This window comes from Streptomyces lunalinharesii (assembly GCF_039532155.1).
Lineage (GTDB): Bacteria > Actinomycetota > Actinomycetes > Streptomycetales > Streptomycetaceae > Streptomyces > Streptomyces lunalinharesii.
The window spans coordinates 1-56,903 of sequence record NZ_BAAARK010000017.1; the positions used below are offsets into that span (position 1 = coordinate 1).

The 56,903-nt window shown below is 74.9% G+C and carries 44 protein-coding genes (1 of these 44 running past the window's edge); 14 read left to right on the forward strand and 30 right to left on the reverse strand.

Features of this window, described 5'->3' with window-relative positions:
• Positions 1 to 499 precede the first annotated feature (499 nt).
• Positions 500 to 949 (forward strand): PTS sugar transporter subunit IIA, encoded by a 450-nt coding sequence (locus tag ABD385_RS23900; RefSeq protein ID WP_344579546.1) that lies wholly within the window; start codon positions 500 to 502, stop codon positions 947 to 949.
• 84 nt (positions 950 to 1,033) lie between these two features.
• Positions 1,034 to 2,704 carry a phosphoenolpyruvate--protein phosphotransferase gene (gene ptsP / locus ABD385_RS23905; RefSeq protein ID WP_344579549.1) on the forward strand — a complete coding sequence of 557 codons (1,671 nt, stop codon included), beginning with the start codon at positions 1,034 to 1,036 and terminating at the stop codon, positions 2,702 to 2,704.
• A 106-nt stretch (positions 2,705 to 2,810) separates the two neighbouring features.
• Here ptsP and ABD385_RS23910 read toward each other — a convergent pair whose 3' ends face one another.
• Positions 2,811 to 3,719 (reverse strand): hypothetical protein, encoded by a 909-nt coding sequence (locus ABD385_RS23910; RefSeq protein ID WP_344579550.1) that lies wholly within the window; start codon positions 3,717 to 3,719, stop codon positions 2,811 to 2,813.
• A 150-nt stretch (positions 3,720 to 3,869) separates the two neighbouring features.
• Positions 3,870 to 5,894: an acetoacetate--CoA ligase gene (locus tag ABD385_RS23915; RefSeq protein WP_344579552.1), complete on the reverse strand. Its 2,025-nt coding sequence runs from the start codon at positions 5,892 to 5,894 to the stop codon at positions 3,870 to 3,872.
• A gap of 287 nt (positions 5,895 to 6,181) precedes the next feature.
• Between ABD385_RS23915 and ABD385_RS23920 the strand changes: the two genes are divergently transcribed.
• Together ABD385_RS23920 and ABD385_RS23925 are read left to right on the forward strand one after the other, a co-directional pair.
• Positions 6,182 to 8,710, forward strand: a complete 2,529-nt coding sequence (locus ABD385_RS23920; protein ID WP_344579554.1) for a glycoside hydrolase family 31 protein — start codon at positions 6,182 to 6,184, stop codon at positions 8,708 to 8,710.
• Positions 8,711 to 8,808: 98 nt separating this feature from the next.
• A complete protein-coding gene (locus ABD385_RS23925) occupies positions 8,809 to 9,648 on the forward strand; it encodes a M15 family metallopeptidase (RefSeq protein WP_344579556.1) in 840 nt (279 codons plus the stop codon).
• Between the two features lie 63 nt (positions 9,649 to 9,711).
• On the opposite strand, the gene ABD385_RS23930 is transcribed toward ABD385_RS23925, so the two are convergent.
• From ABD385_RS23930 to ABD385_RS23945, 4 genes are all read right to left on the reverse strand, one after another.
• On the reverse strand, positions 9,712 to 10,524 hold the full coding sequence (locus ABD385_RS23930) for an ABC transporter permease (RefSeq protein WP_344579557.1): 813 nt from the start codon (positions 10,522 to 10,524) through the stop codon (positions 9,712 to 9,714).
• A 14-nt stretch (positions 10,525 to 10,538) separates the two neighbouring features.
• Positions 10,539 to 11,378, reverse strand: coding sequence for an ABC transporter permease (locus ABD385_RS23935; RefSeq protein WP_344579846.1), 840 nt, complete (start codon positions 11,376 to 11,378; stop codon positions 10,539 to 10,541).
• A 14-nt stretch (positions 11,379 to 11,392) separates the two neighbouring features.
• Entirely contained in the window at positions 11,393 to 12,562 is a 1,170-nt protein-coding gene (locus ABD385_RS23940; protein WP_344579558.1) for an ABC transporter substrate-binding protein, read from the reverse strand.
• Between the two features lie 86 nt (positions 12,563 to 12,648).
• Positions 12,649 to 13,749, reverse strand: a complete 1,101-nt coding sequence (locus ABD385_RS23945) for an ABC transporter ATP-binding protein (RefSeq protein ID WP_344579560.1) — start codon at positions 13,747 to 13,749, stop codon at positions 12,649 to 12,651.
• 208 nt (positions 13,750 to 13,957) lie between these two features.
• On the opposite strand from ABD385_RS23945, the gene ABD385_RS23950 reads away from it, so the two are divergent.
• Positions 13,958 to 15,721 (forward strand): bifunctional diguanylate cyclase/phosphodiesterase, encoded by a 1,764-nt coding sequence (locus ABD385_RS23950; protein ID WP_344579562.1) that lies wholly within the window; start codon positions 13,958 to 13,960, stop codon positions 15,719 to 15,721.
• 212 nt (positions 15,722 to 15,933) lie between these two features.
• Here the strand turns inward: ABD385_RS23950 and ABD385_RS23955 are convergent, their stop codons facing one another.
• The 5 genes from ABD385_RS23955 to ABD385_RS23975 all read right to left on the reverse strand — a co-directional run bounded on the left by ABD385_RS23955 (position 15,934) and on the right by ABD385_RS23975 (position 21,428).
• Positions 15,934 to 16,542 (reverse strand): GTP-binding protein, encoded by a 609-nt coding sequence (locus ABD385_RS23955; protein WP_344579564.1) that lies wholly within the window; start codon positions 16,540 to 16,542, stop codon positions 15,934 to 15,936.
• Between the two features lie 215 nt (positions 16,543 to 16,757).
• Positions 16,758 to 17,633, reverse strand: coding sequence for an alpha/beta fold hydrolase (locus tag ABD385_RS23960; protein ID WP_344579566.1), 876 nt, complete (start codon positions 17,631 to 17,633; stop codon positions 16,758 to 16,760).
• A gap of 189 nt (positions 17,634 to 17,822) precedes the next feature.
• On the reverse strand, positions 17,823 to 18,236 hold the full coding sequence (locus ABD385_RS23965; protein ID WP_344579568.1) for a DUF742 domain-containing protein: 414 nt from the start codon (positions 18,234 to 18,236) through the stop codon (positions 17,823 to 17,825).
• A gap of 31 nt (positions 18,237 to 18,267) precedes the next feature.
• The gene (locus tag ABD385_RS23970; RefSeq protein WP_344579569.1) at positions 18,268 to 18,693 is read right to left on the reverse strand and encodes a roadblock/LC7 domain-containing protein; all 426 of its coding nucleotides are present in this window, start codon (positions 18,691 to 18,693) and stop codon (positions 18,268 to 18,270) included.
• Entirely contained in the window at positions 18,690 to 21,428 is a 2,739-nt protein-coding gene (locus ABD385_RS23975) for a sensor histidine kinase (protein ID WP_344579571.1), read from the reverse strand. Before ABD385_RS23975 ends, ABD385_RS23970 begins: the two co-directional genes overlap by 4 nt.
• A gap of 371 nt (positions 21,429 to 21,799) precedes the next feature.
• Here ABD385_RS23975 and ABD385_RS23980 point away from each other — a divergent pair, with 371 nt between their 5' ends.
• Entirely contained in the window at positions 21,800 to 22,180 is a 381-nt protein-coding gene (locus ABD385_RS23980; RefSeq protein WP_344579573.1) for a hypothetical protein, read from the forward strand.
• Between the two features lie 28 nt (positions 22,181 to 22,208).
• Here ABD385_RS23980 and ABD385_RS23985 read toward each other — a convergent pair whose 3' ends face one another.
• Entirely contained in the window at positions 22,209 to 22,538 is a 330-nt protein-coding gene (locus ABD385_RS23985) for a bifunctional 3-phenylpropionate/cinnamic acid dioxygenase ferredoxin subunit (protein WP_344579575.1), read from the reverse strand.
• Positions 22,539 to 22,701: 163 nt separating this feature from the next.
• Between ABD385_RS23985 and ABD385_RS23990 the strand changes: the two genes are divergently transcribed.
• Positions 22,702 to 23,505 (forward strand): IclR family transcriptional regulator, encoded by an 804-nt coding sequence (locus ABD385_RS23990; RefSeq protein ID WP_344579577.1) that lies wholly within the window; start codon positions 22,702 to 22,704, stop codon positions 23,503 to 23,505.
• Between the two features lie 15 nt (positions 23,506 to 23,520).
• On the opposite strand, the gene ABD385_RS23995 is transcribed toward ABD385_RS23990, so the two are convergent.
• From ABD385_RS23995 to ABD385_RS24025, 7 genes are all read right to left on the reverse strand, one after another.
• Positions 23,521 to 28,203, reverse strand: coding sequence for a coiled-coil domain-containing protein (locus tag ABD385_RS23995; RefSeq protein WP_344579579.1), 4,683 nt, complete (start codon positions 28,201 to 28,203; stop codon positions 23,521 to 23,523).
• Between the two features lie 53 nt (positions 28,204 to 28,256).
• Positions 28,257 to 29,255 (reverse strand): hypothetical protein, encoded by a 999-nt coding sequence (locus ABD385_RS24000; RefSeq protein ID WP_344579581.1) that lies wholly within the window; start codon positions 29,253 to 29,255, stop codon positions 28,257 to 28,259.
• Between the two features lie 94 nt (positions 29,256 to 29,349).
• A complete protein-coding gene (locus ABD385_RS24005; protein WP_344579582.1) occupies positions 29,350 to 30,888 on the reverse strand; it encodes a hypothetical protein in 1,539 nt (512 codons plus the stop codon).
• Between the two features lie 109 nt (positions 30,889 to 30,997).
• On the reverse strand, positions 30,998 to 31,660 hold the full coding sequence (pcp, locus tag ABD385_RS24010) for a pyroglutamyl-peptidase I (protein ID WP_344579583.1): 663 nt from the start codon (positions 31,658 to 31,660) through the stop codon (positions 30,998 to 31,000).
• A gap of 56 nt (positions 31,661 to 31,716) precedes the next feature.
• Positions 31,717 to 32,685, reverse strand: coding sequence for a DUF979 domain-containing protein (locus tag ABD385_RS24015; RefSeq protein ID WP_344579585.1), 969 nt, complete (start codon positions 32,683 to 32,685; stop codon positions 31,717 to 31,719).
• On the reverse strand, positions 32,682 to 33,392 hold the full coding sequence (locus ABD385_RS24020; RefSeq protein WP_344579587.1) for a DUF969 domain-containing protein: 711 nt from the start codon (positions 33,390 to 33,392) through the stop codon (positions 32,682 to 32,684). The genes ABD385_RS24015 and ABD385_RS24020 overlap by 4 nt, the downstream gene beginning before the upstream one ends.
• 164 nt (positions 33,393 to 33,556) lie before the next feature.
• Positions 33,557 to 34,300: a GntR family transcriptional regulator gene (locus ABD385_RS24025; protein WP_344579589.1), complete on the reverse strand. Its 744-nt coding sequence runs from the start codon at positions 34,298 to 34,300 to the stop codon at positions 33,557 to 33,559.
• Between the two features lie 199 nt (positions 34,301 to 34,499).
• Between ABD385_RS24025 and ABD385_RS24030 the strand changes: the two genes are divergently transcribed.
• From ABD385_RS24030 to ABD385_RS24040, 3 genes are read left to right on the forward strand one after another with little or no spacing between them, the layout of a single operon-like run.
• A complete protein-coding gene (locus ABD385_RS24030) occupies positions 34,500 to 35,276 on the forward strand; it encodes a LamB/YcsF family protein (RefSeq protein WP_344579591.1) in 777 nt (258 codons plus the stop codon).
• A complete protein-coding gene (pxpB, locus tag ABD385_RS24035) occupies positions 35,273 to 36,019 on the forward strand; it encodes a 5-oxoprolinase subunit PxpB (RefSeq protein WP_425585460.1) in 747 nt (248 codons plus the stop codon). The genes ABD385_RS24030 and pxpB overlap by 4 nt, the downstream gene beginning before the upstream one ends.
• Positions 36,016 to 36,909, forward strand: a complete 894-nt coding sequence (locus ABD385_RS24040; protein WP_344579593.1) for a 5-oxoprolinase subunit C family protein — start codon at positions 36,016 to 36,018, stop codon at positions 36,907 to 36,909. Before pxpB ends, ABD385_RS24040 begins: the two co-directional genes overlap by 4 nt.
• Positions 36,910 to 37,207: 298 nt before the next feature.
• Here ABD385_RS24040 and ABD385_RS24045 read toward each other — a convergent pair whose 3' ends face one another.
• The 5 genes from ABD385_RS24045 to ABD385_RS24065 all read right to left on the reverse strand — a co-directional run bounded on the left by ABD385_RS24045 (position 37,208) and on the right by ABD385_RS24065 (position 45,585).
• Entirely contained in the window at positions 37,208 to 40,828 is a 3,621-nt protein-coding gene (locus ABD385_RS24045; RefSeq protein WP_344579594.1) for a hydantoinase B/oxoprolinase family protein, read from the reverse strand.
• The gene (locus ABD385_RS24050; protein WP_344579595.1) at positions 40,825 to 41,685 is read right to left on the reverse strand and encodes an SGNH/GDSL hydrolase family protein; all 861 of its coding nucleotides are present in this window, start codon (positions 41,683 to 41,685) and stop codon (positions 40,825 to 40,827) included. The genes ABD385_RS24045 and ABD385_RS24050 overlap by 4 nt, the downstream gene beginning before the upstream one ends.
• The gene (locus ABD385_RS24055; RefSeq protein ID WP_344579597.1) at positions 41,682 to 42,917 is read right to left on the reverse strand and encodes a glycosyltransferase; all 1,236 of its coding nucleotides are present in this window, start codon (positions 42,915 to 42,917) and stop codon (positions 41,682 to 41,684) included. The genes ABD385_RS24050 and ABD385_RS24055 overlap by 4 nt, the downstream gene beginning before the upstream one ends.
• Positions 42,914 to 44,047: a glycosyltransferase family 4 protein gene (locus ABD385_RS24060; protein ID WP_344579600.1), complete on the reverse strand. Its 1,134-nt coding sequence runs from the start codon at positions 44,045 to 44,047 to the stop codon at positions 42,914 to 42,916. Before ABD385_RS24060 ends, ABD385_RS24055 begins: the two co-directional genes overlap by 4 nt.
• Positions 44,048 to 44,160: 113 nt before the next feature.
• Positions 44,161 to 45,585: a HEAT repeat domain-containing protein gene (locus tag ABD385_RS24065; RefSeq protein ID WP_344579604.1), complete on the reverse strand. Its 1,425-nt coding sequence runs from the start codon at positions 45,583 to 45,585 to the stop codon at positions 44,161 to 44,163.
• Positions 45,586 to 45,897: 312 nt separating this feature from the next.
• Between ABD385_RS24065 and ABD385_RS24070 the strand changes: the two genes are divergently transcribed.
• Complete coding sequence (locus tag ABD385_RS24070; protein WP_344579606.1) at positions 45,898 to 47,364, forward strand: PP2C family protein-serine/threonine phosphatase; 1,467 nt, start codon at positions 45,898 to 45,900, stop codon at positions 47,362 to 47,364.
• A gap of 324 nt (positions 47,365 to 47,688) precedes the next feature.
• On the opposite strand, the gene ABD385_RS24075 is transcribed toward ABD385_RS24070, so the two are convergent.
• The gene (locus tag ABD385_RS24075) at positions 47,689 to 49,215 is read right to left on the reverse strand and encodes a DNA-binding protein NsdB (RefSeq protein WP_344579609.1); all 1,527 of its coding nucleotides are present in this window, start codon (positions 49,213 to 49,215) and stop codon (positions 47,689 to 47,691) included.
• A gap of 286 nt (positions 49,216 to 49,501) precedes the next feature.
• Between ABD385_RS24075 and ABD385_RS24080 the strand changes: the two genes are divergently transcribed.
• On the forward strand, positions 49,502 to 50,635 hold the full coding sequence (locus tag ABD385_RS24080) for an aminoglycoside phosphotransferase family protein (protein ID WP_344579612.1): 1,134 nt from the start codon (positions 49,502 to 49,504) through the stop codon (positions 50,633 to 50,635).
• Positions 50,636 to 50,979: 344 nt separating this feature from the next.
• Positions 50,980 to 52,992, forward strand: coding sequence for an N-acetylmuramoyl-L-alanine amidase (locus ABD385_RS24085; protein ID WP_344579613.1), 2,013 nt, complete (start codon positions 50,980 to 50,982; stop codon positions 52,990 to 52,992).
• 91 nt (positions 52,993 to 53,083) lie between these two features.
• On the opposite strand, the gene ABD385_RS24090 is transcribed toward ABD385_RS24085, so the two are convergent.
• Together ABD385_RS24090 and ABD385_RS24095 are read right to left on the reverse strand one after the other, a co-directional pair.
• Positions 53,084 to 53,584: a hypothetical protein gene (locus ABD385_RS24090; protein ID WP_016571679.1), complete on the reverse strand. Its 501-nt coding sequence runs from the start codon at positions 53,582 to 53,584 to the stop codon at positions 53,084 to 53,086.
• Positions 53,585 to 53,655: 71 nt separating this feature from the next.
• The gene (locus tag ABD385_RS24095; protein WP_344579617.1) at positions 53,656 to 54,258 is read right to left on the reverse strand and encodes an ABATE domain-containing protein; all 603 of its coding nucleotides are present in this window, start codon (positions 54,256 to 54,258) and stop codon (positions 53,656 to 53,658) included.
• A 49-nt stretch (positions 54,259 to 54,307) separates the two neighbouring features.
• Between ABD385_RS24095 and ABD385_RS24100 the strand changes: the two genes are divergently transcribed.
• On the forward strand, positions 54,308 to 54,961 hold the full coding sequence (locus tag ABD385_RS24100) for a pyridoxine/pyridoxamine 5'-phosphate oxidase (RefSeq protein WP_344579619.1): 654 nt from the start codon (positions 54,308 to 54,310) through the stop codon (positions 54,959 to 54,961).
• Positions 54,962 to 55,075: 114 nt separating this feature from the next.
• Here ABD385_RS24100 and ABD385_RS24105 read toward each other — a convergent pair whose 3' ends face one another.
• From ABD385_RS24105 to ABD385_RS24115, 3 genes are all read right to left on the reverse strand, one after another.
• Complete coding sequence (locus ABD385_RS24105) at positions 55,076 to 55,318, reverse strand: DUF397 domain-containing protein (protein WP_344579622.1); 243 nt, start codon at positions 55,316 to 55,318, stop codon at positions 55,076 to 55,078.
• Between the two features lie 86 nt (positions 55,319 to 55,404).
• Positions 55,405 to 56,586, reverse strand: coding sequence for a thiolase domain-containing protein (locus tag ABD385_RS24110; RefSeq protein ID WP_344579625.1), 1,182 nt, complete (start codon positions 56,584 to 56,586; stop codon positions 55,405 to 55,407).
• On the reverse strand, positions 56,583 to 56,903 hold the 3' end of the coding sequence (locus ABD385_RS24115; RefSeq protein ID WP_344579628.1) for a lipid-transfer protein. 726 nt of this gene lie beyond the right edge of the window; 321 of the gene's 1,047 nt are visible here — the last part of the coding sequence; the start codon falls outside the window, past its right edge; the stop codon is at positions 56,583 to 56,585. The genes ABD385_RS24110 and ABD385_RS24115 overlap by 4 nt, the downstream gene beginning before the upstream one ends.

A 56,903-nucleotide genomic window follows, 5' to 3' on the forward strand; every position in this document is an offset into this window, starting at 1 on the left:
CGCCTCCCAAGCTATTGGGAGGACTTTTCAAAGGAACCTCATCTCCATGATGGAGACGGGGTATCAACATATCTGGCGTTGACTTTTGGCACGCTGTTGAGTTCTCAAGGAACGGACGCTTCCTTTGGATTCCCTCTCGGGTTTCCGCCGGGCGCTTCCCTTCGGTGTTTCACACTCTATCAGGGCTTTTCCGGCTTTCGAACCACCGCTTTTCTGCAGGCATGCAGAATCGCATGATTCGAGAATCTGGATCATGACTCTGAAGGAGTGCCGCCCACTAGTCGGTCGCGTCGAAGCGCTTCCTGGCTGTTCGGGGCAGATCTCAGACAGTACAGGGGGCGGGTGGGCGAGGCAAATCGATTCCGCACGGAGGTGGGGGCACAACTGGGCTCTGTCATGCGGAACCGTCAGTTCTTATGACTTACGCTTCTCAACGGTGCGCCGTCCGGGACAGGCAGTGACGGCGGCCTGATGAATCTTCACCCCCGGGAGGTTTCCCATGACCACCGTGACGTCCCCTCTTACAGGACGCGCAATCGGGCTCGCGGCAGTGCCGGACCCCGTCTTCTCCGGCGCGATGGTGGGCCCCGGTACCGCCATCGATCCGGTCCGTGAGCCGTCGGCGGCGGTTTCGCCCGTGGACGGCGTCATCGTCTCCCTGCACCCGCACGCGTTCGTCGTCGTGGACGGCGAAGGCCACGGCGTGCTGACGCACCTCGGCATCGACACCGTGCAGCTCAACGGCGAGGGCTTCGAGCTGCTGGTGAACAAGGGCGACACCGTGAGCCGCGGGCAGGCCGTCGTGCGCTGGAACCCGGCCGCGGTCGAGGAGGCCGGCAAGTCGCCGGTGTGCCCGGTCGTTGCGCTGGAGGCGACTGCCGACTCGCTCGGCGAGGTGCGCGAGGACGGCGACGTCAAGGCCGGCGACGCGCTCTTCTCCTGGCAGTAACAGCAGCCGGACGCCGTCGCGCGACGGCAGGTACGACATCCACCGCGGCGGCCGGGCCCGCCGCAACGACCGGAGACGGGTGACATGGAGACAACGCTGCGGGGCGTCGGCGTGAGCCACGGCGTGGCCATCGGCGAGGTGCGGCACATGGGCACGGCGGTGCTGGAGCCGCCGGCCAAGCAGATTCCCACGGAGGAGGCGGAGCGTGAGCAGGGGCGCGCCCGCCAGGCCGTGGAGGCCGTGGCCGCCGACCTGATCGCGCGGGGCAACCTGGCCGGTGGCGAGGCCCAGCACGTGCTGGAGGCCCAGGCCATGATGGCCCAGGACCCCGAGCTGATGGCCGACGTCGAGCGGCGGATCGCCGTGGGCAGCACGGCCGAGCGCGCGGTGTACGACGCGTTCGCCGCGTACCGGGCGCTGCTGGCCGGTGCGGGCGAGTACCTGGCGGGCCGGGTGGCCGACCTCGATGACGTGCGGAACCGGATCGTGGCGCGGCTGCTGGGCGTGCCGATGCCGGGCGTGCCGGACAGCGACGAGCCGTACGTGCTGATCGCGCGGGACCTGGCGCCGGCCGACACCGCGCTGCTGGACCCGGCGCTGGTGCTCGGGTTCGTGACCGAAGAGGGCGGGCCGACCAGCCACAGTGCGATCCTCGCGCGGGCGCTGGGCGTGCCGGCCGTGGTGGCGCTGCCGGGTGCGGGTGAGATCGTCGAGGGCACCATGATCGCGGTGGACGGCAGCACCGGTGAGGTGTTCGTCAACCCGAGCGGTGAGAAGCGGGCCGAGCTGACGCGGGCGGCGGAGCAGCGGAAGGCGGCGCTGGCGGCGTCGTCCGGTCCGGGTGCCACGTCCGACGGGCACAAGGTGCCGCTGTTGGCGAACGTCGGTGGGCCGGCGGACGTGCCGGCGGCGGTGGAGGCCGGTGCGGAGGGCGTCGGGCTGTTCCGCACGGAGTTCCTGTTCCTGGACGACAGCAAGCAGGCGCCGTCGGAGGAGAAGCAGGTCGAGGCGTACCGGAAGGTGCTGGAGGCCTTTCCGGAGGGGCGCGTCGTGGTGCGCGTGCTGGACGCCGGGGCGGACAAGCCGCTGGACTTCCTGACGCCGGCGGACGAGCCGAACCCGGCGCTGGGCGTCCGGGGGCTGCGGACGCTGTTGGACCACCCCGAGGTGCTGCGGACGCAGCTGTCGGCGTTGGCCAAGGCCGCCGAGGGGCTGCCGGTCTACCTTGAGGTCATGGCCCCGATGGTGGCGGACCGGATCGACGCCAAGGCGTTCGCGGATGCCTGCCGGGAGGCCGGGCTGCAGGCGAAGTTCGGCGCGATGGTGGAGATTCCGTCGGCGGCGCTGCGGGCCCGGTCGATCCTGCAGGAGGTGGAGTTCCTGTCGCTGGGCACCAACGACCTGGCGCAGTACACCTTCGCGGCGGACCGGCAGGTGGGCGCGGTGGCGCGGCTGCAGGATCCGTGGCAGCCGGCGCTGTTGGACCTGGTGGCGGCTTCGGCCGAGGCTGCCAAGGCCGAGGGCAAGAGCTGTGGCGTGTGCGGTGAGGCGGCCTCCGATCCGCTGTTGGCGTGCGTGCTGACGGGTCTGGGGGTCACCAGCCTGTCGATGGGTGCGGCGTCGATCCCCTACGTGCGGGCGACGCTGGCCAAGCACACGCTGGCGCAGTGCGAGCGGGCGGCGGCCGCGGCGCGGGCCGCGGACACCGCTGCGGATGCCCGGGCGGCCGCGCAGGCGGTGCTCTCCGGGGAGTGATCGGGGCGGCGCGCGGCGCCGTGTTGAGGTGATTCGGGACGGCCGTCCCGCCGGTGTGGCGGGGCGGCCGTTTCGCGTGTCTGCGGGGTCCCTGCGGTGGGTGGGGTCAGGGGTGGCAGTGCGGGCCGGGTGGGGGTGGCAGGGGCAGGCCGGGGGCGTAGTCGACGCGGTGCTCGGGCGGGATGGGTTCGTCGGTTTCGGGGTCGGTGCAGTAGGCGTCGAAGATCTCGGCGGCGCTGAGGGGCGCGGGCCAGGCGTCGCGCAGGCGCCAGCCGCGGACGGTGGCGGGGGTGGCGGCGGCGGTGGGGGTGGTGCGGCAGACGAGGGCGCCGGTGGTGGGGCGGGCCAGGGCGGCGGCGAGGACCGTGCAGAAGGCGAGCGTCTCGGACTCGGGCAGGCGCGGTGGGGTGCCGTCGGGGCTGGTGGTGGCGAGGAGGTAGGCGCGGAGCGGGCCGGTGGTGTCGGGGAGGGTGCAGACGAGGTGGTGGGTGCCGTCCCCGAGGGCGCTCAGGAGGTGGTGGAGGGCGGTGGTGGCGCGGGTGAACGCCGCCTGGGCGAGGTCGTGGCCGCATGTGGTGCAGCGGCCGGCGCGGGCCAGGAGGGCGGTGGCGCGGTCCCAGGAGGCGCGGCGGGCGGCTTCCTCGGTGAGTAACGGCAGGAGCCGGTCGAGCGGGGTGCCGTCGTAGGCGAGGGTGGCGCCGGTGCGGGCGACGGCGGCGGTGTAGCGGCTGCGGCTGCCGGGGTCGTCGGGGTCGAGGTCGTGGTCGGTGCAGTAGTGGGCGTAGGCGGTCGGGTCGAAGAGGCAGAGGGTGGTGTGCACGCCCTGGGCGGCGAGGGTGCGCAGCAGGTCCTCCAGTTGTCGGAGGTAGCCGCGGTGGTCGTGGAACGGGAAGGTGCGGTAGCGGCGCATGGCGGCGAAGTCGCGGGCGTCGGCGAGGACGGCGGCGGTGCCGAGGAGGCCGCGGCGGACCGGGCGGCCGGCTGGGTGGTGGATGGGGCGGGTGGTGGGTGTCATGGCTCCCCCTCGGTGGGTGCGTCGGTCGGGCGTCACTGGTCGGACGACCTTTGTCACCGAGAGTAATCGGGGGGTCTGACAACGGCGGCTGGGCCGGTCGGGCGTGGGGGCCCGGCGCCGGGGTGGGGTGCCGCCGGCGCCGGGGTGGGGTCACTGGGCCCGGTCGGCGGCGATCCGCTCGTAGAAGCGGAGGAGTTCGAGGTCGTCGACGGAGCCGGGGTTGACGGCCTTTTCGAGGGGGGTGCCGGCCAGGAGGCGCTTGATCGGGACCTCGATGCGCTTGCCGGTGAGGGTGTGCGGGACGCCGGGGGCTTCGATGATCTCGTCGGGGACGTGGCGGGGTGAGAGTTGTGTGCGGATGGTGCGCTTGATGCGGTCGCGCAGGTCGTCGTCCAGGGTGGCGCCGGGGGCGAGGTGGACGAAGAGCGGCATCCAGTAGCCGCCGTCGGGGAGTTCGAGGCCGATGACGAGGGATTCGCGGATCTCGGGGAGGCGTTCGACGACCTCGTAGATGTCGGCGGAGCCCATCCGGACGCCCTGGCGGTTGAGGGTGGAGTCGGAGCGGCCGTGGATGACGACGCTGCCGCGGGAGGTGACGGTGATCCAGTCGCCGTGCCGCCAGACGCCGGGGTAGGTGTCGAAGTAGCTGTCGTGGTAGCGGGTGCCGTCGGGGTCGTTCCAGAAGCGGGTGGGCATGGAGGGCATGGGGTTGGTGACGACCAGTTCGCCGACCTCGTCGATGACCGGCTTGCCCTGGGGGTCCCACGCCTGGAGGTCGGTGCCCAGGCAGGCGGCCTGGAGTTCGCCGATGTGGACGGGGAGGGTGGGGACGGCGCCGGCGAAGCAGCTGCAGACGTCGGTGCCGCCGCTGACGGAGGCGGTCCACAGGTCGGTGCCGGCTTCGGCGAAGGTGTCGTGCAGCCAGCGGAAGCCGTCCGGCGGGAGCGGGGAGCCGGTGGTGGCGACGCAGGTGATGGTGGTGAGGTCGAGGTCGCGGGCGGGGTGCAGGCCGGCCTTGCGGCAGGCCATCACGTAGGCGGCGGAGGTGCCGAGGACGGTGGTGCGGGTGGCGGCGGCGACCTGCCACTGGGCGGCGGTGTCGGGGTGGCCGGGGCTGCCGTCGTACAGGACGATCGTGGCGCCGGCGAGGAGGCCGCCGACGAGGAAGTTCCACATCATCCAGCCCGTGGACGTGTACCAGAAGAAGCGGTCGTCGGGGCCGAGGTCGCAGTGCAGGCCGGTCTGCTTGAGGTGTTCGAGGAGGATGCCGCCCTGGGACTGGACGATGGCCTTGGGCAGGCCGGTGGTGCCGGAGGAGTACAGGACCCACAGCGGGTGGTCGAAGGGGACCTGCGCGAAGTCCGGCTCGGTGGCGTCCGAGGTGAGGTCGGACCAGTCGAGGGCCCCTTCGGGGGCGGGGGTGCCGAGCAGGGGGACGTGGACGACGGCGCGCAGTGTGGGCAGTTCGGCACGGAGTTCGGCGACGGTGTCGCGGCGGTCGTGTTCCTTGCCGCCGTAGCGGTAGCCGTCGACGGTGAACAGGACGACGGGTTCGACCTGTTGGAAGCGGTCCAGGACGCTGCGGGCGCCGAAGTCGGGGGCGCAGGAGGTCCACACGGCGCCGACCGCGGCGGTGGCCAGGAGGGCGACGACGGCCTGCGGGACGTTGGGGAGGTAGCCGCTGATGCGGTCGCCGGGGCGGACGCCGAGGCGGCGCAGGGCGGCGGCCAGGGAGCCGACCTGGTCGCGGAGCTCGGCCCAGGTGACGGCGACCGGTTGCTGGCGCTCGTCGACGTGGAGCAGGGCGGGGGTGTCGGCGCGGGTGGGGTCCTCGGCGGCGCGCAGGGCGTGTTCGGCGTAGTTGAGGGTGGCGCCGGGGAACCAGCGGGCGCCGGGCATCGTGCGGTCGGCGAGGACGGTGTCGTAGGGGGTGCCGAAGCGGACGTCGAACCACTCGGCGACGGCCTGCCAGAAGGTCGGGAGGTCCTCGACGGACCAGCGGTGCAGGGCGGCGTAGCTGGCCGCGGGGTCGCCGGGGGTGGGGGCGGGTGCGCCGTGGTGGGTGGCGGCCCAGGTGTGGAAGCGGGTGACCTGTGCGCCGGCGATCCGGTCCGGGCCGGGCTGCCAGAGCGGCTCCGGTGCCGGTTGTGCGGCGGAGTGCGGGGCGGTGGTCATGATGCGGCTCCTGGCAGGTACGCGTCGTGGGCGGCGGTCCCGCGCGGTGGTGGGGGTCCCCCGGTGGTGCGCGTGACCGGCTTGCCTGGACGATGCCACGTGATCGACTCGGGCACCAGGGTGGACCGGCAGATTCGGGGGGGGTGGCGGAGGTCTCCGTGGGCGGGACGGTTCCGGCCGGGCGAGGGAGCGGGTTCGGTGCGGGAAGTGGCCGGCTCGCCCGTGCGCAGGTGAACGGCAGTTGAACGGTTCCCGCCGGGCGGGTCGTCAGTGGCAGGCTGACCGGCATGGACGGGCGTGATCTGGTGCGGTCGGTACGGATGGTCAGGGCGGTCGGGGCGGTGCAGGGGCTGCGGTCCGTGCGTGCGGCGTGGCGGCGGAGCAGAGCGGATGCGCGGGCGCTGCCGCGGCGCGGTGCGGAGCGGGCGCGGGTGCCAGGTGAGGCACGTGGGGCGGAGCGGTTGCCGGGGGGCGGGGTGATCCGTTTCGCGCGGTCGTCGCTGCGGGTGCGGGTCGCGGCGGGCGGTGCGGTGTTCTGCGGCTGGGACGGGGCCGGGCCGGAGCCGTCGTATGCGTTGGCCGGGGCGTGTCCGGCGGTGGATCCGCGGGCGGTGCTGGAGCCGGACACGGAGGGCGGCTGGCGGATCGTCTCGGAGCGGGTGCTGGTGGTGGTGTCCCGGTTCGGTGCGGTGGAGGTGCGCACGCCGGGTGGGGCGCTGTTGCGGCGGGAGTTGCCGCCGCGCTGGTGGCACCGGGCCGTGGACGGCGTGCCGGACGGGTCCGACGACGCGGCCGGGGGCGGTCCGGAAGGGGACGGTCCGGAGGGCGTCGCGGCCGGGGGCGACGCGGTGGAGGCCGGGGAGCCGGACGGGCGGCCCGCGGGGGCGGTGACGTCGCGGTGGGTGCAGCGGTCCCAGGTGGCGGCGGACGCGCGGTTCTTCGGGCTGGGCGGCCGGTCGTCCGGGCCGCGGTTGCGGGACGGGACGTACCGGCTGTGGAACACCGATCCGGGCGGTGCCTTCGGGCCCGGGGACGATCCGCTGTACCTGACGATGCCGGTGCAGTTGGTGGTGGCCGACGCGGGGACGCACCTGGTGTTCCACGACAACTCCTGGGACGGCCTCGTGGCGTTGCAGGAGGGCGCGGAGGGCGCCGGGTCGGGGCACGACCGGCCGGGCACCTGCGAGGTGCGGATGGACGGCGGGCCGCTGCGCTACTGGGTGCTGGCGGGGACGCCGGCCCGGGTGTTGCAGGGGTGGACGGCGCTGACCGGTGCGCCGGCGCTGCCGCCCCGTTGGGCGTTGGGGTACCAGCACGCCCGGTGGGGGTTCGGCGGTGCGGACGAGGTGCGGCGCGTGGTGGCGGGCTACCGGGAGCGGGAGCTGCCGCTGTCGGCGGTGCATCTGGACATCGACCACTACGACGGGCACCGGGTGTTCACCGTGGACCGGGAGCGGTTTCCGGATCTTCCGGGATTGGCCGGGGAGTTGCGGGCCGCGGGGGTGCGGTTGGTGTCGATCGTCGATCCGGCGGTGAAGGCGGAGCCGGGCAACGCGGTGTACGACGGCGGGTCGGCGGTGGACGCGTTCGTGCGGGACGCGCAGGGGCAGCTGGTGCGGGGGGAGGTGTGGCCGGGCGAGTCGGTGTATCCGGACTTCACCGATCCGCGGGTGCGCAAGTGGTGGGGGGCGCTGTACGCGGAGCGGCTGGCGCAGGGCTTCGCCGGGGTGTGGCACGACATGAACGAGCCGGTGTCGTTCGCGGCGTTCGGGGAGGCGACGCTGCCCCGGTCGGCGCGGCACGACCTGGAGGGGCACGGTGGTGACCACCGGGAGGCGCACAACGTCTACGGGCTGGCGATGGCGCAGGCGGCCTTCGAGGGGTTGTGCGAACTGCGGCCCGGGGAGCGGCCGTTCCTGTTCTCCCGGTCGGGCTGGGCGGGGCTCCAGCGGTACGGGGGGACCTGGTCGGGGGACGTGGCGACCGGGTGGCCGGGGCTGCGGGCGTCGTTGTCGCTGGTGTTGGGGCTGGGGTTGTGCGGGGTGCCGTACAGCGGGCCGGACGTGGGCGGGTTCTCGGGGGTGCCGTCGCCCGAGCTGTATGTGCGGTGGTTCCAGTTGGGGGCGTACCTGCCGCTGTTCCGGACGCATTCGGCGTTGTGGGCGGGGCGGCGGGAGCCGTGGGAGTACGGGGCGGAGGCGCTGGCGCACGCGGGGGCGGCGCTGCGGGAGCGGGTCCGGCTGTTGCCGTACTTCGTGACGTTGGGGCAGTTGGCGCGGCTGTCGGGGGCGCCGTACGTGCGGCCGGTGTGGTGGAGTTCGCCGCGGGACCGGGCGTTGCGGGACTGTACGGACGCGTTCTTGTTGGGGGACGCGTTGTTGGTGGCGCCGGTGTTGGAGGCGGGGGCGGTGCGGCGGGCGGTGCGGTTGCCGCGCGGCCGGTGGTACGACACCGCGACCGGGCGGGCCTACGAGGGGCCGGGGCGGGTGTGGGTGGAGGCGCCGCTGTCCCGCATCCCGGTGTTGGCGCGGGCCGGTGCCGTGCTGCCGGTGACGGGGGCGGACGGCGGTACGGAGCTGGAGGCGTGGGCGCCGGCGGTCGGGCGGACGGGCGGGGGGTTGGTGGTGCCGGACTGCGGGGACGGCTGGCGGCGACCGGAGGTGGAGCGGTTCGCCTCCCGGTGGGAGGGCGGTCGGGTGGTCGTGGAGCGGCGGGACGGGAGCCCGGTGGGGTATCGGGTGCGGGTGCGGGGGGTGGCCGGGGAGGACGCGGGGGCGGCGGCTCCGGGGGGCGATGGTCCGGCGGCGGGCGGGTAACGGGCCGGTGGGGCGGGCGGGTTGGGCGGGGCACAGGCGTACGGGCCGTTCGCCGTCGAGGGGTTCCCCGTGACCGCCGGGCCTGGTAGACGAGGGGCATGCCGAGACTTGCTGCCGCCTGGCGCGGCCTGGCCGCCGCTGCCGCCGCCCTGCTGACCGTCGCCCTCGTCCCGTCGAGCGCGGCGGCGGGGCCCGGCGCCGCGTCGGCACGCCCCGCCGGCGCCGACGGCCCCAAGGCGCCGCGGGAGTTCGTGGCGCTGCGCGACGTCGATCCCACGGTCATCCAGGAGATCCGGTACGCCACGCCGCACGATTTCCTGGGCGTACCGGCGACGGGGTACCGCGAGCCGATGTGCATCCTCACCCGGGACGCGGCGCGGGCGCTGCACCGGGCTCAGGTCGCCTTCCTGCGGCGCGGCTACTCCCTCAAGGTGTACGACTGCTACCGCCCGCAGCGGGCCGTGGACCACTTCGTGGCCTGGGCGAAGGACCTGTCCGACCAGCGGATGAAGGCGGAGTTCTATCCGCGGGTGGACAAGTCGGTGCTGTTCCGGGACGGGTACATCGCGGAGAAGTCCGGTCACAGCAGGGGCAGTACGGTCGATCTGACGCTGGTCGAGCTGCCGGCGGTGCCGACCCGGCCGTACGTGCCCGGGGAGCCGCTGACGTCGTGCTTCGGGCCCGAGGCGAGCCGTTTCCCGGACAACTCCCTGGACATGGGGACCGGGTTCGACTGCTTCGACACCCTCGCGCACACCCTCGATCCGCGGATATCGGGCAAGCAGCGGGCCCATCGGCTGCTGTTGAAGGCGGGACTGGAGAAGGCCGGGTTCGTGAACTACGCGGACGAGTGGTGGCACTACACGTTCTCGCCGGAGACGTTCCCGGACACGTATTTCGATTTCCCGATCGCGCGGAGTTCGCTGCGGCGTCGCTGAATCCCGGGTGTACGCCCGGGTGCCCTTCCGGGAGGGGCGCCGGGTGCGGTGCGGCGGGCGTCCTCAGAGGCGTCCGCCGGCCGGGTCCGAGGAGAGCCGCTGGGCGGCGTAGACGGGGATCACGGAGAGGGCGATGAGGAGGGTGGCGACGACGTCCACGACCGGGGCCTGGTGGGGGCGGGCGAGGTTCTCGTAGATCCAGATCGGCAGGGTCTTGGTGCCGGCGCCGGCGGTGAAGGTGGTCACCACCACCTCGTCGAAGGAGAGCGCGAAGGCCAGCAGGGCACCCGCGAACAGGGCCGGGGCGAGCGCGGGGAGGGTGACGTGGCGGAGGGTCTGCCAGGGGCGGGCACCGAGGTCGGCGGAGGCCTCGGCGAGCGAGGGGGCGATCCGGCGCAGCCGGGCGGCGACGTTGTTGAAGACGATGACCACGCAGAAGGTCGCATGGCCGACGATGACGGTGAACAGGCCGAAGCCGATGCCCAGGGGTTCGAGGACGGTGCGGAACGCGGCGTTGAGGGCGATGCCGGTGACGATGCCGGGCAGCGCGAGCGGCAGCACGAGCAGGAACGACACCGTCTGCCGGCCGAAGAAGCGGTGTCGGTGGACGGCGAAGGCGGCGAGGCTGCCGAGGACCAGGGCCACGGCGGTGGCGCCCAGGCCGGCCCGCAGTGAGGTGGTGAGCGCGTCGCGGGCGCCGGCGGTGTGGAGGGCGCGCGTCCACCACTCGCCGGTGAGCGCGGGCGGCGGCCAGGCGAACGACGGGTCGGCGTTGACGGAGTTCAGCACGACCAGGAGGAGCGGGAGGTGGATCAGGGCGAGGCCGGCTGCGGTCACGGCGCCGAGCACGGCACGGGCGGTGCGTGACAGGTGCACCTGGCCTCCTGGGGTCAGAGCTGGTCGAGCGCGCCGGCCCGGCGGACGGCGGCGAGGTAGCCGACGACGAGGGCGACGGGCACGGTGGACAGTGCGGCGGCGAGCGGCAGGTCGAGGGTGACCTGGGAGGCGATGACGTTGCCGAGGAGTTGGGTGCGGCCGCCGACGATCTGGGCGGTGAGGTAGTCGCCGAGGCTGAGCGAGAAGGTGAAGACCGAGCCGGCCAGGAGGGCGGGGCGGACGGTGGGGGCGATCACCGAGCGGAGGGTGCGCAGGGTGCCGGCGCCGAGGTCGGCGGAGGCTTCGAGGTGTTGGGCGGGCAGCCGTTCCAGGGCGGCGTGTACCGGAAGGATCATGTACGGCAGCCAGAGGTAGGCGAGCACGATGACCACGGCGGTGGTGCCGTAGCCGGGACCGCGCAGCCCGAACGGGGCGAGGACGGCGTTGATCAGGCCGTGGTCGCTGAGCAGTACGCGCCAGGCGTACGCCTTGACCAGGTAGCCGGCCCACAGCGGGGTGAGGACGGCGACCAGGAGGGCCCGGCGGAGTCGACCGGTGGCGATCCGGGCCGTGAAGTAGGCCATGGGGAGCGCCAGCAGGGCGTCGAGGAAGGTGACCGCGAGGGCGATGCCGACGGTGCGGACGGCGACGGTGCGGTAGACGGGGGTGGTGAGCAGTTCGTGGAAGTTGTCGGGGGTCCAGGTGTGCAGGACGTCGGAGGTGAAGGGGTCGGTGGTCCAGAAGGCGGAGAGGAGGAGGACGGCGAGGGAGCCGAGGTAGGCGAGGACCAGCCACAGGAGGGGCGGGGCGAGGAGGGCTGCGAGCCGGCCCCGGTGGCCGGGTGCGGGGGCCATCGCGGTGGGCCGGGTCAGCCCTTGATCTCCGTCCAGGCGCGGGTCCACTGGGCGTAGTCGGTGCAGGTGGTGTGGGTGCGGCCGTCGAGGCACTGGCGGGTGGGGGTGGTCCAGAAGTGCACGCGGCGGTAGTAGCTCTCGTCGTCGGCGTGGTAGATGGCGCAGTGGTGCGGGTCGGTGGTTTCCCGGCATGCCTTGGCGTTGGCGGGGGCTTCACCGAAGTAGCTGGCGACCTGGGCGTTGACCTTGGGCGAGATGATCCAGTTGAGCCATTTGTAGGCGCAGTTGGGGTGGGCGGCCTTGGCGGAGATCATCCAGGTGTCGGACCAGCCGGTGGCGCCTTCCTTGGGGAGGACGGCCTTCACCGGGGCCTTTTCGGCGAGGGCGGTGTTGGCGATGACCTGCCAGGCGTCGCCGATGACGCTGTCGCCGCCCTTGAAGGCGGTGACTTCCTTCTGATAGTCGCTCCAGTATTCGCCGATGCTGCGTCGTTGTTTCTTCAAGAGGGCTACGGCGGCGTCGAGTTGGGTCTGGTCGAGCGCGTAGGGGTCCTTGATGCCGAGGGCCGGTTCGGTCTTCATGAGGTAGAGGGCGGCGTCGGCGATGTAGATGGGCGAGTCGTAGGCGGTGACCTTGCCGGGGTATTTGGCGGCGTCGTCGAAGACGGCCTTCCAGGAGTCGGGGGCCGGGGTGACCCGGTCGGTGCGGTACATCAGGAGGTTGGCGCCGCGGCCGTGCGGGATGCCGTACATCTGCCCGTTGCGGGAGTTGAACGGGCGCATCTTCAGGCCGCTGAAGACGTCCCGGTAGTTGGGGACGAGGTCGGTGTTGACGGGGGCGACGTCCTTGGCCGCGATCAGGCGCAGGGTGGCGTCGCCGGACGCGGAGACGGTGTCGTACTGGCCGGTCTTCATCAGTGCGACCATCTCGTCGGAGGTGCCGGCGACCTTGGTGTTGACCTTGCAGCCGGTGCTCTTCTCGAAGGGGTGCACCCAGTCGACCTTGGGATCGTTGGAGCCGTCCTCGGCGTATCCGGCCCAGGCGATGACGTCGACCCGGCCCTCCCCCTTGCCGACGGTCCGCTGCGCGGTGGCGCCTTTGTCGCCGGTGCCGCTGCCACAGGCCGTGGCGAGCAGCAGTGCGCCGACCCCCATCGAGGCCGTCCAGAATTTCGCCTTGCGCATGCCGAACCCTCCTACCGCACCCGACCATCGGTTCCCGTCAGTATCCGGATGGCGACGGTCTGCCACCAGGGGGCCTCACCGGGATGTCACTCCGGCAGCCGGCGGGCGTCGTCGGTGCGCCACAGCACGAGGACGCTGGCGCCGGGGCGGGCGGCGTCGGGCAGTGCGGAGGTGTTCAGGTGCAGCACGGTGAGTTCGTCGCCGTCGGGGTCGGGGCGGACGGTGAGGCGGGTGTGGGCGCCGGCGTGGGCGATGCCGGTGATCCGCCCGTGGGTGGTCCGCTCGCCCGGGCGGGGGGTGGCGTCCGGGGTGCCGGGGGCGGCGATGCGGAGGTGTTCGGGGCGGATGCTGTAGGTGCCGGGTGCGCCCATGAGGCGGACCGCGGTGGCGTCGCGGACCAGGTTGGTGGTGCCGACGAAGGCCGCGACGAAAGCGGTGGCCGGGCGGTCGTAGAGGTCCCGGGGCGGGCCGGTCTGGACGAGCCGGCCGTGGTCGAGGACGGCGAGCCGGTCGCTGAGGGTGAGGGCCTCCTCCTGGTCGTGGGTGACGAGGAGGAAGGTGACGCCGGTGGCGCGCTGGAGGCGGGCCAGTTCGCGCTGCAGTTCGTGGCGGAGCCGGCGGTCGAGGGCGGCCAGCGGTTCGTCGAGGAGCAGGAGGGCGGGGCGGTCGATCAGGGCGCGGGCCAGGGCGACGCGCTGCCGTTGACCGCCGGAGAGCTGGGCGGGTCGGTGCCGGGCGTGGTCGTCGAGTTGGACGGTGTGCAGGGCCTCGCGGGCCCTGGCGAGCCGTTCGGCCTTCCGTACGCCGCGGACGGTGAGCGCGTAGGCGACGTTCTGCTCCACGGTCATGTGGGGGAAGAGCGCGTAGTCCTGGAAGACGGTGTGGACGTCGCGGCGGCTGGGCGGGAGGGCGGTGACGTCGCGGCCGGCGAGGTCGATCCGGCCGGCGGTGGGGCGTTCGAAGCCGGCGATGAGGCGCAGCAGGGTGGTCTTGCCGGAGCCGGACGGGCCGAGGAGCGTGAAGAACTCGCCCTGTTGGATGGTGAGTTCGGCGGCGTCGAGGGCGCGGACGGTGCCGGTCGTGCGGGTGGTGTAGTCCTTGGTGAGGGCGGTGAGCCTGACGGCGGGGGTGTCCGGGGCGGCCTCGGAGTGCGCGGGGTGGCCGTCGGTGCGGGCGGCTTCGGTCACGGGCGGGCCCTCTCGTGGGCGGTGTGGGCGCGCCGGTGACTGTACCGGCGTCACGCGTCGGTCGGGAGGACGCCATCGTTACTGATGAAGCGTCAAGGGTGGCCGCGACGGCCCGGCCGCACCCCGACCGCCGCACGCCCCGGAAGGGTGTGTGAACAGTGCGTGAACGCGGCGGCGGAGGCGCCCGGGGAGCGGCATCCTGCTGCTCGTGCCTGCCTGGACGGACCAGCTCCGCTTCGCTTTCCAGCCCGTGGTGAACCTCGCGACCGGCTCGGTCGCCGCGCTGGAGCCCCTCGTCAGACCCGAGGACGGCGAGGTCGACGTACTGGCCTGCGCGCGTCGGTGTCCCGATCTGGACGCGGAGTTGGCGGCCCTCGCCGTGCAGGCCGCGGCGGAGCAGGAGACGCTGCTGCCGCTGCACGTCAACGTCTTCGCGGGGACGGTGGCCCGGCGCCCGGAGCTGGCGTCCTTGGGGGCGGCGGTGCGGGCCGCGGGCCGGCGGCCGTGGGAGATCACCCTGGACCTGGTGGGGCCGTTCGCCCAGGTTCCGGAGCAGGAGCTGCTGGCCGCGGTGGCGGGGCTGCGGGACGCGGGCTACCGGATCTGCGCCGACGGGGTCGGGGACGGCGATCTGCCGCTGCGGCTGCTGGGTGAACTCGCGCCGGACCTGGTGAAGTTGGACCGTTCGCTGTGCGTGCGGCTGGAGCGCGACCCGGGGCGGCAGGCGGCGGTGGCCGCGATGCGGCAGCTGTGCGAGCGGGTGGGCGGCCTGCTGGCCATCGAGGGGGTGGAGACCGAGCGGCAGTACGCGGCGGTGCGGGAGGCCGGGGTGCAGCTCGCGCAGGGGCACCTGTTCGCGCCGCCGTCGCGGCGGGCGGCGACGGAGGTGTACGTGCCGGCGGCGCTGCCGGCGCCGGTGAGCGGGCGGCGGGTACCGGACCGGGCGCCGTCGGGACCGCCGGTGGCGCAGTTCCTCCAGCCGGCCGCGCTGCTGCCGATGGGCGCGTCGGCGGGGGCGGTGCGCAGCCATCTGACCGGGTTCCCCGAGGTGTCGGGGGTGCTGCTGGTGGACGCCGACGGGGTGCCGGTGCGAGCGATCGACCGGGACCGGTTCCTGCTGTCGCTCTCCGGGCGGTACGGGCACGCGCTGTACGCGGACCGGCCCGCGCTGCGGCTGGCGGACCGGCCGCGGACGGTGGGCGCGGACGCCACCGCCTGGCAGGTGCTGGACATGATCGCCGACGGTGAGCGGGACCGGGCCGGGGACGACGTGGCGGTGGTGGACGAGCACGGCCGCTGCATCGGGGTGGTGCACCTCGCCGACATCCTGCGGGCCCTGGCCGAGAGCCGGGTGGAGGAGGCGGCCCGGCTCAATCCGCTGACCCGGCTGCCGGGGTCGGACGCGGTCAACGGCGAGGTGGACCGGCGGATCGCCGAGGGGCGGGAGATCGCCCTGAGTTGGTTGGACGTCGACGGGTTCAAGCAGGTCAACGACGGTGCCGGCTTCGCGGCGGGGGACGAGCTGATCCGGTCGGTGGGGCGGACGCTGGCGGAGGTGGCGGCGGGCGAACCGGCCAGCCGGGTGGGGCACATCGGCGGCGACGACTTCCTGGTGCTGGCCGAGCCGGACGGGCTGGAGCCGTTCGCCAAGGCGCTGCTGGACGTGGCGTGGTCGGCCGGCGAGCTGCCGGTGACGCTGTCGCTGGCGACGGTGGTCTGTCCCCCCGGCAGCGTCACCGGCCACGGGCCGGCGGCGGCCGCGCTGGCGCCGTTGAAGAAGGCCGCCAAGGAACTGCCGGGGGCGAGCTGGGTGGTGGGGCGGCCGGGGTCGACGCACACCGAGGTACGACGGGGAGCGGCCGCGCGGGTACCGGGCCCGGCGGCGGCGGTGGAGCCCGCGGCGGCCGTGGGGGTGGACGGGGCCGAGGGCCGGGCGGCGACGGGGCGGGAGGGGGCGCGGACCGCCGGCTGACCGCGGCGCACCGCCCGGCAGCGGGGCCGGCCCCGGCTGCCCGCGCCGCTCGCGGAGCCCCGCCCGTGACCTGGCCCCGGCACGCCGCAGGCGTACGGCCCGTGCCCCGGGCGGCGGGGTACGGGCCGTACTTCCGCGCCCTGTCAGGGAAGCGCGGGTCAGGGAAGCGCGGGTCGGGGCGGCGCAGCGTCGGGGCGCTCCCGGGGTGCCGGTCAGGACAGGGCGGGCTCCCGCCGTTGGGCGCCGCGTCGCATCGCGTGTTCGACGACGGCGACCAGCACGTCCCGCGCCGAGTCCTGCGCGCGGGCGTCGCAGAGCACCACCGGGACGGCGGGGTCGAGGTCCAGGGCGTCCTTGACGGCCTCGACGGGGTAGCGGTCGGCGCCGTCGAAACAGTTGACGGCGACGACGAAGGGCAGGCTGCGGCGCTCGAAGTAGTCGACGGCGGCGAAGCTGTCCGCCAGCCGCCGGGTGTCGGCGAGCACGACCGCGCCGAGCGCGCCGCGGGCCAACTCGTCCCACAGGAACCAGAAGCGGTCCTGCCCGGGGGTGCCGAACAGGTACAGGACCAGTCCCTCGTGCACGGTGATCCGGCCGAAGTCCATCGCGACGGTAGTCGTGGACTTGGCCTCGACGCCGTGCAGGTCGTCGACCGGGCGGCCGGCCTCGGTCAGCCGCTCCTCCGTCCGCAGCGGTCGGATCTCGCTGACCGCGCCCACCAGGGTGGTCTTGCCGACGCCGAAACCGCCGGCGACGAGGATCTTGAGTGTCACCGGCTCGACCGGGGCGGACCGGCGGTGGCGCTCAGAACGCCAGACCATGGGATTCCTTCTCGTGGTTGCCGAGGATGCGGGCTGCGGGACGCGCGGGGCAGCGCGAGGTGTCCCCGGGGCCCGTGCAGAGGCGACCACCGACCGCGGTCGCCCCTGCACCGTACAACGTGCGCCGTACGGCGCCCACTTGAGGGCCGTCCGGGCCGGTCCGGCCGCCGGGCAGAGGCCGCCAACCGCCCCAAAAGGACCGCGCGGCGGGGGAATCAGCCCTGCCGGTGGGCGGCGAGGTGGTCGAGGACCTGCGGGGTGACCCGTGCGGGGACCTCCTCGGGCAGCCAGTGGCTGACACCCTCCAGGGCCTCGAAGCGGTAGGGGCCGTCCACCCACTCCCCCGTCGACTCGGCCGCGCCGCGGCCCAGGGCGACGTCCTCGCTGCCCCACAGGAAGAGGGTGGGGACCGCGATCCGCCCGGCGGGCACCGAGATCACCGACTCGGGGGCGCGGTACCAGTTCAGGGTCGCGGTCAGCGCGCCGGGCTCGGTGAGCCGCCGGACGTTGGACTCGACCAGTTCGGCGGGGACCTTGCCGCCGTAGGCGGCGCGCAGGCGGGCCGCGTCGTCGGCGAGCAGCGAGGCTTCGGCGGCGCCGTCCGGGCGGCGGAAGAAGCGGACGTAGTCCAACCGGTGGTGCTGTTCGGCGTCCTCGGCGGCGGCACGGTTGAGCGCCTCGGGGTGCGGCGTGGCGAGCACGGTCAGCGACGCCAGCCGCTCGGGGTGGGCGCCGGCCAGCGCCCAGGCGACCATGCCGCCCCAGTCGTGGGCGACGACGTGGAAGCGGTCGGCGCCCTGGGAGTCGGCGAAGGCGAGGGCGTCGGCGACGAGTTCGGGGACGGCGTAGTCGGCGATCCGCGGCGGGCGGGCGTCCGGGGAGTAGCCGCGCTGGTCGACGGCGAGCGCGCGGTAGCCGGCGGCGCCCAGTGCGGGCAGGACGGCGTGCCAGCAGTCGGCGAACTCGGGCCAGCCGTGCAGCAGCAACACGACCTCGCCGTCGGCCGGCCCGCTGGCCAGCGCGTCGAAGGTGTGCGGACCGGCGGTCAGCCGCAGGCGGGTGACGGGGGCGGGGGCAGGGGCGGCAGCCATGGTGGGGGCTCCTGGGGTCCGGGGTCGGGCACGGTGTGCCGGCCGGTGGGGGGGTGACGGATGATCACCGCAACCGTAGTCGGGCGCCGGGCGCGCTTCTCGCCGGGTGGTGCCGGCCGGGGACGGCCGCCGCCCACCCGGGTCCGGGGCGGGCGGCGGTGCGGTCCGCGGCGGCGTCCGGCCGCGCCGTCACAGCGCGCGCAGGCCGTCGATGACCTCGCGCAGCACCTGCTCGTCCGGCAGCTCCGCCGGCGGCACCGGGCGGGTGACGTGGACCAGCCCGGCGTCCAGCAGATCGCCGATGAGGACCCGGACCACGCCGACCGGCAGGTCGAACTCGGCCGCCAGCTCGGCGACCGACTGGGGCACCTCGCGGCACAGCTCGACGATGTCGACGTGCTCCGGCGAGAGCGTCTGATCCGTGATCGTCCCCTCGGCCCGGCTCTCCGCGACCACCAGCGCGATCAGGTCCAACCGCCCCTCGGCGGCCGTGCGGGTGCGCCCGCGCGTCATCGCGTACGGACGGACGACGGGCCCCGCCTCGTCGTCGAACCAACGGGCCGGATGGCGTTCCGGTGCCGGCCGGCCCTCCTGCTCGGTCATGGCGTCACCGTAGTCGTACTCGGCCGGCCGGTCAGGACCGGGGCGCGGTGCCCAGGTGGGTGCCCACCCGCTTGACGAGCAGGGTCATCTCGTAGGCGACCAGCCCGACGTCGGAGTCGGCGTCGGCGAGGACCGCCAGGCAGCTGCCGTCGCCGGCCGCGCTGACGAAGAGGAACGCGTCGTCCAGCTCGACCAGGGTCTGCCGGACCTGCCCGGCCTCGAAGTGCCGGCCGACGCCCTTGGCGAGGCTGTGGAAGCCGGAGGCCACCGCGGCCAGGTGTTCGCCGTCCTCGCGGGTGAGGTCCTTGGACGCGCCGGTGGCCAGGCCGTCGCTGGAGAGGACCAGTGCCTTGCGGATGCTGCCGACCCGCTCGACCAGCTCGTCCAGGAGCCAGTTCAGCTCCCCGGATCCGTGCGGCGAGGCGGTGGTGGAAGCGGCTGCCTTCGGTGCGGTCATGGACCGTCCTCTCCCGATGTCGTTCGTGGTGCTGTTGCGCCCCCGGCGGCACCGTCTGGGGTGCCCCGGTCCGGGGGTGTGGGGGTGCGGGGGGCCTCGCCGTTCTCCCGGCGGCCGCGCTGCCAGCCGCGCTGGAGCGAGGCCATCCGGGCCCGGACCGCCTCGGCGTCCCGGTCGTCCGCGGCCGGTGCGGCCGGCTGGTCCGCCGGGGGCTCGGCGTCCTGGTCGGTCCTCAGCTGCGGGGCCAGGCTGGCCTGGCGCACCCGGCGGGGCAGGCCGGTGGGGGTGGTGGTCGGGGCGGGGTCGTCGCCGGCCGGGGTGCCGGCGGCGGGGGTGTCCCGGGGGGCGGAGGCGGCGGCCCGCGGTTCCGCGGACGACGGGGGGCGCTCCTTGTCGCGGGGGGCGTCCGGGGTCCGCGCGCCGTCCACGGTCCGGCCGTGGTCGGCGACCAGGACCGGTGTGCGGGGCCGGCGCGGCAGCGGGGCGGGGGTGCCGGTCGGTGCCTGGTCGCCGGCCTGCTGGTGCTGTTCGCCGGACGGGACGGCGGCGGCGCGCACGGCCTTGGGGCCGCCGGTCGCTCCCTTACCGGCCCGGCGGCGCGGCAGGGCCGGGAAGGGGGTCGTCCCGTCGTCGGCGCGGTCCGTCGTGTCCGGCTCGTCCGGCGTCACCGGCGCCTCCAGTTCGACCGGCCCGTCCAGGGCGCCCCGCCGGGTGCGCCGGGGCAGCGGCACCGGGACCTGGGCGAGCGGGTCGAGGGCGGCGGCCGCTGTGCCCTCGGCGGTCTCGGCGTTCTCGACCGTGGTGCCGGCGGCGATCGGGCCGGCGTCGCGGGCGCCCTCGCCGGTGTCGGTGAGGAGCGTGCCGGGGACGAGGACCACGGCGGTGGTGCCGCCGTACGGCGAGGGCTGGAGGGAGACCCGGACGCCCTGGCGCTGGGCGAGCCGGCTGACGACGAAGAGGCCGAGCCGGTCGGTGTCGGACAGCTCGAACTCGGGGGTCTCGGCGAGCCGGAGGTTGGCGTCCAGGAGTTGGTCGGGGGCCATGCCCAGGCCGCGGTCGTGGATCTCCAGGGTGTAGCCGTTGGAGACCCGTTCGCCCAGGACCTGCACGGCGGTGTGCGGCGGGGAGAAGACGGTGGCGTTCTCCAGGAGTTCCGCGACGAGGTGGGTGAGGTCGGAGACCGCGGGGCCGTCCACCGCGAGGCGGGGCAGCCGGCGGACCTCGATGCGTTCGTAGTCCTCGACCTCGGCGACGGCCGCGCGCACCACGTCCATCAGCTGGACCGGCTTGCGCCACTGCCGGGAGGGGGCCGCGCCGGAGAGGATGACCAGGCCCTCGGCGTGCCGCCGCATGCGGGTCGTCATGTGGTCGAGCCGGAACAGGTCGGCGAGTTCGTCGGTGTCCTCGGTGCGCCGCTCCATGGCGTCCAGGAGGGTCAGTTGGCGGTGCAGCAGGACCTGGTTGCGGCGGGCGAGGTTGACGAACACCTCGGAGACGCCGCGGCGCATGTCGGCCTGTTTGACGGCGGCTTCGACGGCGGCCCGCTGGAGGGTGTTGAGCGCCTGCCCGACCTGGCCGGTCTCGTCCGGGCCGAACTCCAGGCGGGGCGCCTCGGTCTCGACGTCGACCCGTTCGCCGGCCGCCAGCCGGCGCATCACGCTCGGCAGTCGGACGCCGGACATCTCGTGGGCGGTCTTGCGCAGTCGGGTCAGGTCCCGCACGTGCCGGCGGCCGATGCGCAGCGAGACGACGACCGAGACCATGAGCGCGACGAAGCCGAGGACGCCGGTGCCGACGGCCTTGACGACGATCCGGGTGGCGATCGGTGCGACCCGCTCCTGATAGCGGTCGCCGGCGTCCCTGCCCAACCGGCCGAGGTCGCCGAGGACCTTCTCCGCTGCGGTGTTCCACCGGTCGGCGTTGACCGCGTGCGCGGCGGTCGACGGGTCGGCGGCGATCACCCGGTCCTCGAAGGAGGTGAGTTCGCGGGCGCCGGCGGAGTGCCAGTAGTCCTCGAAGACGCCGCGGTCGGCGGCGGGCAGCAGCGGCAGGTTGGTGGCGTAGAGGATGCGGCGCTCGGCGATCCGGTCGGAGAGGGCGCGCTGGTCGTGCTTGGTGATGCTGCCGGAGGTGAGGATCGCGGACATCAGGGCGTCCTCGCGGGAGAACGCCTCCCGGGCGCGGGTGATGCCGACCAGCGCCCGGCCCTGCTTGTCCATCTCGACGTTCTCCAGGGCGTGGAGGGCGGCGAGCAGGTCGTAGCCGGGGTCGACCAGGGCGTTGTAGGACTCCATGGCCTCCTCGCGGCCGAGCTGGTTGTCCTCGACCTGGGTGCGCAGGTCCTCCAGTCCGTCCAGGCCCTTGACCAGCTCGTCGAGCCGGCCGACGGCCGAACCGGCCAGGTCGGCGCGGACGTCCGGGGTGTCCACGTCGTCGTGCAGCCGGGCCACGGCGTCGTCGGTGGCCCGGGTCTGGTGGTGGAGTTCGCTGAGCGCGTTGGCACCGCGGCGGTCGGCGAGGTAGAGCAGGCTCTGGCGGCGTTCGCGCTGGACGGCCTGGAGGGTGTCCTCGACGGGGTAGCCGAGGTTGCGGACCACGGCGCCGACGTCGAGGAGTTGGTTGGCCTCCCGGCCGGTGACGTACGTCGTGATCGTCCACATCAGCGTCAGGGACACCAGCGGCACGAGCAGCAGCGCCACGATCTTCCGGCGGACCGACCTCCCGCGAAAGCGCATGGCCTCCCCTACGTCAACCCCGCGCGTCCGGGGGGTGGTGTTCCGTCAACAGCGGCGTGAGCCTACTACTGTCGGGCGACCGATCCGTAGGCCCGGCACGGCAGCGGGGCACGTCGGCGGGACGGGATCGTCACGAGATGTCCGGCGATGCCCGGACGGCCGGCCGTCGAGTGTGGCTATGGCCACCCGGGGCGCGCGGTCGGTGCTGTCCCGCCCGGGTGCTTCCGCGCACCCCGGTGCGTGGTGGCTGAGGGGGACGTCGAGTGGACAGCGGGCCGGTCCGTGTGGCATGTATCCGGTGAAACCCGGGCAGCCACCGAGGAGTCGGGCGGCGGGGAAGGGTCCGGGGAGAGTGCGGGGAGTGTGACGCTATGCAGCGCGACGGGCGTCCTTTGTGGCAGGTGGAACCGGCGAGCCGGCGCCGGATGGCCGATCCGGTGCGCACCGCGGCGGTGCGGGCCGTGATCATCGTGGCGGTCACCCTGATCCAGGCCATGGTGGCCTTCCTGTGCACGCTCGCGAGGTCCTGGTTCGCGTTCCCGGCGGTCCTGTGCACGGTCGCCAGCACCATCGTGGCGACCTGGGGCGTACTGGACGTGTGGGTGACCCGGCAGGTCTGGGTGCAGCGGCACGGGGTGCGGTCGGAGCCGAGCAGCACCGCCCGGCAGTTGCGCCGGGAGCGCCGCCGGGCCCGTCGGCAGGGGCGCCGGCCGTCGCAGGAGCCGTCGCGGACGGACCGCGCCGCGGCGTGACGGGACGGCGCCCCGATCGGGTCGGCGGTCAGGCCACCGCCCCTTCGCGCACGGCGGGCCGCACGTGGACCGTGCCGTCCAGCACCCCGACCTCGTGGGTGCGCACCGGGCGGCGGGCGGGCAGGCAGGTCGGCGCTCCGGTGCGCAGGTCGAACAGGGCGGCGTGCAGCGGGCATTCGACGAAGCAGCCCTCGACCCAGCCCTCGGAGAGCGAGGCGTCCTGGTGGCTACAGGTGTCGTCGACGGCGTAGAGCCCGTCCTCGGTGTGGAAGACGGCGATGGCGGGTGTGGTGTCGTCGATCCGGATCCGGACGGATGCGCCGACCGGCAGGTCCTCGATGTGGCAGACGGGAAACATCTGGCCCCCCTCGCGCTGATCGGTATCATGGCGTTGTGAATTGCGCATCGCATCTCGCGATGCGCAACAGAATCCAAGTCGGGGAGCGCCCGCGTCAAGGGCCTTCCGCAGAGCGGCCCCACGACGTGCCCGTCGGGGGCGACGGGGTGGTGAGGCGAGCGTCATGACGAAGACGACGGACGCGGCGGACGGACGCGCCGAGGACAGACGCGGGACCAGCTCCGTGCAGTCGGTGGACCGCGCGGTGAGCGTGTTGGAGAGCCTGGCCCGGCTGGGCGAGGCCGGGGTCACCGAACTCGCCGACGAGTTGGGCGTCCACAAGTCGACCGCCTTCCGGATCCTGGGCGTCCTGGAGAACCGCGGCCTGGTCGAGCAGGAGAAGGAGCGCGGCAAGTACTTCCTGGGCGCCGGGGTGCTGCGGCTGGCCGGCGCCGCGGCGATCCGGCTGGACATCTCCCAGGAGGGCCAACCGCTCTGCCGGGCGCTGGCCGACGAGACCGGGGAGACCGCCAACATCGCGGTGCTGGACGGCGACGCCGCGGTCAACATCATGCAGGCCCGGGGCTCCGCCGCGGTGACCGCCCACAACTGGCTGGGCCGGCGCACCCCGCTGCACGCCACCGCCAGCGGCAAGGTCCTGTTGGCCCACCTGCCGCCAGAGCGCCGCGAGGCGTTGCTGGGCCGCCCGTTGGCGCGGTTCACCGACGCCACGCTGACCGCCGCGGCCGCCGTGCGGGAGCAGCTGGCGGCCGCCCACGAGGACGGGTTCGCCTGCACCACCGAGGAGTTCGAGACCGGACTGAACGCCGTCGCGGCACCCGTCCGCTCCTACGACGGGACGGTCATCGGGGCGCTCGGCGTCTCCGGGCCCGCCTACCGGATGGCCCCCGAACGCCTCCCGGAGCTGGCGAAGGCGGCGGTGCAGGCCGCCGCCGAACTCTCCCGCCGCATGGGGTACGGCGGCTGAGCCCGGGCGGGGCGCTCAGCCGGTGGCCGGCCGAGCCGGTGCCGGCTCCTCCGGGCGGCGGTACATCCGCGTCGCGGTGATCTGCCCGTGCACCGCCTCGCCGGACGGGTCCGGCTGCGGCAGGCCCGGCCGCAGGTGCTCCTCGACACTGATGTACTTCAGGCCGGCCCGCAGGTCCGCGTCGTTGCGCAGGCGGATCACCAGCGGGAACTCCGCGAGCGCCGTGGTGTCGAACAGGCCGGTGGTGTAGAGCAGTTGGACGCCCAGGGCGTCGGCGACGGCGCGCTGGAGCTCCAGCAGGTAGGTGGCGTTGGCGCGGCCGATCGGGTTGTCGAGGAACAGCGTGCCGGCGTGCCGCTGCTTGTCCCGGCCCCGGTCGTTGCTGCGCAGCGCCGCCATCGTGCAGTACAGGGCGATGGCGGCGGTCAGCAGCTGGCCGCCGGAGAACACGTCGCCCATCTGCCCCACCGGGACCCGCTCGGCGCGCAGCACCGCGTCCGGCTTGAGGATCTCCACCGCCACCCCGCGCGGCTGGAGCGCGGCCTGCACCCCGCGCAGCAGCAGGGACATCCCGTCCCGGCGCAGATCGCTGTTCTTCTTCACCGCCGCACGGGTCGCCTCGTCGATGACCTCGCCCAACCGCTCGGTGAGGGTGGCCTGGTCGGGGTCCTCGAACCGGATCCGCAGGAACTCCTGCCCCGACCACTCCCCCAGCCCCTCGGGCAGTCGGGACAGCCGCTGGGCGGAGCGCAGCGTGGTCAGCGACGACTCCACCAGGCCGCGCAGCCGGTCGACGATGGAGCCGCGGTTCCGCTCCAGCTGGGCGAGTTCGTCGGTGAGCACCCGGAGGCGGGGCGCGAACGCCTCCGCCCACTTGGCGGCGTGGTCCGGCAGCGCCGCGGCGGGCAGCTCCCGGATCTGCTGGCGGGCGGGGGTGCGCACCTGCTCGTAGCGGGTGGAGTTGGCGTGCCGGACGAGGACGTCACACGCCTCGCGGACCGCGGCCTCGGCGGCGGAGAGGTCGGCGGCGCAGCCGCGCAACGAGCGCCGGGACTCCGCTGCGGCCTGCCGGGCCGCGGCCAGGCCGTCGCCGTACGGCTCGACCGACGCCTCCTCGCCCTCCTCGGCGTCCTGGTGGTCCCGCAGCAGGTCGCGCAGGAGGGCCGCCGTCTCGTCGAAGCCGCCGGCCGCGTCCTCGGCGCCGCGGTGCGTGCGGAGCAGTTCCTCGTGCTCGGTGCGGGCGGCCGCCAACGCCTCGGTGGCGGTGCCGAGTTCGCCGTTGGCGGTGCGCAGCAGCTCCTTGGCCCGGTCGGCGTCGGCCGGCACCAGGTCCTCGGGCAGCTCGGTGTGGGCCGCGCCGTCGGTCGGCGCCAGCCGCTCCGCCTCGCCGCGCAGCCGGCCCAGCTGCTCGCTGGCGGCCGAGGCGCGGGTCTCCAGCATCTGCACCAGCGATTCGGCGCGGCCGGCGGCGGCCTGACGGGACGGGCCGTCGGCGGCGTCCGGGCTCTGCAGCAGCTGCTCCGCGCGGATGCGGACCTTGTTGGTGAGGCGGTTCAGCTCGGCCAGCGCGGCGGACTCGTCGCCCTCGGCGCGGGCCTGCTCGGCGCGCAGGTCGGCGCCGACGCCGACCTTCTCGTAGAGCTGGGACGCGGCGCGGTACGCCTCGCGGAGCGCGGGCAGCGAGGTGCTCGACTCCTCGGGGGCCTCGCCCAGGTCGTCGGGGACGCCGGCGATCTCGGCGCGCTCGGCGCGCAGCGCGCGGGTGGTGCGGCGGGCGTCGTCGGCGGCCCGCTGGGCGGCCCGGCGGTCCTCGTCGGCGGCCCGGGCCCGGTCCACGCACTCCTCGGCGCGGGCCTCGAACTCCACGGCCTCGTCGGCGAGTTCCCGCATCCGGGACTGCCAGCCGGCGCGCTCGCGCAACCGGTGGGCGAGGCCGGCGAGCAGGTCGGCGGCGCGCCGGGCGCGCTGGGCGACCTCTTGGCGCTCGTCGCGCACCCGGGTGGCCTCGGCGGCGACCTCGTCGGCCTCGGCGCGGCCCACGCGGGCCTCGGTCAGCTCCGCGGCGGCCTGATCGGCCGCGGTCCGGGCGCGGGTTGCGGCCTCGGCGAGTTCGCCGAGCCACCCGGCCGGGCAGCCGGCCCGCCAGGAGCCCAGGCGGGCGGCGAGCGCCCGGTCCCCGGCGAGGCGGGCGGCCAGCGTCCGGATCTCCTCGTCGCGCTCGGCGGCGCGGGTGCGCAGCGCGCGGCGCTCCTCGTCGGCGGCGGACTCGTCGTGCATGGCCGGGTTCGGCGGCACGAGGAAGACGCCGGAGACGCTGCTGTCCTGGGCGTCGGGGGCCGGCGTGGGGGCCAACAGGGCGGCGGCGGTGCCCACCGCGACGGCGGACCGCGGCAGCAGCGCGGCCTGCGCGAGCACCTCGCGGGCCCGGGCGTGGGTGGCCGGGTCGGTGATGATCACGCCGTCGACGAGTTCGGGGCGGGCGGCCAGCACCCGGGTGTGGTCGGCCGGGTCGACGGACTGGGCGAGGTAGCGCCAGCCGGGCAGGGCGGGGACGCCGTGCTCGCCCAGGTACTCCACCGCGGCCAGCACGTCGGGGCCCGGCGGCAGCAGTCCGCCGTCGCCCAGCGCGCCCAGGATCCGGGCGTCGTCGGCGGCGGCCGTGCGCAGGTCGAACAGCTGCCGCTCGGCGGCGGCGACGCCCCCCTCCAGCAGCTCGTGCAGGGCGTCGGCGCTGCGGTCCAGTTCCTCGGCGGTGAGCGGACCGGCGGCGCGGCGCGGGGCGGCGGATGCGGTGCCGTCGGCCGTACGGGGGCCGGGCAGGGCGATCGCCGACGCCTCGGGCAGGCCGAGGAGTTCGGTGAGGCGCTGCTCGGCGCCGATCGACTCGGCGGCCCGCCGCTCGGCGTCGTGGGCCCGCTCGGCGGCCTCGGCGGCGTCCGCGGCGCGGGCCGCGGCGAGTTCGGCGGCGGAGTGCCGGGCGGCGGTCTCGCGGGCCCGGTCGGTGGCCTGCCGGGCGGCGTCGCGGGCCGCGTCCCACGCCGCGACGGCGGTCTTCTCGGCGTCGGAGGCGGCGAGCGCGGCGCGGGCCGGGTCGGCGTCGGGGTCAGCGCCCTGGGCGGCATCGAGCCAGCCGGCCCGCACCGCCTCCGCGGTCTCCTCGGCGACCTCGGTGAGCCGCTGCTTGAGGTGGTCGGACTCGCTGCGGGCGCGCTGGGCGTGGGTGGCGGCGCCGGTGGCGTCGCGGTGCGCGGACTCGCCGACCTCCTGGAGGGCGGCGGAGCGCTCCTCCTCCTCGTTGGCGAGCCGTTCGCCGGCCTCGGCGGCGCCGTGCAGGGCGCGCACCAGGTCGGCGGCGGCGGTGGCGCGGGCGGCGAGTGCCGGGGCGGCGTCCCGCTCGGCCTCCCGGATGGCGGCGGCGACCCGGGCCGAGCGGTCGGCGGCGGCGCGGTGCCGCAGCGCGGTCTCGGCGGCCTGCCAGGCGCTGTGCAGGGTCCGGGCGTCGTTCAGCTCCCGGCGCTGGGCGGCGGCCCCCTTCTCCGCGGCGGCCAGTGCCAACGAGGCGTGCCGGTAGGCGAGTTCGGCGGAGACCAGGGCGCGGCGCTCGCGGCCGCGTTCGGCGTCGGTGCCCCGGTGCGCGGCGGCGGCGACCGCCTCGGCCAGTTCGGCGGCCCGGCCGCGCTCCTCGGTGCCGCGGGCGTGCAGGCGTTGGGCCAGGGCGCGGGTGCGGCGTTCGGCGCCGGCGTGCACCTCGCGGGCCCGTTCGCGCGTCTCGGCGGACTCGGCGATCTTGGAGAGCAGGTCCAGCGAGCCGGCGGTGAAGTCGCGTTCGGCGGTGAGTTCGGCGCGCCGGCCGAGCTTGTGGGCGAAACCGTGGACGAGGTCGGCGAGGCCGTCGGTGTCCCGGGTGTCGGTGACGGCGCGCAGCAGCAGGTCGGTGAAGTCGGAGTCGTTCTTGACCGCGAACAGGCCGGCCGCCTCACCCTCGTCGGCGTTCATCTCGCGCTGGTAGCGGAAGAGTTCGGGGTCCAGGCCGAGGTCTCCGAGGAGTTCGTTCCAGCGCTCGTGGACCTCCTCCCAGACCACGTCGAGGTTGGGGTAGTTCTTGCCGGCGTCGGTGAGCGCGTCGCGGAAGCCCTTCATGGTGCGGCGGCGGCCCTGCGCGCCGGAGCCCCGCTCGCCGTCTTCGGTCCGGGGGCGGACGAGGGTGGCCTCGGCGACCGGGAGGGAGTCCAGGCTCATCCCGGGGCCGGGCCGGAAGCTGTACCACGCCTCGGCGAACTTGCGGGGGTCGTTGGAGACCTGGCGCCCGCGCCATTCGCTGACCTTGCCGACCACGACGGACTCGCCGGTGACGACGTGCTGCCATTCCAGGGCGACGTGGCCGCAGTCGTCGGCGAGCAGGAACTTGCGCAGCACGCCGGAGCTGGCGCCGCCGAGGGTGTTGCGGTGGCCCGGCAGCATCACCGAGAAGATCAGCTTGAGCAGGACGGACTTCCCGCCGCCGTTCTCCAGGAAGAGCACGCCGGCCGGGGCCGGGCGGCGCGGCGGGCCGACCGGTTCGTCCTCGAAGAAGTCCGCCTGGGCGGGGGCCGGCTGCGGCACCGGCGCGCCGACCCCGCGCAGGTCCAGCACGGTGTCGGCGTAGCGCGCACCGGCCGGCCCGATGGAGTAGAGGCGGACCCGGGACAGCTCGTACATGGCGGACTCTCGTTGGTGTGTGGGTGGTCGGGGCGGGTGGGGCGCCGGGGGCGTCAGTCGGAGTGGAAGGGCAGGCCGGCCTCGGCCACCAGGTCGAGGTCGTCACTCTCCTCGCCGGGCAGCAGCGAGGCGGTGCCGTCGGAGACCGGGACGATGCCCAGCTCCAGCAGTTCGGCCATGGCGGCGGTGCCGGCCATGTCGCGGACCTGGAGTTGGTAGCGGGCGGTGGTGCGGTAGGCGCCGCCGGCGTCGTCGCCGGTGCGCTGGAGGAAGCCGGAGTCGACGAGGAAGGTGACGGCCTTGGCGATGATGCCGGTGGTCGAGCCGGCCAGTCGCCGGGCGTCCTTGGTGGCGCCGGTGGCGCTGCGGCGGGCGTAGACCCGCCAGGCGGACTCCAGGCCGGGGGCCTCGGTGACCGGGTCGGTGTTCTCGCCGTCCTGCGCGGCGCGCTCCTCCAGGCGACGGCACGCCTGCCGGACGAAGGCGTCGACGCCGTTGACGGTGATCCGGCCGATGTAGCCGTCGTCGGCGAGGTCCTCGGGGCGGGGGAAGGACATGGCGGCGACGGCCAGGTGGGCCAGGCCGTGCAGGAAGCGGTCGGCGGAGTCGGCGGCGGCGCGGCGGGCGTAGTCGCCCATCCGGACCGCGAAGACGGAGTCCTCGGTGGCGGTGACGGCCATTCCGGCGCGGGTGGAGACCTCCAGGACGACCAGTCCGAGGCCGCTGGCGACGGCGTCGGCGAGCCGGGCGAAGGCGGGCTCGTCGCGGTAGCGGCGCAGCAGTTCGGCGTATTCCGCGTCCCGGGCCGGCAGCAGCTTGGGCTGGAGGCCGAAGGCGACCAGCCGGGCGGCGTCGGCCGGGGTGAGCGACGGGGTGCGGCCCTGGTCCGGCGCCTCCCCGCGGTCGAACGGGGTCGGGAGGGCGGCGGCCGGGGGCTCGGTGAACGGGTGGCCGGGGGCCGTCCCGGGGGCGTCGGCGGTGCTCCGGGCCGCTGCGCCGGTCCCGGGCGCCGGGTCGGGCGCGGGCACCTCGTCGGCGTCGTACTGGGTCACGGGCGGAGCTCCTTGTGGGGGACGGTCGGGGGTATCTCGTGGCGCGGCGGGGTCGGTCCGGCCGGTATCCGGCGGTGGTGGTGCGCGGCGGGCATCAGGCCCCCTCCGAACGGTCGGCGGCCATCCCGACCGCGTCCAGCAGGGCGGTGCCGACGATGAGGTCGGCGCCGCCGAACTCGGGGTCGACCAGCTCGGTGCCGTCGTCCACGGCGAAGAGCAGCTGCTGCTCGCCCTGGCGGTAGGCGGTGCCGACCGGGGGGCTGGCCGCGTGCACCGCCAACAGGGCGACCAGGTACGGGAGTTCGGGGTCGCTGCGGCGGGCCTCGGCGAGCAGGCCGGAGAGCCGGCGGGGCGCGTCGGAGGGCAGGTCGAGCAGGGCCGTCGCGGCGTCGAGCTGGGCCTCGCTGAAGCGGCTGTCGTCGGGCGTGGCCACCAGGTCGGGCTCGGGCATCTCGGCGCCCAGGTGCTCGCGCTCCACGGGCGGGGTGAGCAGCACCTCGACGAGGTCGCCGACCCGGACCGCGGCGGGGGTGCGCAGGCCCGTGCCGCGGGCGAAGAAGGCGTCGGTGACCCGGCTGGCCTGCTCGACGGGCAGCGGCAGCAGGGGCACGACGAGCTGGCCGTACAGGTCGAGGCCGGTGCGGGCGGCGGGCGCGGCGAACGCCTGGCGGTCCTGCTCGGCGCGGAAGAGCGGGCCGGCCTCCAGCAGGCGGGACTGGAGCTGGGTGTGGCGGCGGATGCAGTCCTTGACGATGTCGACCAGTTCGGCGGCGCGCCGCTTGTGCTCGCTGGTCCGCGCGTCGACGGCCTCGGCCTCGTCGCGGGCCTTGCGGATGTTGGTGAGGATGGCGTTCTCGTGGCGGTAGCGGTCCGCGACGTGGTCCAGGGCCTCGTTGATCATGTCGGGGACGGTGCGCAGCCAGTCGACCGACCGGACGTTGCGCCGGGTGGCCTCCAGGGTCTTGCGGAGGGTCTCGGCGTACTGGACGGTGCGGTAGCGGGCCTGCTCGGCGGCGAGCTGGGCGTCCGCGAGCCGGCCGCGGCTGATCAGCACCTCCAGCTTGACCTCGGCGGCGATCTGGGCGCTGGTGACGTCGGTGTCGAGGGCGCCGACGAGGACGTTGACCGCCTCGTCGGTGGCGCGGAGGTAGACGGCGCCGCCGGCGCCGGGGACCTCTTCGACGAGCTTGAAGTCGTAGTCGCGGCGGACGTACGCGCCGTCGGTCGAGAAGGTGCCGTACACGGCCCGGAAGCCGCGGTCGACGCTGCCGACGTTGATGAGGTTCTCCAGCACCCAGCGGGCCACCCGCTCGTGCTCGGACGAGGGGCGGTCCGGGGCCTGGGCGGCGATCCGCGGCAGGACCTTGGCGACTATCTCCTCGTGGTCGGCGCCGGTGTCGAAGTCCATGTTGAGCGTGACCAGGTCGATGACGGACAGCGCCACCTCCGCCATCGCGTAGACCCCGTACTCGCCCGCGAGGTTGGCCTTGCGCGCGTCGAGGTCGTGCAGCGGCGCGGTGCACGCCAGCGCGCGCAGCCGGCGGGCCAGTCCTTCGTCGGCGGCCGGGCCCGGCGCGGGCCGGCTGTGGCCGTTGAGCTGGGGCGCAGCGGCCCCCGGGGCGGAAAAAGTCACGTCGCACAGAGTAGGCGCTGGCACGGACAACGGACGAAACGGCGCGGATCCACTCATGGGCGGACCCGCGGGCCGGCCGACCGATCATTTTACCGGCGGCGCCGACGGGTCAGTGCGTGGCCCCCTCCGCGACCTTGAGGTCGGTGCGCGTGCGGGCCGCGGCGACGACGATCGCGCGCAGCGCGGTGGCCATCGCGTCGACCGGCAGCGACGGCCGGGCGCGGTCGGTGACCTGCTCGGGCGCGTACGGGACGTGCACGAACCCGCCGCGCACGTGCGGGAGTTCGGTGGCGATGAGGTGGGCGAGCCCGTAGAAGACGTGGTTGCAGACGAAGGTTCCGGCGGTGTTGGAGACCGAGGCCGGCAGGCCGGCGGCGCGGACGGCGGCCACGCACGCCTTGATGGGGAGGGTGGCGAAGTACGCGGCGGGCCCGCCCGGCACGATCGGCTCGTCGACGGGTTCGGCGCCCGCGGTGTCGGGGATGCGGGCGTCGTCGACGTTGACGGCGACCCGTTCCACGGTGACGTCGGGGCGGCCGCCGGCCTGTCCGACGCACACCACGAGATCGGGGGAGGTCTCGGCGATCGCGGTGCGCAGCGCGGTCAGCGAGGCGCCGTAGACGCAGGGCAGTTCCACGGTGTGCACCGCGAACCCGTCGAGCGGGGTGCCGGCGGCGGTGCGCACCGCCTGCCAGGAGGGGTTGGTGGTTTCGCCGTCGAACGGCTCGAAGCCGGTGAGCAGGACGCGGGTCGGCTCGGTGGTGGGGTGCATGCGGCCTCTTTCAAGGTGGTGCGGAGGGCGGGGCGGTGCGCCGGCGGCCGGGCCGGTCAGAACGCGAACAACGCCATGATCACGACGTTGCAGCCCAGCAGGATGCCGGCGGTCGGCAACTGCGCCTTGATCGGACCGTACTGGTCCTTCAGTTCCAGCAGCGCCGCCGGGACGATGTTGAAGTTGGCGGCCATCGGGGTCACCAGCGTCCCGCAGAAGCCGGCGAGCATGCCGAGGGCCAGGACGGCGGCCGGGTTGCCGTGGAAGTGCCCGATGAGGACGGGCCAGCCGACCGCGGCGGTCATCACGGGGAAGGCGGCGAAGGCGTTGCCCATGACGAGCGTGAAGGCGAACATGCCCGCGCAGTAGACGACCACGGCTACGTAGAGGGAGTCCTCGGGCAGTACGGCGGCGGCGAGCTTGCCGACCTGACCGCCGACGCCGGAGACCTGGAAGATGGCGCCGAGCGTGGCGAGCATCTGCGGCAGCAGCATCGCCCAGCCCATCGCCTCCAGCATGGTGCGGCCGGCCTGGACCGGCACCGAGGGGCGCTTCTCGCGCAGCATCACCATGCCGACGACGAGCGCGGCGACCGCGCCGATGCCCAGGCCCAGGATGGTCTCGCTGCCCTCCTGGAGGACCGGCCGGCCCCCGACCGTGAGGTGTTTGACGCCGATGGCGCAGGCCATCGCGACGACCGGGATCGTCAGGGCCGGGACGAAGAGCTTGTTGCCCAGCCGGGCGGCGCTCGCGGTGCGCTCCTCGGGGGTGGTGGTGCGCGGGGTGCCGCGCCCGGTGAAGCCGAAGCCGGCCAGCACGGCCATGACGAGCACGGCGACGCCGAGCGGTTCGGCCGGCGCCTGCTTGGTGACCACCCAGCTGCTGTAGACGAACCCGGCGCCGATCAGGCCCCAGAAGGCGCCGGTGCCGAAGCGCTTGGGGTTGCTGCGGTCGGTGACCATCTGGGCGGCCATCACCAGGAAGCTGAGGCCGACGAGCCAGTAGAACCACTCTGCCTTGATCATCGGGTGGTCTCCGCTGCGGTGGTGGGGTGGGCGTTGGCGGTGAGCAGCTCCCGCTCCAACTGGCGGTCCAGGCGCAGCAGCCGCCAGCCGTGGACGACGAAGGCGCACAGCGCGGTGGGGATCGCCCACAGCGCCAGGTGCAGCGGTTCGAGGTGCGTCCCGTAGGTGGTGTTGACGAAGCCGGTGATCAGCAGGATCGAGCCGACGGCCAGGAAGACGTCCTCGCCGAAGAAGAGACCGATGTTGTCCGCGCCGGCCGCGAACGAGCGGATCCGCTCGCGGGTGCGGGCCGGCAGCGGGCCGTAGCGGCGCTCGGCGGCGCCCTCCGCCATCGGGACGGCGAGCGGGCGGACGGTCTGCGCGTGCCCGAAGACGTTGGTCAGTCCGACGGCCGCGCCGATCTGCCGCAACCCCAGGTAGAGGGCGAGGAAGCGCCCGGTGGTGAGCCGGCCGAAGCGGGCGATGAGGGAGCGGGCCTGTTCCTGGAGGCCGTAGCGCTCCAGGAGGCCGATGACCGGGAGGGTGATGGCGAAGATGGTCACCGCCCGGCTTCCCGCGAAACCCTCGCCGAAGGCGGCCAGCACCTTCGTGGGCGAGAGACCGCCGAGGAGGCCGGTGACGATGCCGGCCACCGCGACGACCAGCAGGGGGTTGCGTTTCGTGGCGAAGCCGATGACGACCACGAGCACGCCGAGGAGCACGATCATGGATCAGCCTTCCGCGTACGGGTTCCCCAACGGATGCGGGCCACGGATCGACGGGCCGCAGGCATCTGGGGAGCGATGAGGGGTTGCTCGGGAGATTGCTGCGGAGGCTATGCGATTGTTCAACGATCCGACAAGGGGTCGGCGACGACGAGACGGAAGTGCGCCTACCGCTCGGCGATGCGCTGGGCGTACGCCGCCGACAACTGGCCGCGCGAGTCCTCCAGGTAGGCGCGCAGCAACCGCTCGGCCGCGACCGCGTCCCCGGCCACCAGCGCTTCCGCGATCTGCCGGTTGCGGACCAGGTAGGGCGAGTGGAAGCGCTGCGGGTCGTCCATCACGTGGAAGACCAGCCGGAGTTCGGCCAGCACCCCGCGCATCAGCTCGTCCGTGCGCGGGCTGCCGACGAGCGCGACGACGGCCTGGTGGAAGCGGAGGTTGGCGGTCGAGAGCTCGTCCCAGACCCGGTCCGCCGCGGCCTCCTCACCGGCCCGCACCGCCGCCTCGATCGCCGCCACCGACGCGGCGGTGGCCGGGTCGTACGGGCCCTGGCCCAGTCCGCGCACCGCGGCGCACTCCACCAGCATCCGCACTCGGAAGATGTCGTCGAGGTCCTCGACGGTCACCATCCGCACGAACACCCCCCGATTCAGCCGGTGCTCCAGCAGCCGTTCGTGGGTGAGCAGCCGGAACGACTCGCGCAGGGTGTTGCGGGAGACGCCCAGCGCACCGCCGATGCTCTCCTCGGACAGCCGCGCACCGGGCGAGAAGTAGCCCTCGGTGATCCGGTCCCGCAGGATGTCGGCGACCCGTTCGGCCGTGCTGGCGCGGCCGAGCAGGGCGCGGTCCCGTTCCAGTCCGGCGACCTCGGCGAGCCGCCGCCGGTCGTCCTTCGCCACTCCGCCCGCCATGCCGCCGCCCGTCCCGTCCCGTTCGGGCCGGCCGAGGCGGCCCGCCCACTGCGATGTCAGCCGAAGTCAATCCCAGATGAGGGGACGGGACAACACACCTCTTGTCGGATCGTTGAACGATCTGTACGTTGACTTCCGCTCCGGCACCGCCGCAGCCCCCCGCATCCGCACTGCACCTCCGCACCCGGAACGGACATCCATGAGCGACCCGGCCGCCCTTCCCCCCATCGACCTCAACGCCGACCTCGGGGAAGGGTTCGGCCGCTGGCACCTCACCGACGACGAGGCCCTGCTCTCCGTCGTCACCAGCGCCAACGTCGCCTGCGGCTTCCACGCCGGCGACCCGTCCACGATGCGTCGGGTCTGTGCGCTGGCCGCCGAGCGCGGGGTGGTGATCGGCGCCCAGGTCTCCTACCGCGACCTGGCCGGCTTCGGACGCCGTGCGATGGACCTGCCGCCCGACGAACTGGCCGACGAAGTCACCTACCAGATCGGCGCGTTGGAGGTCTTCGCCCGCGCCGCCGGCGCCCGCGTCGGCTACGTCAAGCCGCACGGGGCGCTCTACAACCGCTGCGTCGACGACGTCGAGCAGGCCGCCGCGGTGGTCGCCGGGGTCCGCGCCGCGGGCGGCCGGCTGCCGGTCCTCGGCCTGCCCGGCTCCCAGCTGCACCGGGCCGCCGCCCAGGCCGGCCTCCCGGTCGTCGGCGAGGCGTTCGCGGACCGCGCCTACACCGACCGGGGCACCCTGGTCCCGCGCCGGGAGGCCGGCGCGGTCGTGCACGACCCCGACGCGGTGGTCAAGCGCGCCGTGGGCCTGGCCCGGGACCGTGCGGTCACCTCCCGCGACGGCACCCGGATCACGGTCGCCGCGCGCTCGCTGTGCCTGCACGGCGACACCCCGGGCGCCGCGGAGCTGGCGCGGCGGGTGCGGGCCGAGCTGACCGCGGCCGGCGTCCCCGTCCGGAGCTTCGCGTGACGGGCGGCGCGGCGGGTGCGGCAGCCGACGAGGCGGGGCGGCCGCCCCTGACGACGCTGCCGGTCGGCGACCACGGGTTGCTGATCGAGCTGACCCGCGCGACGGACGTCGAGGCCCTGCACGCCGAGGTGCTGCGCCGGGCCGCCGACGGCACCCTGCCGGCGGTGCGCGAGGTGGTGCCGGCCGCCCGGACCGTCTTCCTCGACGGCCTGGCCGACCCCCGGGCGCTCGCCGCGGAGCTGGCCGACTGGCGTATCCCGCCGCTCACCGGCGGCGACCGCCCGGCCGTGGAGATCTCGGTGCACTACGACGGGCCCGACCTGGCCGAGGTCGCCGCACTGTGGGGCGTCACCCCCGACGAGGTGGTCCGGCTGCACTCCGGCGCCCGCTTCCGGGTCGCCTTCTGCGGGTTCGCGCCCGGCTTCGGCTACCTGACGGGGCTTCCGGAACGCCTGCACGTGCCGCGCCGGGCGACCCCGCGCACCCGGGTCCCGGTCGGCTCGGTCGGACTGGCCGGCCCGTACACCGGGGTCTATCCGCGCTCCTCCCCCGGCGGCTGGCAGTTGATCGGCCGCACCGACGCCGTCCTGTGGGACCCGCGGCGCGCACCCGCGGCGCTGCTGGCCCCCGGCACGCCCGTCCGCTTCGTCCCCGCGGACGCGCCCGTACCGGCCCCGCGCGCTCCCCGGGCCGGCGCCACAGCGGCCCGCCCCGACCGCACCACCGAGGAGCCCGCCCGATGACCGACCGCGCCCTCTCGGTGGTCCGGGCCGGTGCGCTCACCACCGTCCAGGACCTCGGCCGGCCCGGCCACGCCCACCTCGGGGTGCCGCGCTCCGGCGCCCTGGACGGGCCGGCGCACCGGCTCGCCAACCGTCTGGTGGGCAACCCCGCCTCGGCGGCCACCTTGGAGACCACCCTCACCGGCTGCGCGGTCCGCCCGCGCACCGCCACCACCGTCGCGGTCACCGGCGCCGCGTGCCCGGTGACCGTCGACGGCCGCCCCGCCCCGTGGGGCGCGCCGGTGCGCGTCCCGGCCGGTGCCGTGCTGGAGGTCGGCGCGGCCACCCACGGAGTCCGCTGCCACCTCGCCGTCGCCGGCGGCATCGCCGTCGAGCCGGTGCTCGGCAGCCGCGCCACCGACCTGCTCTCCGGACTGGGCACGGACCCGCTCGCGGACGGCACGGTGCTCCCGCTGGGCGCCCCGTACGGCCCGCCGGCCGCCGCCGACGCGGTCCCGCTCGCCGGGGCGGCGGCCGAGCTGGTGCTGCCGTTCCTGCCCGGGCCGCGCGACGCCTGGTTCACCGCCGACGGGCTGCGCACCCTGGCCACCGGCCGGTTCCGGGTCTCCGCGGCGTCCAACCGGATCGGGCTGCGCACCGAGGGGCCCGCCCTGGAACGCGCCCGGGACGGCGAACTCCCCAGCGAGGGCATGCCGTTGGGCGCCCTCCAGGTCCCGCCGAACGGCCTGCCGGTGCTGTTCCTGCACGACCATCCCACCACCGGTGGCTACCCGGTCGTCGGCGTGGTCCCGGAACGCTTCCTGGCCGCGGCGGCCCAGGCGGTGCCGGGCACGCCGACCCGGTTCGTGCGGATCGGCCGGCGGTCGGGCCGGGCGGCGCACCCCGGTTGAGGCCGATGCGCCCCGGGTGCCCCCGACGCCCGAAGTGCGCTCCGCACGCCGGCCGTTCACGCCCGGCGCCCCGGTTCCCCCGGCGTTCCGGACGCCTCCGCTGGGCACTTTCCGTAGCGGATCAAGCGCCCCGAGTGACCGACTCGGGCGTCCGCCCGGAAGGAACCGTGATCGCCATGCGTCTCGCCCCGCGACGGTCGCCTTCGAGGCGTGCCGCCGCGCGGCGTCGGAGGAGTAGCGCCCGGCACCCCCGACGCGCCCGGCCGCGGACCCGACGCGGTCCGCGGCCGGGCGCCGGCTACGCCACCCCGTACCCGCCGCCGCCCGGCGTCCGGACGACCAGCACGTCGTCCACGCCGACCTCCGCCGCGTCGCAGCCCCGCAGTTCCTCGCGCGAACCGTCGGCCCGCTCCAGGACGTTGACGCCCAGCGCGCCAGGACCACCGCCGGCCATGCCGTACGGTGCGATCCGCCGGTGATGGGAGAGCAGGGCGATCGTCATCGGCTCCAGGAACCGCAGCCGGCGCTCGACCCCGCGGCCCCCGTGCCAGCGGCCGGTGCCCCCGCTGCCGTCCCGGAGCGCGAAGCCGTCGACCCGGACGGGATAGCGCCACTCCAGGACTTCGGGGTCGGTCAGCCGGGAGTTGGTCATGTGGGTCTGCACGGCGTCCGCCCCGTCGAAGCCGTCGCCGGCCCCCGCCCCGCTGGCGACCGTCTCGTAGTACTGCACCCGCGCGTTGCCGAAGGTCAGGTTGTTCATCGTGCCCGAGCCCTCGGCCTGGACGCCCATCGCGGCGTAGAGCGCACCGGTGACCGCCTGGGAGGTCTCCACGTTGCCGGCCACGGTGGCCGCCGGGTAGACGGGCGCCAGCATCGAGCCCTCCGGGACGCGTACCCGGACGGGCTTGAGGCAGCCGCTGTTGAGCGGGATGTCCTCGGCGACCAGGGTCCGCAGGACGTACAGCACGGCCGCCATCACCACCGAACGGGGCGCGTTGGTGTTGCCGGGCTGCTGCGGCGAGGTGCCGGCGAAGTCCAGTACGGCGCTGCGGGCCGCCCGGTCGACGGTCAACGCCACCTGGATCTGTGCGCCGCTGTCCGTCTCGTAGCGGTAGCTCCCGTCCGACAGCCCGCCGAGGATCCGGCGCACCGACTCCTCGGCGTTGTCCTGGACGTGGCCCATGTACGCCCGCACGACGTCCAGCCCGAACTGCTCGGTCATCCGGCGCAGTTCGTGGACGCCCTTCTCGTTCGCGGCGATCTGGGCGCGCAGGTCGGCGAGGTTGACGTCCGGGGCCCGTGACGGGTACGGCCCGGCGGTGAGCAGGTCGCGGGTCTCCCGCTCCCGCAGCGCGCCGTCGCGCACCAGCAGCCAGTTGTCGAAGAGCACCCCCTCCTCCTGGATGGTGCTGCTGAAGGCGGGCATCGAGCCCGGGGTGATGCCGCCGATCTCGGCGTGGTGCCCCCGGGAGGCGACGACGAACAGCAGCTCGCGCCCGTCGGCGTCGAACACCGGGGTGACGACGGTGACGTCCGGCAGGTGCGTGCCCCCGTGGTACGGGTCGTTGACCGCGTACACGTCCCCCGGCCGCAGGTCGTCGCCGCGGCGCCGCAGCACCTCCTTGATGGACTCCCCCATCGACCCCAAGTGCACCGGGATGTGCGGGGCGTTGGCGATCAGGTTGCCCGCGGCGTCGAAGAGCGCGCAGGAGAAGTCCAGCCGCTCCTTGATGTTGACCGAGTGGGCGGTGTGCTCCAGGCGGACGCCCATCTGCTCGGCGATGGCCATGAAGAGGCTGTTGAAGACCTCCAGCATCACCGGGTCCGCCGCGGTGCCGACGGCGGTCCGCCCGGGGCGCGGCCGGACCCGGGTCAGCTCCAGGTGGCCGCGTTCGCCGACGGTGGCCCGCCAGTCGGGGTCGAGGACGGTCGTGGCGTCGTCCTCGGCGACGATCGCCGGGCCGCTGAGGACGTCACCGGGCCGCAGCGCGCCGCGGTGGTACAGCGCGGTGTCCCGCCACCGCCCGCCGACGTACATCCGGACGGTCGCCGAGGCCCGCAACTCGCCGTGTCTTTCCGGCAGTTGGTCGTGGTGGTCGGCCGCGCCGCCGGCCGCGCCGAGCGCCTCCACCGACACCGCCTCGGCGACCAGCGGCTTGTCCATCGCGAAGGCGTACCGCTCGCGGTGGGCCCGGACGAACTCCGCGGCCATGGCGGCGGCGTCGGCGAGCGGCACTCCGAGGGCGGCGTCGGTGCCGGCGTAGCGGACCAGGACCCGGGCGCGGGTGGTGAGCGACGCCGCCGGCACGCCGTCGTCGAGGAGTTCCCCTCGGGTCTGCCGGGCGAGGGCGTCGCACACCGTGTGGACCCGGTCGATCGCCCCCGGCGCGTCGAACGGCTCCTCGACGGCCTGCTCCCGCATCGCGGTGGCGTCCGCGACCCCGATGCCGTAGGCGGAGAGCACCCCGGCCAGCGGCGGGACGAGGACGGTGTCGACGCCCAGGGCGTCGGCGACCGCGCAGGCGTGCTGGCCGCCCGCGCCGCCGAAGCTGACCAGGGCGTAGCGGGTGACGTCCCGGCCGCGCTGGACGGAGATCTTCTTGACCGCGTTGGCCATGTTGAGCACCGCGATGTCCAGGAAGCCGGCGGCGACGTCCTCGGGCCCGCGCGCGTCGCCGGTCGCGGCGGCGGCCCGCGCGGCCAGCTCGGCGAACCGGGTGCGGACCGTCGCGGCGTCCAGCCCCTGGTCGCCGTCCGGCCCGAACACCGCGGGGAAGTGGTCCGGTTGGATGCGGCCGAGCATCACGTTGGCGTCGGTGACGGTGAGCGGGCCGCCGCGCCGGTAGCAGGCGGGGCCGGGGTCCGCGCCGGCCGAGTCCGGGCCGACCCGATAGCGGCGGCCGTCGAAGTGCAGCACCGAGCCGCCGCCGGCCGCGACGGTGTGGATGTTCATCATCGGGGCGCGCATCCGCACGCCGGCGACCTCGCTGCCGAAGATCCGCTCGAACTCGCCCGCGTAGTGCGACACGTCGGTGGACGTGCCGCCCATGTCGAACCCGATCACCCGGTCGAAACCGCCGCGCCGGCCCGGCCCGCCGGCCTCCGCGGCCGCCCGGACCATCCCGACCACCCCGCCCGCCGGCCCGGACAGCACCGCGTCCTTGCCCCGGAAGTGGGTGGCCTCCCGCAACCCGCCGTTGGACTGCATGAACAGCAGCCGGATGCCGGGGAGTTGAGCCGCGATCCCGTCGACGTAGCGCGCCAGGATCGGCGACAGGTACGCGTCGACGACGGTGGTGTCGCCGCGGGCCACCAGCTTCATCAGCGGGCTGACCTCGTGCGAGCAGCTGACCTGGGTGAAGCCCGCGGCCCTGGCCAGCTCGGCGACGGCCCGTTCGTGCGCGGTGTGCCGGTAGCCGTGCAGCAGCACCACCGCGGCGCTGCGCAGACCGTCCGCGCGGGCCCGGCGCAACTCCCGGCGGACGGGTTCCGCATCGAGCGGCCGGACCAGCTCGCCGCGGGCGCCGATCCGCTCCGGCACCTCGATCACCCGGTCGTAGAGCGCCTCGGGCAGCACGATCCGCCGGTCGAAGATCCGCGGCCGGTTCTGGTAGGCGATCCGCAGCGCGTCCCGGAACCCCTCGGTGGTCAGCAGCACCGTCGGCTCGCCGGTGCGCTCCAGGAGGGCGTTGGTGGCGACGGTGGTGCCCATCCGGACGACCGAGACCCGCTCGGCGGGCACCGGTTCGTTCGGTCCGAGCCCCAGCATCATCCGGATCCCGGCGACCGCGGCGTCCTGGTAGCGCTCGGGGTGGTGGGAGAGCAGCTTGCCGGTGACCAGGCGCCCGTCCGGCCGTCTGCCCACCACGTCGGTGAAGGTGCCGCCGCGGTCGACCCAGAACTCCCAGCGCCCGGTCATCCCGCCATTGTCGCAGCGCCGCCCGGTTCGGACAGGGCCGCGAGGGCGCTGCGGGTGGCCCGTTCGGCGGCGGCGTCCAGCAACCGCCCGGATCCGGCCACCCCGTACCGGCACTCCCGTGCGGCCAGCGCCAGCAGTCCGGGCAGCAGGTCGGTGCACCGGTCGGCCACCCACCGGGTGCCGCGGGTCGCCATCCACACCAGCGAGCCGATCCGGGTCGGCGGCGGGCCGTCGAGGGTGAGCGGGGGCGGCGGCCCGCAGGCCAGGCCGCGGGCGGTCAGCGCGGCGTGGAAGCCGCGGGCCAGCAGCCGGTGGCCGCGCTCGCTGGGGTGCAGCCGGTCCACGCTCCAGGTGGTCCGGTCGGCCACCCAGGGGTGGTCGGCGAGGTGCAGGTGGACGCCGCCGTAGTGGGCGGAGACCGCGTGCACGACGGTGTTGACGGCGCGCATCCGGCGGGCCAACGGGCGGGCCAGCGGCGCGGGCAGCCCCAGCATCCGGCCGGGGTCGGGCAGGCAGGCCGTCAGCACCACCGTCCCGCCGGCGCTGAGGGTGCCGTGGGCCTGGTCCAGCGCCGCCGCCACCCGGTCGATGGCGAACGCGGCGCGCAGCGTGTCGTTGGCGCCGACCAGCACGGACGCGAAGCGCGGGGCGAGCGCGCGGGCCTGCGGCAGCTGCTCGCCCGCCACGTCGGCCGCCAGCGCCCCGCTGCGCGCCAGGTTCACCAGCGGGACGTCGCCGGGCCGCTGACCCAACCCGTCGGCCAGCAACGCCGCCCAGCCCCGCCAACCACCGCCCGCCACCGGATCGCCGAGCCCTTCGGTGAGCGAGTCGCCGAGGGCCACGAACCCGGGCGTCACCGCCGGCTCCAGGGGCCGGCCGGCCGCGGTCCGACCGGTGCCATCGGCCGCCCGCCGGCCGGCCTGGGCGCGTCGTGGGCCGCCAGGAACGCGGTCACCGCCGGCTGCCAGCCGTACCCCTCGGCGCGCCGCCGGGCCGCCGCCCGACGAACGGGCTCGGGCCGGGCCAGCACCCGCTGCACCGCATCGGCGAAGGACCCGCCGTCGTCCAGGGCGGTGTCCCCGCCGTCGCCGACCAGTCCGGCCAGCGCCGACGCCGCACTGGCGACCACCGGGGTGCCGCAGGCCAGCGCCTCCAGCGCCGCCAGCCCGAACGTCTCGGCCGGTCCCGGCGCCAGGACCAGGTCGGCGCCGGCCTGGAGCGCGGCCAGCCGGCTCCGGTCGGCGAGGTGCCCGAGGAACGTCACCGGCAGCCGGGCGGCCCGCGCCCGGTCCGCCAGCCGGCCCCGCAGCGGCCCGTCGCCGGCCACCACCAGCGCCGCGTCCACGCCCCGCCGCCGCAGCTCGACGAGGGCGTCCAGGGCCCGCCCGGGCCGCTTCTCCGGTGACAGCCGGGAGCACAGCAGCAACAGGACGGCGGCCCGGTCGGCGTACCGGTCGCGCGGCGCGCCGCGGCGCAGGTCCGGGTGCCAGGCGGCGAGGTCGACCCCGAGCGGCGCCCGCACCACGTTCCGCGCCCCGGCCCGCAGGAACTCCGCCGCCGCCCACTCGGTCGTGCACACCACCCGGCTGTAGGCGTACGCGGTACGGGCGTTGGCCCGGTCGGCGACCGCCCGGGCCAACGGGCGCGGCACGCCCCAGGTGCGCAGCACGCCGTCCACGCTCTCGTGCGACACCATCACCGCCGGGACCCGGGCCCGCCGCGCCCACTCCCCCGTCCAGCGCAGCGTCGTCCGGTCCGAGACCTCCAGCCGGTCCGGGTCCAGTTCGGCCAGCAGGTCCCGGAGCCGGGGGCGGTCGGCGAGCACCCGGTAGCCGCCGGTACCGGGCACCTGCGGGCCGGGGAGGGTGAGCACCCGCCCCTGGGCGGTCTCCTCGTCGCGGATGCCGCGCGGCCCCACCGCGTCCGGTGGCCCCGGCACGACGAGCACCGGGTCGTGGCCGGCGGCCCGGTAGCCGGCACCCAGCTCGCCCAGTGCGGTGCGCAGCCCGCCGGAGGCCGGGGCGACGAAGTTGGCGATCCGGACGATCCGCAGTCCCGTCCGGCCGTTCCGGGCCCGACGGGCGCTCACGCCGCCACCGCCGTCCGGTCGGCCAGCACGTCGTCGTAGTGGGCCAGCAACTGGTCGCCGACCGCCTCCCAGGTACGGGCCGCGACCGCCCGCCGGCCGGCGGCGCCGTACCGCACCCGCAGCTCCGCGTCCCCGAACAGCGTCCGCACCGCGTCCCGCACCGCCACGCCGTCCCCCGAGGGGACCAGCAGCCCGGTCCGCCCGTGGTCGACGAGGTCCAACGGTCCGCCGGCGGCCGGGGCGACCACCGGGACCCCGGAGGCCATCGCCTCCTGCACGGTCTGGCAGAAGGTCTCGTAGGGCCCGGTGTGCACGAACACGTCCAACGACGCGTACAGCCGGGCCAGTTCGTCACCGGTCCGGCGCCCCAGGAACCGCACCTCGGGCAGCTGCGCCCGCAGGGTGGCGGCGCTGGGGCCGTCCCCGATCACCACGGTGCGCACGCCGGGCAGCCGAGAGGTCTCGGCCAGCAGCCGGACGTCCTTCTCCGGTGCCAGCCGCCCCACATACCCCACCAGCAGCTCCCGTCCCGCCAGCAACGAGCTGCGCAGCACCGCGTCCCGCCGCCCGGGGTGGAACCGCGCCGAGTCGACCCCGCGCGGCCACAGCCGCACCCGGGGCACCCCGTGCTCGGTCAGGTCCAGCAGCGCCGCGCTCGACGGGGCCAGGGTGAGGTCGGCGGCGGCGTGCACCGCCCGGATCCGGCGCCAGGCCGCCGTCCCGCCGCGCCCCAGGTAAGTCCGCGCGTAACGCGCCATGTCCGTCTGGTAGACCGCGACCGCCGGCACCCCCCGCCGGGCCGCTGCCGCCATGCCCCGTGCCCCCAGGACGAAGGGGCTGGCCAGGTGCACCAGATCGGGCCGGTGGCCGTCCAGCGCCGCGGACAGCCGCCGCCCGGGCAGCGCGATCCGCACCTGCGGGTATCCGGGCAGCGGCATGGAGGGCACCCGCACCACCGGGCACGGGCTGTCGTTGCCGTGGCCGGTGGCGGCCGGTGCGGAGTTCGCCAACGGGGCGATGACCAGCGGTTCGTGCCCGCGCCGGACGAGGTGGCGGGCGGTCTGGAGGGCGCAGTGTGCGACGCCGTTGACGTCGGGCGGGAAGGATTCGGTGACGAGGGCGACACGCATACCGCTGTTGTCGGCGCACCGTGCGTGGACCGCGCCAAGGGGATCTTTCCAACCGGCGAACGTCCCATGAGCGTTCGCCCCTCCGCCCGCTCAGCCGGGCGCCGGTCGCGGCCTCACACCGCCGAGGCGTCCGGACCGAAGCGGGCGCGCACGGCGGTCTGCACCTCGGCCTCCTCGGCCGGATCGGCGGCGAGACGGCGGAGCTGTTCCACCACCCGGTCGTCGCCGGTGGCCGCGTGCCGGGCGGCGAGTTCCCGGGTGGTCTCCTCGCAGTCCCAGAGGCACTCGACGGCGAAGCCGGCCGCGAACCCGGGGTCGGTGGCGGCGAGCGCGGCGGCGGCCCGGCCGCGCAGGTGCGAGGAGGAGGTCTCGCGATAGAGGTGGCGCAGCACGGGGGCGGCGCAGGCGATCCCGAGGCGACCGGCACCGTCCACCAGTTCCCACAGCGCGCAGGCGTCCGGCCCCTCTTCCAGCACGGTGCGGCGGAGCGCGGCCAGTACCAGGTCGGTGTCGCGACGCGCGCCGCGACAGGCCAGCATCGCGGCGGCCGACGCCCCCAGCCGGTCCGGGCGCGCGGCCCAGGTGCGGGCCCGCTCGACAGCGGCCACGCTGCGCATCCGTTCGTAGGCGGAGAGCGCGGCGGCCACCAGCGGCTCCCCGGAGAGCGGATCGGTCGCGGCGGCCTCGATCAGGTCGAGGACCGCGCCGTCGCCGCGCTCGGCGAGGTGGTGCAGGACCGCGGCGCGCGCCGCGTCGGGTCCGCCGCGGCCGGCCCGCAGCAGCTCGGCGCGGTCCTCGGGACCGGCGACGGCGCTCAGGCAGCGGGCGGCGGCGAGGTAGCGGTGCTCCCCGGGGCGCGGTTCGAGTTCGTGCTCGGCCCACTCCAGCACCTCGGCCACGCTCCAGCCGGGGCGCGGGCCGCGCGGTCGGAGCTGGCGCTGCCAGCGGTCGAAGGAACCCTGCTCGTCGGCGGCGGCCAGCCGCGCGCCGTAGCGGCCGTCCTCGGCCCACAACCGCCAGGGCCGGGGCTCGAAGGCGTCCCGCACGGTGGCGGCCAGCAGGGCTTCGCCCTCCGGGGTCGCGGGGAAACGGGCCAGGACAGCCGGCGCCAGGCCGATCAGCCCGGCGTCGTCGTCACGCAGCGCGAGTTCGTCGAGGGCCCAGCGCCAGTTGCTGCCCACCGCGGCGTAGCTGCGCAACAGCAGCCGGGCGGCGTCCTTGCCGTACGCGGCGAGGTGGCCGAGGACGGAGAGGGTCAGTCCGGTGCGCTCCTCGCCGGTGTCGGTGAGGTCGTCGGGGTGGAAGAGGTGCCGTTCGATCTCCTCGAGACCACCGTCGAGCTGCATGTAGAGGCGCGCGTAATAGAGCGAGCGGTTCTCCACCTGCCAGTCCCGGCGCGCGTCACACAGCACACTGTCGTTGAGTGCCGCGAGCGCCTCGGCCCGCGGCGCCGCGAGGGCATGCAGGGTCCCGTCGCCGCGGCCTCGCTGAAGGAGGCCGAGCAGGGTGCCACTGGGCGCTATGTCTGGATCGAACATGAGGTCAGCATCCGGTGCGGGGGACAGGCTGGCAACGGGATTTCCGCTGACCGGCATTCTTGCCGGTGACCGCGGACCGTATGCGTCGTTCCCACCATGGATCGGCGGGGTAGACAGCTGTACGGCGGCCGCAGCCTAGCGTGGAACCATTGCTTCCGCCGATTCGGGCCCGGTTGCCACAAGGAGGCCGATGACATATGCCGGGTGCACCACCGTATCGGGTAGTGCCAAATCCCTTACGGTCCGTCGCAGCCTGTGCAAGAGTCGTAACCGGCCCATACGTTCCGGCGCCGCCTGATCACGGAGTACGTCATGCCGCCCCCTCTCTTCGCGGATCACCCAGCCGATCAGACCCCCGAGCGTGGCGCGGTCGAGGCACTCATCTCGCAGGCCCGCACCCTGCGCGGTGGCCTCGACGCGGTACGCAGAGAGTCCTCGGTCGCCGGTGACCTCGCCGCCGACCCGCAGCTGCGCTGGCAGCGGGCGCTGTGCGAGCTCGCCGTCCACCACCTGGACGACCTCGGCGGCCACCTCGACCAGCTCAGAGAGGGCCTGCCCAGCTCGCCCACCGGGGCCGCGGAGCCGCGCGTCGAGCTGCCGGTGGCCCCGCCCGAGCCCGCGGCGCCCGAGCGGGGCGCGCTGCTGCGCCGGGTGGGCAGCGCCGAGTGGAACCTGCTCACCGACGAGGTGACCTGGTCCGACGAGCTCTACACGATGTTCGGCCGGGAGCCGGCCGACGAGCCGCTGACGCTGGACGAGCTGCCGTCCCTGGTGCACGCCGACGACCAGGAGAAGCTGGCCGTGATGGTCACCGACTGCCTGGTGGACGGCCGGCCGATCGACGGCGAGTTCCGCATCCTGCGCGTCGACTCCGGCATCCGCACCGTCCACATGGTCGGCGAGCCGGTGCTCGACGCCGACGGCAGCACCGCCTGCATGTGGGCCGTGCTCCGCGACGTCAGCGAGCTGCGCCGGAGCCAGACGGCGGTGCGCGAGACCGGTGACTCGCTCCAGCGCCAGCGGCACATCGCCCAGACCGAGCACCGGCTCGCGGTCGAACTCCAGGAGGCCGTGCTGCCGCCGTGGCGCGGTTCGCTGCGCTTCCCCGAGGGCGGCCCGGTCACCCTGGACCTCGCCGGGCGCTACCTACCGGCCGACACCTCCGCCCTGATCGGCGGAGACTGGTACGACGCCCTCCAACTCCCGGACGGGCGCACGCTGTTGAGCGTCGGCGACCTCACCGGGCACGGCGTCGCGGCGACGTCCGGCATGGCGATGGTGCTCGGCGCGCTGCGCGGCATGGCCGTGGCGGGGCACCGGCCCGGGCAGCTGATGGGCTTCCTCAACCAACTGCTGGACAGCGCCACCCAGCCGGCGCTGGGCAGCGCGGTCTGTTGCCAGTTCGACCCCGCGACGCGGGTACTGGAGTGGTCCCAGGCCGGGCACCCCGCGCCGCTGCTGTTCCGCGGCGGCACGGGGCGCGCGCTGGACCCGCCGGAGGGCGTCCTGCTCGGGGCCACGACCGGCGCCAGTTACGGCCAGCGCGCCGAGCAGTTGGAGCCGGGCGACCTGCTGGTGCTGCACACCGACGGGCTGGTCCCGCGCCGCACCCACGGTCCGGACAGTGCCCACGAGGGCACCGAGCGGCTGCTCGCGCTGGCACCGCGGCTCGGCGCCGCCCGCAGCGCGCAGGAGAGCGTCCGCATCGTGGTGGAGGAGTTCGGCGCCACCGAGCGGGAGGACGACGCCTGCGTGCTGCTCGCCAAGGTCGGCGACTGACGCACGGCGCGACCGTCGGGCGGACCGGCCGCGGGGGCGCCGGTCACCCCGAGCGACCTGACGCTCTGGTGAGGGCCCGTCAGCTCCAAGCTGCCGCAGGTCGGCGGGCGGATCTTCAGACAGGTCTTCGGGTAGTTCTTCGGGCAGGGTGTTCCACTGGGATCTCCCGCGGGCGTCGGGTGGTGTCGGTGACGAGGGGCGAGCGGGCTCGGCGCGACCGGCCGGTCGACGAGGGCGGAGGCGCACCGTCGCCGCCGTGCTCGCGGGTGCGGGCGTGGGTCCGCCCCGACGGCAGCTGGTGGACGACGCGGCCCCGCAGGACCCTCAGAGCGAGAAGTTCGGCCCCAGGTCCGGTCCGATGCCCGGCTTGAGGGCGGCGCCCTTCCCCTTGGCCCGCGGCTTCGGCAGGACCTGCTGGAGCTCGTCGCGGAGGTCCTGGATCTTGCCGCAGCCGGCGAACTGGCCGGTGAGCCGGAACATCTCGCGCAGCCGGTCCCAGGTGCGGTGCGAGGAGTTCTCCCCGATGGAGATCAGCGCCAACCGGGCATAGCGGTCGGCCCGTTCGGGTTCGTTGCCGAGGAAGCAGGCCGAGGCCATCGAGATGTAGTCGAAGATCTGCGACCGCTGGTGACCGCTCCTGCGCAGGTGCAACGCCTGCTTGGCGTGCCTCTGGGCGATCTTGGCGGCGGACGGGTCGTGCTCCGCGAGCGTGCGGAACGCCAACGCCTGCATGCCGTGCAGATCCGCCTCGTCGAACATCTGCATCCACGCCGGCGGCGGTACGTCGCCCCGGTCCGAGACGAACAGTTCCTCGGCCTCGCCGAGCGTGCGCCGCATCGCCTGGCCGTGGCCCTTCGAGGCGTGGGCCCACGCCTCGATGGTGTGCAGCATGGCGCGGGTGCGCGGCAGGGTCTCCTGGCCGGAACCGGACTGGGCAAGCTTCATCAGGTCCAGGGCGTCGTCCGGACGGCCCAGGTGGACCATCTGGCGGGCGGCGCGGGAGAGCGCCTCGCCGGCGCGCGGACGGTCGCCGCCCTCGCGGGCCGCGTGGGCGGCGATGATGAAGTACTTCTGCGCGGTGGGCTCCAGGCCCACGTCGTGGGACATCCAGCCGGCCAGCACCGCGAGGTTGGCGGCCACGCCCCAGAGCCGGCGCTGGAGGTGGTCGGGGTGGCGGTAGGCCAGCATCCCGCCGACCTCGTTGAGCTGGCCCACCACGGCCTTGCGCTGGAGGCCGCCGCCGCGGGCCGCGTCCCAGCGGCGGAACACCTCGACGGAGTGCTCCAGGGCGTCGATCTCCTGCGACCCCACCGGGGCCGCCTCGTAGCGGTCGAGGCCGATCTGGTCGAGTTCGTACAGGGATTCGTGGGCGAGCGGATCGTCGTGGTGGAGGGCGAGCGGAGCGGGGTCGGTGTGCAGCCAGTCGTGCAGGGCACCGGTGAGTGCGGAGCCCGCGGCGAGCGCCGCGCCGGCCCCCACCAAGCCGCGTCGATTGAGCATGAGGTCCATTCCCGTGAATTCCGTGAGGACCGCCGCGGTCCGCTCGGGCGCCCACGGCAGACCGTCCATGGCCTGCCGCTTCCCCGCGCGACCGGTCCGGGCGAACCCGAGGTCCTCGGTGGTTACGACACGGCCGAGGCGCTCGGTGAAGAGGGAGGCGAGCACCTTGGGCACCGGGTCCCGGGGCGTCTCGCCCATGTCGATCCAGCGCCGGACCCGCGAGGTGTCGGTCGCCAGCTGCGGATGCCCCATGGCCGCCGCCTGCCGGTTGACCAGCCTCGCGAGTTCTCCCTTGGACCAGCCGGCCAGGCCGAAAAGGTCCGCGAGACGAGCGTTCGGCTCCCTGCTCACGTCAAGCCCCCAGGTTCCTCGACTGAGTTGACAGTAACGGCCGGTGACAGGGGCTGCGAGCATTCGCCAGGGTTCGCCAGGGTGCGCCAGATGGTCTGCCACCCGCAGCCGCGTGTTCGGTAGGTGTGCAGCCCCCGGCCCGGTGGCGGGACCGCATTCCCCAGGGTGCGTGCCCTGCACGGGGACCTTGAGGATCGGCCGCCTGTACGGGGCCCGTTCACGGGTTCCCGCCGCCGGGCCGGGAGCGCACGCAACTCGTCGGCGCACGAAGGGACCTGTCTCACCCATGTATGCAGCATCGTCCGCCGTGACCGCCCCCACCCGGACGTACCGCCCGCACCCCCACGGGAGCGGGCCGTATCTGGATCCCACCCCTTCCGCGGGGGCGGTGACCGGTCTCTCCGGCGGCCGGAACCGGCGGGCACAGGGGATGGGCACCCAACCGCTCAGCGGGAGACTCGACTTGTCCGGCCCCCAGGGCGCCCAGCTGCGCGCCGCGGTCGCCTCGGTGCACCGCATCTGTCCGGAGTTCAACCCGGTCCAGGTGCTGCGGCGCGGCGGGAAGTCCGTACTGCTCCTGGGGACGACCGGTCGGATGAGCGCCGTCGCCAAGTGTTTACTGGACCACTCCCCCGCCTGGGCCGACAGCTTCCGGCAGGAAATAAGCGCGTACCGGGCGTTCGTCCGGCACCGTCCGCCGGTCCGGGTTCCGCGGCTGGTGGCGGCCGACCCCGACAACTGCACGCTCGTGGTGGAGCGCATGCCGGGGCGGGTGGCGGCCCTGACGCGCCACCCCTCCGAGGCGCCGCCGCGGGCCGACGTGCGGGCCGCGCTCGGGGCGATCTGCCGGATCAACGCCTGGCGTCCGCCGGCCGGCCTGTTCGACGCCCCGCTGGACTACGCGGGCCGGATCGGGCGGTACCACGATCTGGGGCTGCTGACCGACCGCGATCTGGGTGACCTCCAGAAGCTGCTGCACGGCCTGGCGCACACCCAGGGCCAGTTCTGCCACGGCGACGCGCTGCTGAACAACGTCCTGCTCTCGCCGGTCGGCCCGGTGCTGCTGGACTGGGACAACGCGGGCTGGTACCTCCCCGGCTACGACCTGGCCACGCTGTGGACGGTGCTGGGCGAGGCGCCGGTCGCCCGCCGGCACATCAGCCAACTCGCCCAGGCGGCGGGCACCGCGGCCCGGGACGCCTTCCTGGTGAACCTGATGCTGGTGCTGACCCGCGAGATCCGGCGCTACGAGACCGCGGTCCAGCGGACCATGCGCGAGCCCACCCCGGCCGCCGTGCCGGGCGGCGGAGCGTCCGGGGCGCCGGGGGCGGGCGAGGAGCAGCGGTTGCTGCTGCGCAGGCTGCACGACGACGCGCAGATGGCGCGGCGGGCGGTGCGGGCGGCGGTCGGCACCCGCTGACCGCCGGGGATGCCGACGGCACCCCGAGGGGGAATCTGTGAGCGGCGCGCCCTACCAGGGCCGCGCCGCTCACCCATGCATTGGTCCATTCCACTGACGCCCCGCAGCTCCCGGGCCCGCGCCGGGAAGGCTCCTCAGGTGATGCCCTGACATGCGAAATCCCGAGCGGGTGTGGTGATTGACGGCGCGTCGGCACAACTATGGTTCTCGGCCGACCTGGGCCCTAGTCTCGGGTTCTCCCGCACGGCCGCGGCCTGGGCCGGTGCCACGCTCCACCGGGCAGGCCCTGGCAAGGCACACCACCGTCACACCGCCCCGGCTCGGGCCGGCTTGAGGAGGCTGTTTTGCGAGGATCCGCACCGGAAGACGCGTCCAGAACCCGCCATGCCGTCCTGCGCAGATCCGCCACCGCCGTCGCCGCGGCGGCGCTGCTGGTGCCGCTGGTCGCGGCGACGCCGTCCGCGCCGGCCGGGCAGCCGCCGTCCGGCGCCCTCCAACGGGCCTTCGGCGACGCCGCCGCGCGCTACCACGTGCCGCGCAGCGTGCTGCTGGGCGTCGCGTACCTGGAATCCCGTTGGGACGGCCACGGCGGCGCGCCCAGCGTGTCCGGGGGCTACGGGCCGATGCACCTGACCGACGCCCGGACCGCGGTGGCGCGGGACCCGGAGTTCAGCTCGGACGCCGCGGACGCCCGCGGCGACACCGCCCGGCCGCTGCGGACGGCCGCGCCGGCGCGGCGGGCGGTGCTGCCCGCCGAACTCCCGTCCCGGCTGCGGACGTTGACGACCGCGGCGCGGCTGACCGGGCTGCCGGCGGCGAAGCTGCGGTCCGACCCGGCCGCGAACGTGCGGGGCGGCGCCGCGCTGCTCGCCGCCGCCCAGCGTCAGCTGGGGTTGCCGGCCAGCGCCGATCCGGCCAAGTGGTACGCGGCGGTGGCGCGCTACGGGAGCGCGGACGATCCGCGCAGCGGGGCGGCGTTCGCGCGGGACGTCTTCGGGGTGATGCGGCAGGGGCAGCGCCGCACCACCGACGCGGGGCAGCGGGTCACGCTGGCCGCCGCGCCGCGGCTGACCGCCGACGCCGCGCAGGAGAAACGTCTCGGCAGGGCCGCCAGCGCCCGGCGCGCCTCGACGCGGGAATCCGGTGCGGCGCTGGAGTGCCCCTGGACGGTGGCGTGCGAGTCCTGGCCGGCGCCGTACGAGCAGTACGACAACGGCACCAACTACGGCAACCACGACCTGGCGGACCGGCCCAAGGACCAGCGGATCGACACCCTCGTCATCCACGACACCGAGGGGTCGTGGGACACCACGCTGCGGCTGATCAAGGACCCCAAGTACGTGTCCTGGCACTACACCATCCGTTCCGCTGACGGGTTGATCGCGCAGCACGTGCGGACCCAGGACGTCGCCTGGCACGCGGGCAACTGGTACGTCAACGCGCACTCGATCGGCATCGAGCACGAGGGCTTCCTCGCCACGCCGGACGCCTGGTACACGGAGGCGATGTACCGCGCCTCGGCCCGGCTGGTGAAGTACCTGGCGGCGAAGTACGACATCCCACTGGACCGGCAGCACATCCTCGGCCACGACAACGTGCCGGGGACGATCCCGTCGACGATCGCGGGGATGCACACCGACCCCGGTCCGTACTGGGACTGGGCGCACTACTTCACCCTGCTGGGCCGACCGTTCGAGGCCACCGCGGGCCCGCACGGCGGCCTGGTCACCATCCGTCCGTCCTACGACGGCAACCGGCCGGTCTACACCGGCTGCGAGAAGGCCGGGGAGAGCTGTGCGGCGCACGGTTCGGCCGCGGTCCGGCTGTACACCGCGCCGAGCGAGAGCGCGCCGCTGGTCCAGGACGTCGGGCTGCACCCGGACGGCTCCCCCAGCACGACCGGGGTGAACGACACCGGGGCGCGGGCCACGACCGGCCAGCGGTTCGCGGTGGCCGGCCGGGACGGCGACTGGACGGCGATCTGGTACCTCGGGCAGCGGGCGTGGTTCCACAACCCGCGGTCGAACCCGACGGCGGTGGACGCCAAGGGCCTGGTGGCCGTGCCGAAGGCGGGCCGGGCGGAGATCCCGGTGTACGGGAGGGCGTACCCGGAGCAGGCGGCGTACCCGTCGAAGGTGCCGGTGCAGTCGGTCACGCCGCTGCCGTACAAGCTGCTCGCCGGGCAGGAGTACGCGGTCGGCGGGCAGGTCCGGTCGGACTACTTCTACTCGCCGACCTTCGACGTCAACCAGCACGCGGTGGTCCGGGGCAAGGACAGGTACTACGAGATCCAGCTGGGGCACCGGATCGGCTACGTGCGGGCGGCCGACGTGGACGTCCGGTCGTCGGGGTCGTAGCCCCCGCACGGTGCCGGAACGCGGTGCGCCCGGTGGACGGCTCGCGAGCCGTCCACCGGGCGCGTCCCGTCCGCGCGGCCGGTCCGCCGGGTCAGCCCTGTTGGAAGAGTTCCGCGGGCAGCGGCTTGAGCAGGGCGTAGAGGTCGTCGGTGATCGGGCGGTCCCAGCTGGCGATGGTCACCAGCACGCCGTCGCTGCGGTCGAACTGCACGCAGGAGATGCGGCTCTCGGAGCACTTGATCCGCTTGACGATCAGGAGGTTGTCCTGGTGCATCACCGGGGTGTCCTCGGTCTCGACGACGGTGACCGGCTCGTCGTTGTCGAGCGCCGCGAGGAGCTGGGCGACCTCGAAGGGGACCTGGTCCTCCTCGACCTCGCGGGCGGGGGAGCCCTCCGGCAGGTTGCCGATGATCATCGCGGGGCCGCGGCCGCCGAACAGGTCGTAGCGGAGGAAGACGCCCTGGCAGCTTCCGTCGGGCGCCGGCAGCAGCCCGGCCCCGAGATTGCCGGGCCAGTCCCCCGGGTCCATGGCCAGGACGTCGAAGTCTGGACCGGCGGGCGTGGCTGCGCTGCGGCGGCGGAGGAAGGACATGCCGCCATCGTACGTGGCCCGGCCCCGAGCACGGCCCGGACGGCCGTCTCCGGTGCAGGTCGGCGGCGTCCTCAGCGTTCCACGGCGCGGCGGCGCCGGTGGTGGCGGGCGACCCGGGCGCGGTTGCCGCAGGACGGGGTGCACCACTCCTGGCGGGCGTGCTCCTTGACGAAGTAGCGCACGCAGCGCGGGGCCGGGCAGGCCCGCAGCCGTTCGCGGTCCGGGCCGCCGAGGAGGGCGAGGGCGGCCCGGGCCAGCGCGGCGGTGAGTCGGTCGGCGGCGGGCGGGGCGCCGACGGGGAGGTGGCGGAGCACGGGCGGGACGCCGGGTTCCCAGGTGAGCCGCGGGGCGGTGGGGACGCGGGCCGCGGCGGCGTTCAGCCGGGCCAGCGCCTGGTCCTCGGGGAGCAGGTGGTGGGCGTCGGCGGAGCTGGGCGGGGCCGGGTGGACGGCGCGGGCGCACAGTGCGCGGAGTGCGGCGCGCACCTCCCGCACCGCGGTGAGCAGTGCCGGGTCCGCCGGGGGCGGGCCGCCCTCGGCGCGGTCCAGGGTGCCCGCCCGGTCGTGGAGCCAGGCCGCGAGGCCGGCGGTGTCGGCCAGGTCGTCGGCGACGCCGCCGTGTCCGTCGTGCCGGATGGTGCCGGCGAGATCCAGTGCGAGCCGGGTTGCCTCCATAGTGCTAATGGTACGGTCGCTCGCAACCATTAACGTACGAGGGGGAGGCATGGCCGATCTCCGTCAACTGCTGCGCGGTCTACCGGTGTTCGGGGGCGCACTGCCGGCGTTCGACCCGGTGGCGACGCCCGACGACCCGGTGGAGCTGTTCACCGCCTGGCTGCTCGGTGCGATCCGCTCGCAGGTCCCCGAGCCGCACGCGATGACGCTCGCCACCGCCGACGCCGACGGCAATCCGTCCGCGCGCACCCTGATCCTCAAGGACGTCGACGCGGCGGGCTGGCGGTTCGCCGCGCACGACGACAGCGTCAAGGGGCGGGAGCTGACCGCCCGCCCGTACGCCGCGCTGACCTTCTACTGGCAGCCGCTCGCCCGCCAGGTGCGGGTGCGCGGTCCGGTGGTGCGGGAGGACGCGGAGCGCTCCGCCGCCGACTTCCTGGCCCGTGGCGCGGGGGCGCGGGCCGAGGCGCTGCTCGGTCGGCAGAGCCAGCCGTTGGCGTCGCTGGCGGAGCGGGACGCCGCGGTGGCCGACGCCGCCGCGCGGCTGGCCCGCGATCCCGGGCTGGTGCCGGCCGAGTGGACGCTGCACACCGTGCGGGCGGAGTCGGTGGAGTTCTGGCAGGGCGCCGAGGACCGCAACCACACCCGGCTGGCGTACCGCCGCGACGGGGCCGGCTGGACGAAGGAACTGCGCTGGCCGTGACGGGCGGGCCGTTGGCGTCCGCTCGTGCCGGCGGGGCCGCGGGGCGGTCACCTGCCGCGCCCGGCACCCGCCGTGGACGGGGGCCGGGAGCGGGTGACGGTGCGTCACCCGACCTCAGGTGAGGTCGAATTCGCCCTCGCGGGCGCCGAGGACGAAGCCGCGCCACTCGGCGGGCGTGAAGATCAGCGCGGGTATGTCCGGACTGCGGCCGTTGCGCATCGCGACGTACCCCTCGACGAAGGCGACCTGGACGTCGCCGCCGACGCCCCGTGTGCTCGTTTGCCAGTCGGCGTGGGACAGGTCGAGTGCGGGCCTGGGCCCGCCCGCGAGCCGCTGGTCGGTGATGCTGTCGGCCACGTAACCGCTCCTCCCGGTCGTCGTCCGTGGCCAGGGTAACGACTGCGCCCAGGGACGGACAGAGGACGTCCGACGGGCGCCGGAGGTCAGCCGGCGGGGGCTTCGGAGCCCACCAACCACATGGCGAAGAACTGCGCACCACCGCCGTAGGCGTGCCCCAACGCCCGCCGGGCGCCGTCGACTTGGTGCTCGCCGGCCTGGCCGCGGACCTGGAGTGCGGCCTCGGCGAAGCGGATCATGCCGGAGGCGCCGATGGGGTTGGTGGAGAGCACCCCGCCGGAGGGGTTGACGGGCAGGTCCCCGTCGAGTTCGGTCACGCCGGACTCGGTGAGCTTCCAGCCCTCGCCCTCCGCCGCGAAGCCGAGGTTCTCCAGCCACATCGGCTCGTACCAGGAGAACGGGACGTACATCTCGACCGCGTCGATCTGGCGGCGGGGGTCGGTGATGCCGGCCTGTCGGTAGACGTCCGCGGCGCAGTCCTTGCCTGCCTGTGGGGAGACGAAGTCCTTGCCGGCGAACAGGGTGGGTTCGCTGCGCATCGCCCCGCCGTGCACCCAGGCCGGCGGGCGCGGCGCGCGGGCGGCGCCGGCCCGGTCGGTGAGGACCATGGCGCAGGCGCCGTCGGAGGACGGGCAGGTCTCGGAGTAGCGGATCGGGTCCCAGAGCATCGGCGAGGACCGGACCTTCTCCAGGGTGAGGTCGTGCTCGTGGAGGTGCGCGTAGGGGTTCTTCAGGGCGTTGCGGCGGTCCTTGTAGGCGACCAGGGAGCCGATGCCGTCGGGGGCGCCGGTGCGCCGCATGTAGGCGCGGACGTGCGGGGCGAAGAAGCCGCCGGCGCCGGCCAGCAGCGGTTGTTGGAAGGGGACCGGCAGGGACAGGCCCCACATCGCGTTGGACTCGGACTGCTTCTCGAAGGCGAGGGTGAGGACCGTGCGGTGCACCCGGGCGGCGACGAGGTTGGTCGCGACCAGGGCGGTGGAGCCGCCGACCGAGCCGGCGGTGTGCACCCGGAGCATCGGCTTGCCGACGGCGCCGAGCGCGTCGGCGAGGTAGAGCTCCGGCATCATCACCCCCTCGAAGAAGTCGGGGGCCTTTCCGATCACCACCGCGTCGATGTCGGCCCAGGTCAACTCGGCGTCTTCCAGGGCCCGTTGGGCTGCCTCGCGGACGAGTCCGGCGATCGAGACGTCGCGCCGGGCGGCGACGTGCTTGGTCTGGCCGACGCCGACGACGGCCACCGGTTCCTTCGCGGTCGCTGCGTTGCTCATCGCTCCCCCTCCAGGACGGCGACCAGGTTCTGTTGCAGGCAGGGGCCCGAGGTGGCGTGCGCCAAAGCGCGGTCGGCGTCGCCGCGTTGGACGGCGGCGGCGGCCTCGCCGAGGCGGATCAGCCCGGCGGCCATCACGGGGTTGGCGGCCAGGGCGCCGCCGGACGGGTTGATGCGGACCGTGCTGCCGGGGGCGTCGAGCCGCAGGGCGCGGCGCAGGACGACCTCCTGGGAGGTGAACGGGGCGTGCAGTTCGGCGATGTCGACGGGGGCGTCGAAGGCCCCCGCGCGGGCGGCGGCGAGTCGGGTGGAGGGCGA

Bases quoted from the DNA above. Each gene is read 5' to 3' on its own strand.
- ABD385_RS23900 (WP_344579546.1), top strand. From the start codon at position 500: ATGACCACCGTGACGTCCCCTCTTACAGGACGCGCAATCGGGCTCGCG.
- ptsP (WP_344579549.1), top strand. From the start codon at position 1,034: ATGGAGACAACGCTGCGGGGCGTCGGCGTGAGCCACGGCGTGGCCATC.
- ABD385_RS23910 (WP_344579550.1), bottom strand. From the start codon at position 3,719: ATGACACCCACCACCCGCCCCATCCACCACCCAGCCGGCCGCCCGGTC.
- ABD385_RS23915 (WP_344579552.1), bottom strand. From the start codon at position 5,894: ATGACCACCGCCCCGCACTCCGCCGCACAACCGGCACCGGAGCCGCTC.
- ABD385_RS23920 (WP_344579554.1), top strand. From the start codon at position 6,182: ATGGACGGGCGTGATCTGGTGCGGTCGGTACGGATGGTCAGGGCGGTC.
- ABD385_RS23925 (WP_344579556.1), top strand. From the start codon at position 8,809: ATGCCGAGACTTGCTGCCGCCTGGCGCGGCCTGGCCGCCGCTGCCGCC.
- ABD385_RS23935 (WP_344579846.1), bottom strand. From the start codon at position 11,378: ATGGCCCCCGCACCCGGCCACCGGGGCCGGCTCGCAGCCCTCCTCGCC.
- ABD385_RS23940 (WP_344579558.1), bottom strand. From the start codon at position 12,562: ATGCGCAAGGCGAAATTCTGGACGGCCTCGATGGGGGTCGGCGCACTG.
- ABD385_RS23955 (WP_344579564.1), bottom strand. From the start codon at position 16,542: ATGGTCTGGCGTTCTGAGCGCCACCGCCGGTCCGCCCCGGTCGAGCCG.
- ABD385_RS23960 (WP_344579566.1), bottom strand. From the start codon at position 17,633: ATGGCTGCCGCCCCTGCCCCCGCCCCCGTCACCCGCCTGCGGCTGACC.
- ABD385_RS23965 (WP_344579568.1), bottom strand. From the start codon at position 18,236: ATGACCGAGCAGGAGGGCCGGCCGGCACCGGAACGCCATCCGGCCCGT.
- ABD385_RS23970 (WP_344579569.1), bottom strand. From the start codon at position 18,693: ATGACCGCACCGAAGGCAGCCGCTTCCACCACCGCCTCGCCGCACGGA.
- ABD385_RS23975 (WP_344579571.1), bottom strand. From the start codon at position 21,428: ATGCGCTTTCGCGGGAGGTCGGTCCGCCGGAAGATCGTGGCGCTGCTG.
- ABD385_RS23980 (WP_344579573.1), top strand. From the start codon at position 21,800: ATGCAGCGCGACGGGCGTCCTTTGTGGCAGGTGGAACCGGCGAGCCGG.
- ABD385_RS23985 (WP_344579575.1), bottom strand. From the start codon at position 22,538: ATGTTTCCCGTCTGCCACATCGAGGACCTGCCGGTCGGCGCATCCGTC.
- ABD385_RS23990 (WP_344579577.1), top strand. From the start codon at position 22,702: ATGACGAAGACGACGGACGCGGCGGACGGACGCGCCGAGGACAGACGC.
- ABD385_RS23995 (WP_344579579.1), bottom strand. From the start codon at position 28,203: ATGTACGAGCTGTCCCGGGTCCGCCTCTACTCCATCGGGCCGGCCGGT.
- pcp (WP_344579583.1), bottom strand. From the start codon at position 31,660: ATGCACCCCACCACCGAGCCGACCCGCGTCCTGCTCACCGGCTTCGAG.
- ABD385_RS24015 (WP_344579585.1), bottom strand. From the start codon at position 32,685: ATGATCAAGGCAGAGTGGTTCTACTGGCTCGTCGGCCTCAGCTTCCTG.
- ABD385_RS24020 (WP_344579587.1), bottom strand. From the start codon at position 33,392: ATGATCGTGCTCCTCGGCGTGCTCGTGGTCGTCATCGGCTTCGCCACG.
- ABD385_RS24025 (WP_344579589.1), bottom strand. From the start codon at position 34,300: ATGGCGGGCGGAGTGGCGAAGGACGACCGGCGGCGGCTCGCCGAGGTC.
- ABD385_RS24030 (WP_344579591.1), top strand. From the start codon at position 34,500: ATGAGCGACCCGGCCGCCCTTCCCCCCATCGACCTCAACGCCGACCTC.
- ABD385_RS24040 (WP_344579593.1), top strand. From the start codon at position 36,016: ATGACCGACCGCGCCCTCTCGGTGGTCCGGGCCGGTGCGCTCACCACC.
- ABD385_RS24045 (WP_344579594.1), bottom strand. From the start codon at position 40,828: ATGACCGGGCGCTGGGAGTTCTGGGTCGACCGCGGCGGCACCTTCACC.
- ABD385_RS24060 (WP_344579600.1), bottom strand. From the start codon at position 44,047: ATGCGTGTCGCCCTCGTCACCGAATCCTTCCCGCCCGACGTCAACGGC.
- ABD385_RS24065 (WP_344579604.1), bottom strand. From the start codon at position 45,585: ATGTTCGATCCAGACATAGCGCCCAGTGGCACCCTGCTCGGCCTCCTT.
- ABD385_RS24070 (WP_344579606.1), top strand. From the start codon at position 45,898: ATGCCGCCCCCTCTCTTCGCGGATCACCCAGCCGATCAGACCCCCGAG.
- ABD385_RS24080 (WP_344579612.1), top strand. From the start codon at position 49,502: ATGTATGCAGCATCGTCCGCCGTGACCGCCCCCACCCGGACGTACCGC.
- ABD385_RS24090 (WP_016571679.1), bottom strand. From the start codon at position 53,584: ATGTCCTTCCTCCGCCGCCGCAGCGCAGCCACGCCCGCCGGTCCAGAC.
- ABD385_RS24095 (WP_344579617.1), bottom strand. From the start codon at position 54,258: ATGGAGGCAACCCGGCTCGCACTGGATCTCGCCGGCACCATCCGGCAC.
- ABD385_RS24100 (WP_344579619.1), top strand. From the start codon at position 54,308: ATGGCCGATCTCCGTCAACTGCTGCGCGGTCTACCGGTGTTCGGGGGC.
- ABD385_RS24110 (WP_344579625.1), bottom strand. From the start codon at position 56,586: ATGAGCAACGCAGCGACCGCGAAGGAACCGGTGGCCGTCGTCGGCGTC.